The sequence below is a fragment of the Thiocapsa marina 5811 genome (assembly GCF_000223985.1).
GTDB classification, from domain to species: domain Bacteria; phylum Pseudomonadota; class Gammaproteobacteria; order Chromatiales; family Chromatiaceae; genus Thiocapsa; species Thiocapsa marina.
Genome location: NZ_AFWV01000014.1, coordinates 1 through 57,369, shown reverse-complemented (window position 1 = coordinate 57,369; position 57,369 = coordinate 1). Strand labels below are relative to the sequence as shown.

Annotated in this window: 47 protein-coding genes and 1 pseudogene (1 of these 48 only partly in view); 23 read left to right on the top strand and 25 right to left on the bottom strand. The window is 64.6% G+C overall.

The genetic code is table 11. From position 1 onward, the window contains the following. The 5 genes and pseudogenes from THIMADRAFT_RS19310 to eat form a co-directional block, all read right to left on the bottom strand. Window positions 1-223, bottom strand: the beginning of a protein-coding gene (locus THIMADRAFT_RS19310) for a LysR substrate-binding domain-containing protein (protein WP_007194781.1). It extends 698 nt beyond the left edge of the window; the window shows 223 of its 921 coding nt (coding positions 1-223); the start codon lies at window positions 221-223; its stop codon lies beyond the left edge, outside the window. 83 nt (window positions 224-306) lie between these two features. Further along, entirely contained in the window at window positions 307-1,227 is a 921-nt protein-coding gene (locus THIMADRAFT_RS19305; RefSeq protein WP_007194780.1) for an alpha/beta hydrolase, read from the bottom strand. A 428-nt stretch (window positions 1,228-1,655) separates the two neighbouring features. Then, a pseudogene (eutC, locus tag THIMADRAFT_RS19300) lies at window positions 1,656-2,473 on the bottom strand (ethanolamine ammonia-lyase subunit EutC). A gap of 8 nt (window positions 2,474-2,481) precedes the next feature. Next, complete coding sequence (locus tag THIMADRAFT_RS19295; protein ID WP_007194778.1) at window positions 2,482-3,873, bottom strand: ethanolamine ammonia-lyase subunit EutB; 1,392 nt, start codon at window positions 3,871-3,873, stop codon at window positions 2,482-2,484. A gap of 16 nt (window positions 3,874-3,889) precedes the next feature. Beyond that, entirely contained in the window at window positions 3,890-4,876 is a 987-nt protein-coding gene (gene eat / locus THIMADRAFT_RS19290) for an ethanolamine permease (RefSeq protein ID WP_007194777.1), read from the bottom strand. A 203-nt stretch (window positions 4,877-5,079) separates the two neighbouring features. Here eat and THIMADRAFT_RS19285 point away from each other — a divergent pair, with 203 nt between their 5' ends. Then, window positions 5,080-5,538, top strand: coding sequence for a hypothetical protein (locus THIMADRAFT_RS19285; RefSeq protein WP_007194776.1), 459 nt, complete (start codon window positions 5,080-5,082; stop codon window positions 5,536-5,538). Between the two features lie 130 nt (window positions 5,539-5,668). Here the strand turns inward: THIMADRAFT_RS19285 and hda are convergent, their stop codons facing one another. Beyond that, window positions 5,669-6,373, bottom strand: a complete 705-nt coding sequence (gene hda, locus THIMADRAFT_RS19280; protein WP_007194775.1) for a DnaA regulatory inactivator Hda — start codon at window positions 6,371-6,373, stop codon at window positions 5,669-5,671. Window positions 6,374-6,407: 34 nt separating this feature from the next. After that, entirely contained in the window at window positions 6,408-7,007 is a 600-nt protein-coding gene (gene wrbA, locus THIMADRAFT_RS19275; protein ID WP_007194774.1) for an NAD(P)H:quinone oxidoreductase, read from the bottom strand. 259 nt (window positions 7,008-7,266) lie between these two features. On the opposite strand from wrbA, the gene THIMADRAFT_RS19270 reads away from it, so the two are divergent. Together THIMADRAFT_RS19270 and THIMADRAFT_RS19265 are read left to right on the top strand one after the other, a co-directional pair. Further along, entirely contained in the window at window positions 7,267-7,824 is a 558-nt protein-coding gene (locus THIMADRAFT_RS19270; protein WP_007194773.1) for a thioredoxin family protein, read from the top strand. A gap of 58 nt (window positions 7,825-7,882) precedes the next feature. Beyond that, the gene (locus THIMADRAFT_RS19265) at window positions 7,883-8,173 is read left to right on the top strand and encodes an acylphosphatase (RefSeq protein WP_007194772.1); all 291 of its coding nucleotides are present in this window, start codon (window positions 7,883-7,885) and stop codon (window positions 8,171-8,173) included. A 42-nt stretch (window positions 8,174-8,215) separates the two neighbouring features. Here THIMADRAFT_RS19265 and cpdA read toward each other — a convergent pair whose 3' ends face one another. After that, window positions 8,216-9,082 carry a 3',5'-cyclic-AMP phosphodiesterase gene (gene cpdA / locus THIMADRAFT_RS19260; protein ID WP_007194771.1) on the bottom strand — a complete coding sequence of 289 codons (867 nt, stop codon included), beginning with the start codon at window positions 9,080-9,082 and terminating at the stop codon, window positions 8,216-8,218. A gap of 211 nt (window positions 9,083-9,293) precedes the next feature. Here cpdA and THIMADRAFT_RS19255 point away from each other — a divergent pair, with 211 nt between their 5' ends. The 3 genes from THIMADRAFT_RS19255 to THIMADRAFT_RS19245 all read left to right on the top strand — a co-directional run bounded on the left by THIMADRAFT_RS19255 (window position 9,294) and on the right by THIMADRAFT_RS19245 (window position 11,014). Then, window positions 9,294-9,713 carry a rubrerythrin family protein gene (locus THIMADRAFT_RS19255; RefSeq protein ID WP_007194770.1) on the top strand — a complete coding sequence of 140 codons (420 nt, stop codon included), beginning with the start codon at window positions 9,294-9,296 and terminating at the stop codon, window positions 9,711-9,713. A gap of 519 nt (window positions 9,714-10,232) precedes the next feature. After that, complete coding sequence (locus THIMADRAFT_RS19250) at window positions 10,233-10,736, top strand: hypothetical protein (RefSeq protein WP_050799633.1); 504 nt, start codon at window positions 10,233-10,235, stop codon at window positions 10,734-10,736. Next, window positions 10,733-11,014, top strand: coding sequence for a BPTI/Kunitz domain-containing protein (locus THIMADRAFT_RS19245; RefSeq protein WP_007194768.1), 282 nt, complete (start codon window positions 10,733-10,735; stop codon window positions 11,012-11,014). The genes THIMADRAFT_RS19250 and THIMADRAFT_RS19245 overlap by 4 nt, the downstream gene beginning before the upstream one ends. A gap of 204 nt (window positions 11,015-11,218) precedes the next feature. Here THIMADRAFT_RS19245 and lpdA read toward each other — a convergent pair whose 3' ends face one another. From lpdA to THIMADRAFT_RS26320, 4 genes are all read right to left on the bottom strand, one after another. Next, entirely contained in the window at window positions 11,219-12,946 is a 1,728-nt protein-coding gene (gene lpdA / locus THIMADRAFT_RS19240; protein ID WP_007194767.1) for a dihydrolipoyl dehydrogenase, read from the bottom strand. Between the two features lie 337 nt (window positions 12,947-13,283). Then, entirely contained in the window at window positions 13,284-15,023 is a 1,740-nt protein-coding gene (gene aceF / locus THIMADRAFT_RS19235; protein WP_007194766.1) for a dihydrolipoyllysine-residue acetyltransferase, read from the bottom strand. A 220-nt stretch (window positions 15,024-15,243) separates the two neighbouring features. Further along, window positions 15,244-17,898, bottom strand: coding sequence for a pyruvate dehydrogenase (acetyl-transferring), homodimeric type (aceE, locus tag THIMADRAFT_RS19230; RefSeq protein WP_007194765.1), 2,655 nt, complete (start codon window positions 17,896-17,898; stop codon window positions 15,244-15,246). A gap of 168 nt (window positions 17,899-18,066) precedes the next feature. Further along, a complete protein-coding gene (locus THIMADRAFT_RS26320) occupies window positions 18,067-18,294 on the bottom strand; it encodes a cysteine-rich CWC family protein (RefSeq protein WP_007194764.1) in 228 nt (75 codons plus the stop codon). Window positions 18,295-18,606: 312 nt separating this feature from the next. On the opposite strand from THIMADRAFT_RS26320, the gene THIMADRAFT_RS19220 reads away from it, so the two are divergent. The 3 genes from THIMADRAFT_RS19220 (at window position 18,607) to THIMADRAFT_RS19210 (ending at window position 22,867) form a co-directional block, all read left to right on the top strand. Beyond that, window positions 18,607-19,806 (top strand): adenosylcobinamide amidohydrolase, encoded by a 1,200-nt coding sequence (locus THIMADRAFT_RS19220; protein ID WP_007194763.1) that lies wholly within the window; start codon window positions 18,607-18,609, stop codon window positions 19,804-19,806. Further along, window positions 19,797-20,762 carry an adenosylcobinamide-phosphate synthase CbiB gene (cbiB, locus tag THIMADRAFT_RS19215; protein ID WP_007194762.1) on the top strand — a complete coding sequence of 322 codons (966 nt, stop codon included), beginning with the start codon at window positions 19,797-19,799 and terminating at the stop codon, window positions 20,760-20,762. The genes THIMADRAFT_RS19220 and cbiB overlap by 10 nt, the downstream gene beginning before the upstream one ends. 170 nt (window positions 20,763-20,932) lie before the next feature. Further along, window positions 20,933-22,867: a tetratricopeptide repeat protein gene (locus THIMADRAFT_RS19210; RefSeq protein ID WP_007194761.1), complete on the top strand. Its 1,935-nt coding sequence runs from the start codon at window positions 20,933-20,935 to the stop codon at window positions 22,865-22,867. 270 nt (window positions 22,868-23,137) lie between these two features. Here the strand turns inward: THIMADRAFT_RS19210 and THIMADRAFT_RS19205 are convergent, their stop codons facing one another. Then, entirely contained in the window at window positions 23,138-24,433 is a 1,296-nt protein-coding gene (locus THIMADRAFT_RS19205) for a DUF3422 family protein (protein ID WP_007194760.1), read from the bottom strand. A 177-nt stretch (window positions 24,434-24,610) separates the two neighbouring features. After that, a complete protein-coding gene (locus THIMADRAFT_RS19200; RefSeq protein ID WP_040732528.1) occupies window positions 24,611-24,793 on the bottom strand; it encodes a hypothetical protein in 183 nt (60 codons plus the stop codon). A gap of 232 nt (window positions 24,794-25,025) precedes the next feature. Between THIMADRAFT_RS19200 and THIMADRAFT_RS28425 the strand changes: the two genes are divergently transcribed. From THIMADRAFT_RS28425 to THIMADRAFT_RS19160, 8 genes are all read left to right on the top strand, one after another. After that, complete coding sequence (locus THIMADRAFT_RS28425; protein WP_324603148.1) at window positions 25,026-25,469, top strand: TraR/DksA C4-type zinc finger protein; 444 nt, start codon at window positions 25,026-25,028, stop codon at window positions 25,467-25,469. 296 nt (window positions 25,470-25,765) lie between these two features. Beyond that, window positions 25,766-26,719: an acetylxylan esterase gene (locus THIMADRAFT_RS19190; RefSeq protein WP_007194758.1), complete on the top strand. Its 954-nt coding sequence runs from the start codon at window positions 25,766-25,768 to the stop codon at window positions 26,717-26,719. Between the two features lie 8 nt (window positions 26,720-26,727). Next, a complete protein-coding gene (locus tag THIMADRAFT_RS19185) occupies window positions 26,728-27,456 on the top strand; it encodes an esterase family protein (protein ID WP_007194757.1) in 729 nt (242 codons plus the stop codon). 603 nt (window positions 27,457-28,059) lie between these two features. Next, the gene (locus tag THIMADRAFT_RS19180) at window positions 28,060-29,397 is read left to right on the top strand and encodes a glycosyltransferase family protein (protein ID WP_007194756.1); all 1,338 of its coding nucleotides are present in this window, start codon (window positions 28,060-28,062) and stop codon (window positions 29,395-29,397) included. A 15-nt stretch (window positions 29,398-29,412) separates the two neighbouring features. Beyond that, a complete protein-coding gene (locus THIMADRAFT_RS19175; protein ID WP_007194755.1) occupies window positions 29,413-29,778 on the top strand; it encodes a DMT family transporter in 366 nt (121 codons plus the stop codon). Window positions 29,779-30,219: 441 nt separating this feature from the next. After that, on the top strand, window positions 30,220-30,480 hold the full coding sequence (locus THIMADRAFT_RS19170; RefSeq protein ID WP_040732704.1) for a hypothetical protein: 261 nt from the start codon (window positions 30,220-30,222) through the stop codon (window positions 30,478-30,480). A gap of 103 nt (window positions 30,481-30,583) precedes the next feature. Beyond that, window positions 30,584-31,630: a phosphate ABC transporter substrate-binding protein PstS gene (pstS, locus tag THIMADRAFT_RS19165; protein ID WP_007194753.1), complete on the top strand. Its 1,047-nt coding sequence runs from the start codon at window positions 30,584-30,586 to the stop codon at window positions 31,628-31,630. Between the two features lie 12 nt (window positions 31,631-31,642). Beyond that, window positions 31,643-32,008: a hypothetical protein gene (locus tag THIMADRAFT_RS19160; RefSeq protein WP_233490300.1), complete on the top strand. Its 366-nt coding sequence runs from the start codon at window positions 31,643-31,645 to the stop codon at window positions 32,006-32,008. 577 nt (window positions 32,009-32,585) lie between these two features. Here the strand turns inward: THIMADRAFT_RS19160 and THIMADRAFT_RS19155 are convergent. From THIMADRAFT_RS19155 to pstS (THIMADRAFT_RS19115), 9 genes are all read right to left on the bottom strand, one after another. Beyond that, on the bottom strand, window positions 32,586-33,350 hold the full coding sequence (locus tag THIMADRAFT_RS19155) for an HAD family hydrolase (RefSeq protein WP_007194751.1): 765 nt from the start codon (window positions 33,348-33,350) through the stop codon (window positions 32,586-32,588). Between the two features lie 304 nt (window positions 33,351-33,654). Beyond that, a complete protein-coding gene (locus THIMADRAFT_RS19150) occupies window positions 33,655-35,160 on the bottom strand; it encodes an ISNCY family transposase (protein ID WP_139052919.1) in 1,506 nt (501 codons plus the stop codon). Between the two features lie 365 nt (window positions 35,161-35,525). Then, window positions 35,526-37,376 carry a pyruvate kinase gene (locus THIMADRAFT_RS19145; RefSeq protein WP_007194749.1) on the bottom strand — a complete coding sequence of 617 codons (1,851 nt, stop codon included), beginning with the start codon at window positions 37,374-37,376 and terminating at the stop codon, window positions 35,526-35,528. A 248-nt stretch (window positions 37,377-37,624) separates the two neighbouring features. Further along, window positions 37,625-38,182 (bottom strand): hypothetical protein, encoded by a 558-nt coding sequence (locus THIMADRAFT_RS19140; protein WP_007194748.1) that lies wholly within the window; start codon window positions 38,180-38,182, stop codon window positions 37,625-37,627. A 244-nt stretch (window positions 38,183-38,426) separates the two neighbouring features. Then, window positions 38,427-39,494 (bottom strand): phosphate ABC transporter substrate-binding protein PstS, encoded by a 1,068-nt coding sequence (gene pstS / locus THIMADRAFT_RS19135; RefSeq protein ID WP_007194747.1) that lies wholly within the window; start codon window positions 39,492-39,494, stop codon window positions 38,427-38,429. Window positions 39,495-39,564: 70 nt separating this feature from the next. Continuing rightward, window positions 39,565-40,392 carry a phosphate ABC transporter ATP-binding protein PstB gene (gene pstB, locus THIMADRAFT_RS19130; protein ID WP_007194746.1) on the bottom strand — a complete coding sequence of 276 codons (828 nt, stop codon included), beginning with the start codon at window positions 40,390-40,392 and terminating at the stop codon, window positions 39,565-39,567. Between the two features lie 20 nt (window positions 40,393-40,412). Further along, on the bottom strand, window positions 40,413-41,303 hold the full coding sequence (gene pstA, locus THIMADRAFT_RS19125; RefSeq protein WP_007194745.1) for a phosphate ABC transporter permease PstA: 891 nt from the start codon (window positions 41,301-41,303) through the stop codon (window positions 40,413-40,415). Next, on the bottom strand, window positions 41,300-42,277 hold the full coding sequence (gene pstC / locus THIMADRAFT_RS19120) for a phosphate ABC transporter permease subunit PstC (RefSeq protein WP_007194744.1): 978 nt from the start codon (window positions 42,275-42,277) through the stop codon (window positions 41,300-41,302). Before pstC ends, pstA begins: the two co-directional genes overlap by 4 nt. Before the next feature lie 540 nt (window positions 42,278-42,817). Beyond that, a complete protein-coding gene (gene pstS, locus THIMADRAFT_RS19115; protein ID WP_007194743.1) occupies window positions 42,818-43,873 on the bottom strand; it encodes a phosphate ABC transporter substrate-binding protein PstS in 1,056 nt (351 codons plus the stop codon). Window positions 43,874-44,460: 587 nt separating this feature from the next. Between pstS (THIMADRAFT_RS19115) and THIMADRAFT_RS19110 the strand changes: the two genes are divergently transcribed. Next, on the top strand, window positions 44,461-48,606 hold the full coding sequence (locus THIMADRAFT_RS19110; protein WP_007194742.1) for a hypothetical protein: 4,146 nt from the start codon (window positions 44,461-44,463) through the stop codon (window positions 48,604-48,606). Further along, window positions 48,603-49,355 (top strand): hypothetical protein, encoded by a 753-nt coding sequence (locus tag THIMADRAFT_RS19105; protein WP_007194741.1) that lies wholly within the window; start codon window positions 48,603-48,605, stop codon window positions 49,353-49,355. The genes THIMADRAFT_RS19110 and THIMADRAFT_RS19105 overlap by 4 nt, the downstream gene beginning before the upstream one ends. A gap of 79 nt (window positions 49,356-49,434) precedes the next feature. On the opposite strand, the gene fabA is transcribed toward THIMADRAFT_RS19105, so the two are convergent. Together fabA and THIMADRAFT_RS19095 are read right to left on the bottom strand one after the other, a co-directional pair. Then, entirely contained in the window at window positions 49,435-49,950 is a 516-nt protein-coding gene (gene fabA, locus THIMADRAFT_RS19100; RefSeq protein WP_007194740.1) for a 3-hydroxyacyl-[acyl-carrier-protein] dehydratase FabA, read from the bottom strand. Window positions 49,951-50,152: 202 nt separating this feature from the next. Next, window positions 50,153-51,874 carry a proline--tRNA ligase gene (locus tag THIMADRAFT_RS19095; RefSeq protein WP_007194739.1) on the bottom strand — a complete coding sequence of 574 codons (1,722 nt, stop codon included), beginning with the start codon at window positions 51,872-51,874 and terminating at the stop codon, window positions 50,153-50,155. A 235-nt stretch (window positions 51,875-52,109) separates the two neighbouring features. Here THIMADRAFT_RS19095 and THIMADRAFT_RS19090 point away from each other — a divergent pair, with 235 nt between their 5' ends. From THIMADRAFT_RS19090 to ilvC, 4 genes are all read left to right on the top strand, one after another. After that, a complete protein-coding gene (locus THIMADRAFT_RS19090) occupies window positions 52,110-53,165 on the top strand; it encodes a PilZ domain-containing protein (protein ID WP_007194738.1) in 1,056 nt (351 codons plus the stop codon). 141 nt (window positions 53,166-53,306) lie between these two features. Beyond that, window positions 53,307-55,094 (top strand): acetolactate synthase 3 large subunit, encoded by a 1,788-nt coding sequence (locus tag THIMADRAFT_RS19085; protein WP_007194737.1) that lies wholly within the window; start codon window positions 53,307-53,309, stop codon window positions 55,092-55,094. A 31-nt stretch (window positions 55,095-55,125) separates the two neighbouring features. Beyond that, window positions 55,126-55,617, top strand: coding sequence for an acetolactate synthase small subunit (gene ilvN / locus THIMADRAFT_RS19080; protein WP_007194736.1), 492 nt, complete (start codon window positions 55,126-55,128; stop codon window positions 55,615-55,617). Between the two features lie 233 nt (window positions 55,618-55,850). Beyond that, the gene (ilvC, locus tag THIMADRAFT_RS19075; RefSeq protein ID WP_199484269.1) at window positions 55,851-56,867 is read left to right on the top strand and encodes a ketol-acid reductoisomerase; all 1,017 of its coding nucleotides are present in this window, start codon (window positions 55,851-55,853) and stop codon (window positions 56,865-56,867) included. The last annotated feature ends 502 nt before the right edge of the window (window positions 56,868-57,369 follow it).

The window sequence follows — 57,369 nt, the reverse complement described above, 5'->3', positions numbered from 1 at the left end:
CCTGCTCCAAGGCAAGGCGCGCATGCGCGAGGATCGCCTCGCCGACCGGTGTGATCTCGACCGAGCGGTTCGTCCGCTCGAAGATGACCACGTCGAGCTCCTCTTCGAGCTTCTTGATCTGTCCGCTCAAGGTCGGCTGACTCACGAAGCAGCGCTCCGCGGCGCGCCCGAAGTGGCGTGTCTCGGCGACGGCGAGGATGTATTTGAGGTCTCGGAGGTTCACGCAGCGATGATACAGCGGCGGGAGTCCGGCCTCCAGCTTTCAGCTGCGGGGCCGTGGAGGCGACGTCTGTCGGCACCTTGCCCCTACGTCGCTTCTGCGGGTGGCTCGACGCTTTCCCGCCCGCGCCTCGGCGGCGCTCCGGCCGAATCCGCGACGGCGCACTGCCGCCGGAGAAACTCGAGCAGGGCGCCGACGTGGTCCTCGATGCGATCGACCGAATCATGATCGGCGCCGTCGATCTCCAGGAGACGCACATGTTCTCCGCAGGATCGTGCGTGGATCAGGCGTGCATCCTCCACCGGAACCACGCGATCCGCCCGGCCGTGCACGAGCAAGACAGGGCAGGTGATTCGGGTGACCGTGTTCACGGGTGCGATGGCGTCGAAGCGGTGTCCGATCAGCCATTCCACGTAGCGGATGATGCCCTGGACAATCGGAGCAGGCAGGTGCAGGTGACGCACCGATGCCTCGGTCACGCGAGCGGGGTGTGCGAACGCCGCGATGCTGATGACGGCCGCGATCTCGGGGTTGCGCGATGCCTCGAACAGGGCGGCTCCGGCCCCGACGGAGTGTCCGAGCACGGCGACGCAGTCGGTGGCTCCCGGGCGATGCCGCTTGAGCCACGCGATGGCCATGCCGAGATCCTCGGCAAACCGAGGCAGGGAGGAAAAGGTATCGGTGTCGCTCCCGCCGTGATTGCGGGCGTCGATGAGCAGGACGTTGAAGCCGGCTTCTCGGAAGGGGATGGCCAGAGGCAGCATCAGCTCGGCGTTGCCGCCCCATCCGTGCAGGATCACGAGTGTGCGTGTCGAGTCCGGTACCTGAAGCAGCCAGCCGAAAAGGGATCGGCGACGCACCGTCGGGATGCGAACGGCTTCGAAGTCGAGGCCGTAGTCCGCTGGCGTACCGGTCTCGCGGAGTCGCGGTGCGCGGAAGCCAAGGTGTACCCCGGCCGGGATCGCGGCTGCGGCCAGAACGGCGAAGAGACTCAGGGTCGTGAGCATGTCGGTCGATGTCCGATACGGCTTGGAAGATTGTCTGCGAACTGTCGCTCCCTGCAGATCAGGCGCACGCGTGGGTTCCTTCGGAAGGCAGGGTGCGTGCCGAGCGCGTCGGGACGTGACGACGAGGCGTGCCGACCTGCGCGGCGAGGATGCGCAACGCCGGTCCGGCGCGCCGAGTGCATGCAATGCGGCGAAAACTCCGCCTCGGCTCGGTAGAGCGACCTCGTTCGGTCGTTTCTAAACCGCGCCCGGCGCGGTCTGTGTAGTTTGTTGAATTGGCTTGGCCGCAGCGGCCCCGATCGTTGTCGGAGCTGGCGCGGTTTAAGATTTTGAAAAATATAACATTCTAAACCGCGTCTCCGCGAAGAGCGGTGGATGCACCCAACTTCGAGCTCACGCGAAAGTGAGCATGTCGCTCTGGACGCGGTTTAGCGTACGGTGTTCGGCAACAGGAAGGTGATGGCGTCGGCGTGACTTTCCAAATGCTCCGGCGACGATGCGTCCTCTTTGAGCGAGACGCCCGAGATTCGGCGGCGTCGCGCCTCATCCAGAAGATAACGCAGTTTGTAGGATGCTGCCTCGTGACCCAGGCCCGCCGAGCGGATATTGGACAGACAGTTGCGATCCGCATCCGTTTTGCCGACGTGCGGACCATGGGTCAGGTAGACCCCGAGACTGTCCGGCGAACTCAGCCCCGGTCGTTCCCCGATCAAGATCACCAGGATCTCGGCACCCAACCGCTCGCCGATCTCGTCGCCGATCGCGACCCGACCCTGCTCGATGATCGGAACGGGACCGACCCGCCAGCCTGCGCCGAGCAGATCCGGGATGATCCGATCCAAGAAGGGCAGGGCGTTTTCGTGGATCGCTCGCGCCGAGAGCCCGTCGGCGATCACGAAGACGACATCCGGTTCGGCATCGGACGCGCTCGCGACATCGTCGAGTAAGGCACGGGACTCGATATCCAGCCGACGCCCCATGTCGGGACGCTGCAGGTACTCGAAGCGACTCGCAGCCGCGCTGCGCAGCCGCAGGCTCGTCCAGCCGCGTGCGTCGAGGTGCGCGGCGATGTTCTCTGCATCCAAAGGTGGACCGCATCGCGGGCCTGCGCATGGGCCAGCTGAAACGCGAGATGCGCCTGTGTCGGCAGACTGCCGCCGGCACGTCCCAATGCGATGCGTGCATCGGTGAAGCGACGCAGAGATGACCAAGGGTTCGGAACGACCGGGCTCGGGATCGTCGACATGGCTTTTCCTAAGACAGTTGCGCCAAGGCGCGACGGAAGGGTTCGGGAAGTGCCGCGGCAACGGCCAATCGATTGTCGTCGTCGAAGATCCCCATTTCCCCGAGCCAGGACTCGAACTCGGGCGCGGGTCTCAGCCCCAGGACATCACGGACGTAGAGCGCGTCGTGGAACGAGGTCGTCTGGTAGTTCAGCATGATGTCGTCCGAACCCGGGATGCCCATGATGTAGTTGCATCCGGCCACGCCGAGCAGGGTCAGGAGGACGTCCATGTCGTCCTGGTCGGCCTCGGCGTGATTGGTGTAGCAGACGTCGCAGCCCATCGGCACGCCAAGCAACTTGCCGCAGAAGTGGTCCTCTAGACCGGCGCGAATGATCTGCTTGCCGTTGAAGAGGTACTCGGGTCCGATGAAGCCCACGACCGTGTTGACCAGGAATGGATCGAGCTTGCGGGCGAGGCCGTACGCGCGGGCCTCCAGGGTCTGCTGATCGACCCGGTGATGGGCGTTGGCGGACAAGGCGCTGCCCTGTCCGGTCTCGAAATACATGACCTGGTTGCCGACCGTCCCGCGCTCGAGCGACAGGGCCGCCTCGCGCGCTTCGATCAAGAGGTTCAGCGTGACGCCGAAGCTCGCATTCGCGGCCTGGGTTCCGGCGATGGATTGAAACATCAGGTCCAGCGGTGCGCCCTGCTCGATCGCCTGGATCTGGGTCGTGACATGGGTCAGCACGCAGGATTGGGTGGGGATGCGGTAGTGCGCGATGATCTCGTCGAGCATCCGAAGCAGGCTCGTGACCGACACGAGGTTGTCGCCTGCCGGGTTGATCCCGATCATCGCATCGCCGTTACCGTATAAGAGCCCGTCGAGGATGACGGCGGCAATCCCCGTGGGATCGTCGGTGGGATGGTTTGGCTGTAGACGCGTCGCCATGCGCCCCGGCAGCCCGATGGTGTTGCGAAAGGCGGTGACGACGCGACATTTGCGCGCGACCAGCACGAGATCTTGAATCCGCATGAGCTTGCTGACCGCCGCGACCATTTCCGGGGTCAGGCCCGGGGCCAAGGCGGACAGGGCTGCCGTGTCGGCTTGCTCCGAAAGGAGCCAGTCGCGAAACTCCCCGACGGTCAGATGCGCGACCGTGGCGAAGGCGCTCGTGTCCTGATCGTCGATGATGAGGCGGGTGACCTCGTCGTCCTCGTAGGGCACGACGGACTCGCTCAGGAATACCCGCAAGGGGAGCTCCGAGAGCGCCAGTTGGGCCGCCACGCGCTCGGCGTCGTTGGCTGCGATTACCCCGGCCAAGGCGTCGCCCGAACGCGCGGGCGATGCCTTGGCCATCAGGTCACGCAGGCCGTCGAAGCGGTAGGTGGTCGTTCCGATGGCTTGCTTGTAGTGAGGCATGGTGTTTCAGCGGACCTCAGGCGATGCCGGCCAGCTCGGCCTCGGCGCGTTTGATCGCCTCGAACTCCTCCTCCGGCGCCTGTGCGACCAGGTGGTGACGGCTGTAGAAGAAGAAATAGGCCGCCATGACGGCGTAGAAGATCGCCGCGTAGAGCACCACCATCGGATCCACCAGGAAACCGGCGACGAAAGCGACACAGGCCAGCACCAAGGCGATGCTCGAGGTCACGATGCCGCCGGGCGTGCGGTAAGGACGCGCGAGATCCGGCTCGCGCCGACGCAGCACGATATGCGAGGCGGTCATGAGGATGTAGGAGATGGTTGCACCGAAGACGGCCATCAGGATCAGCAGGTCGCCCTCGCCGGTGAGCGAGAGGGCAAAGCCGAGTGTTCCCGGCACGACGAGCGCGATCCAAGGGGTCTTGCGCGAGCCGGTGAGCGACAAGACACGCGGCAGATAACCGGCCCGGGACAAGGCAAAGACCTGTCGCGAGTAAGCGAAGATGATCGAGAAGAAGCTCGCGATCAGGCCGGCCAGACCGACCAGGTTGATGAATCCGCTGACCCAGGTGCGTCCGCCGAACGCCGTCTCGGACTCCAGTGCGTCGATCAACGGATTACCCGAGGCCATCAGTGTGGACGATCCTGCACCGCCCGGACCGACGACCAGGATCAGCGCCGCGAACAGGAGCAGGATCAGCATGCCGACGATCAATCCTTTGGGCAGGTTCTTCTTCGGGTCCTGCGTCTCCTCCGCAGCCAAGGGCACGCCTTCGATGGCGAGGAAGAACCAGATCGCGAAGGGGATCGCCGCCCAGATGCCGAGGTAGCCGAAGGGGAGGAAGGCGCTGGCCCCGACGGCGTCCGTCGGCGCAATGTCGAAGAGGTTATCGATGCTGAAATGCGGAATCATCGCGATGACGAAGACCAGCAAGGCCGTTGCGGCCACGGCCGTGATGACGAAGATGAGCTTGAGCGCCTCGCCGACACCGAGACGATCCAAACAGCGTCTCCTGCAGGACCATCGGTCTTGGCATAGACTGAAGACAACACATTCATGCCCTCGAGCGTATCGTGCAGAACCGGAACGACACCGGCCGCACAACCTCGATACGGAGATCTTCGGGCTCGTCGTGAGCGGTGCCCCGTGCATCTCGATCGCCAAGCTGGAGGGCGTTGCCCTCGCCGACCGGACAGGAGCCCAACATGTTTCGTGTCTTCCGCTCCCGATTTCACGGTGTGCTGGCCGCGGGGTTCTTTCTGCTCCTTGAAACCGGTGCTGCGCCGGGCGCCGCCGCGATGTCGGGGCCGGCTTGGGATGCCTGCCGTGACCGCGTGATCGCGAATCTCGAGGCCGCCGGTCTGCGGGATTTCGGGGATGTGAGCGCCTACACGGGTGCAACCGGTACCGGGGCGCTCCAGGCGGTCATCGAGCGATGCGGGTATCGCTCGGAGCACCTCGATCCGGCCTTTTGCGACGATCTCTACGAGCAGGTCTACGCGGCTTGTCGCGAGGATGGCTTCGAGGGCATGAGCATGGCCGCGACGTCGTGGGTTCTGATCTTCGATCCGCAAGGCCCGCTCGTGGAGCGGTTGAGGAGGGTCTGCATCGAGCCGGCGACGATCGATCGGTCGAGGTTCGGTCGTCTGATCTGCGGGGAGTAAGCGGGGTCTGCCGCCCGGTGCGCTCCAGGTTCATCGGCTGCCGGCCGGCGGGCGTTGCGTCGGTCGCGCGCCGGGGTTCGGTTTCTCGGCCCTCGTGTCCCCAGTGGTCGGGGCGGATATCGATCGGCGTTCAACTCTCCCCGCGCATGATGCGGCGCACCAGCGGAATGCTCGGTTGGCGTTGCTCGCGCAGACTCGCTTGGTCGATCCGCTCGATCAGAGCAACCAGCGAGCCGGGATCGCGTGCATAGTTGTTCATGATGTAACGCGCGGTTTCCTGTCCCAGGCGCATGCCGAGCTCTGCGGCGATATCCGTGAGCAATTGCTCGCAGTCCGAGTCGCTCAGCGGCAACAGGCAGTAACGCGGCCCCCATTGCAGGCGCGAGCAGAGATCTGCCAGACCAAGTCCCAGGGCGTCCGGGGCCGTGCTCCCCGCGATCAGCAGTGCGCAACCCTGCGCGCGCGCTCGATTGAACAAATCGAACAAACCCACCTCCCACTCCGCGTTGCCGGCGATGGCCTGCGTATCGTCGATCGCTAAGAGATCTCGGCTCTCCAGGTCGTCGAAGATCGAGGGCATCAGCCCCGCCTCGCAAAGCGGGATGTATTGCGCCGTTCGGCCCCTTTGGATCGCCGCGTGACAGGCGCCGTGCAGCAGATGGGTCTTCCCCGTGGATGCTCCGCCAAACACAAAGACATAGGGCTCGCCCGCCCCGCTCGCCAATGCCTCGACCGCGGCGAGCGCCTCTGCATTCGGGCCGGGGCGATAGTCCGCGAGCGTGGGCTCGCGGATCAGCGTGATCGGCAGATGCAGTTGCCCGGGATGGTCGGCCAAGGGTGCGCCTGCTCGGGGATGCTGGTCAGAGGCTTCAGCGCGGGCGGCGCGAGAGTGCCGCCGCGGTCTCGGCAAGCCGACGACCCAAGGCCAGGCACAGACGCTTCTCCTCGTCCGCGACCGGGAGTGCGCTGTCGGGTCCGGCAAGGTGCGAGGGACCGTAGGGCGTACCGCCAGACCGAGTATGAAGCAGGTCGGCCTCGGTATAGGGGAGCCCGGTCAAGAGCATCCCGTGGTGAAGCAAGGGGATCATCATGGTGAGCAGCGTGGCCTCTTGACCGCCGTGCAGACTGGATGTCGAGGTGAAGACCCCGGCGGGCTTGCCGGAAAGGGCCCCGGAGAGCCACAGACTGCTGGTTCCGTCGAGGAAGTATTTCATCGGGGCCGCCATATTCCCGAAGCGTGTGGGGCTGCCGAGGGCAAGGCCGGCGCAGCCGCGCAGGTCGGCCTCGTCGGCGTAGGGTGCACCGGAGGCGGGGACGCTGTCCTCGGTCGCCTCGCAGACGGTCGAGACGGCGGGAACGGTCCGCAGGCGCGCTTCCAGTCCGCCGGCCTCGACGCCGCGCCCGACATGACGGGCCATCTCTGCGGTGGCGCCGTGGCGGCTGTAATAGAGGACGAGGATGTAGCTCATGGATGGTCGGTCTCCGAAAAAACAGGCTCGGATGCGTGGATCCAGGATTGGACCGGCGCCCGGCGTGGTGTTGACGACGTGGGTCCGGGGCTAGTCTAAACCGCGTACGCAACCGACGCCGATGTTTTCTCGATGCACATGGGCCGCTCGAAACCGGGATGCATCGGCATTGAACTGTCGGGCCGAAGTGGCGAGAATCAGCCGACCCCGCGCGGGCGTTCGCCCGGTGCCGGAAACGTTGCGAGGAGGCAAGAGAAGAATGGCTCAGACGCGTTCGCGTATCGGTCGACAACAGCTTCGACTGATGTTCATCCTGCTCGTTCTGTGCGCGGCCGCCGTCGGCGCAGCAACCCGCGATCCGGGGCAGTATTTCTTCGACCCGACCTTCGGCGATTTTGCCGAGGAGCTCCAGACGGCGAGAGACGAGGGGAAGAAGGGCATTCTGCTGATGTTCGAGATGGATGAATGCCCCTTCTGCCATCGGATGAAGACCACGGTGCTCAACCAGCCCGATGTGCAGGACTACTTCAAAGAGCATTTCATGATCTTTCCCGTGGATATCGAGGGCGATGTCGAGATCCATGATTTCGCGGGTACTGCAATGGCGCAAAAGGATTTTGCTTTGAAGACCCATCGGGTGCGCGCCACGCCGGTGTTCGCCTTCTTCGACCTTGACGGCAACATGGTGGCCAGATACACCGGCGCCACGGGTGATGCGACCGAGTTCATGTGGCTCGGGGAATACGTGGTTCAGGAACGCTACAAAGACATCACCTTCCCGGCCTACAAGCGCGAGCGTCAAGCCGCCGCCGACTAGACCCGCACGCCAACCCACGATTCGGGCGACCTTCGGGACGCGATCCGAGGAGCAGAGAATGGACGAGCATCAAAGCGAGCAACGCATCTGCTACCGCTGCCTCGTCGGCGGGCGAGTGCAGGGCGTGTTCTTCCGTGCGTCGGCCCGCGAGCAGGCGATGCGCCTGGGCGTGACCGGGTATGCGCGCAATCTCCCCGACGGTCGCGTGGAGCTTCTGGTTTGCGGTGAGGCGAGTGCGGTGGGTCATCTGCGCGACTGGCTGCGTACCGGTCCACCGGGCGCCGCGGTCACCGGGGTTGCTTGCGAGCCTTTGGACTTTCAGCAGTATCCGAGTTTCGCCATCGACTGACGCTGCGTCCCGCGAGTCACCTTGGGCAGGGCCTCGCGCGCCTCAGTATCCGCGCGCAGTCCGAAGGGCGCGTTCCGGATAGCCGTCGAGACGCACGACGTGCGTCTCCAGCGCGCCGTTCTGATGCAGGGTGAGCTCTCGGTAACCGGGGGCTCGGGTATCGATCGCAAATTCGGACCGGCGCGGCGCGAACTGAACGCAGGTCGAGGGTGTTCCCAGGACGCTGTATCCGTCGATGCGCTGCTCGAATTCCTGGTGGATATGACCGCACACCAGTGCCTTGACCCGAGGAGATCGGTTGCAGAGCGCGATCAGCTCATCTCCGTCCGCGACCGAAAGTCGGTCCATCCAATCGCTCTGTACAGGGATCGGATGCTGATGCAGAAAGATGACGGCGGGCGAGGGGCTCGCCGCCAAGGCCTCGCGAAGCGCTGCGAGCCGGGCCCCGCCGATTCGCCCACCGTCCTGGCCTGGCTCCGTGGAATCCAGAAAGACGAGATTCCAGTTGCCGAGCCGGTGCACGGCAACCGGGCCGAGCGCCGCGGGTCCGAGCAGGTCCTCCATCAGAGGCCGAGAGTCGTGGTTGCCGGGGATGCAGTAATAGGGCAATCCGGTGCGATCGAGGAGCCGGCGAAGCGAGCGGTAACCTTCGCGCGACTCGTCGTGAACGAGATCGCCCGTGAGGACCAAGGTATCGGCATGCGGGGAATGTGTGCATGCGTGCTCCAACACGGCCTCGAAGCTGCGCCGCGTGGTCACGCCGAGCAGCTGCCCGTCGGCTTTTGCGAAGAGATGCGGATCTGTCAACTGCAGAAGCGTCCGTCGTGGCTCGCCCTGTCCCGAGCGGAGTTCCTCGCCTGTCGTTGAAGGGGCGACTTCGAATGTCCGTAAGCCGATGGACGCTGGCATGGTCTGCTCCTCTTTGATCAAGCTAGGGTATAGCAATTGTGAACGGGGGCGTCGCCGAACCAGTTCACAGACTTGTCGAAGAGCGGCGTCGCCCATAAAAAGAGACGATCGGTGCTATTGGAACAAACAATTTCTGAAACGGCGTCGAGACGACTAAGGTTTCAGGTGCAGGTTCAGCCAACCCAGTTCATTCCATCGTGAGGAGACCGACATGGAGCTCAAGGGCAGCAAAACCGAAGAGAGTTTGAAGGAGGCCTTCGCGGGCGAGTCCCAGGCCAATCGCCGCTATCTCTACTTCGCCGCCAAGGCCGATGTCGAGGGCTACAACGACGTGGCAGCCGTCTTCCGTTCCACTGCGGAAGGCGAGACCGGCCATGCACACGGCCACCTCGAATATCTCGAAGCCGTCGGCGACCCGGCCACCGGAATGCCGATCGGTCCGACCGGCGACAACCTGCGTGCAGCCATCGCGGGCGAGACCCACGAGTACACCGATATGTATCCCGGCATGGCCAAGACGGCCCGCGACGAAGGGTTCGACGAGGTTGCGGATTGGTTCGAGACGTTGGCAAAGGCCGAGCGCTCGCACGCCAACCGCTTCCAGAAGGCGCTCGACAACCTCGACGCTTAAGCCGCGTCCCGCGCCGGTAGGTCGACTCGTCGTCACGCTCGACGGTGCGGGTACCGAGCGCCTCGGCGTCGGACGTGATTTAGAGAGAAGGCGCGTTCGTTGATGTGCTCAGAACGAGCGACCTGGAACTAAGGGCATACAAGGCCATTTAAGGGGCGACTCGAGTCGCCCCTTCGCGTTTTGCCACGAACAGCACTGCGGATGCCGAGGTCAGGGAATCGTCCACCAGATTCGCAGGATCTTCTCGGAACGGCCTGTGCGTCGCAGGCTCACGCAGTCTCCTTCTCCGCCGTATAATCGAGGCTTGACCCCGGGCGCTCCAAACGCACGACGTCATGAGCTTCGGCGCCGAACAGCGGCGCACAAGGTCGTCGTTTGACCCTTATAGGACGGGGATCGCCCCACCTTCAACCTTTCTCCTTCTTTAAACCGCGTCTGCTGAGACGCCTTTGAATGATTGCGACGCGGAGTCAGCGTGAGAAGAGTGCCTGTTGCAACGGACGCGGTTTAAAGGGCCCGATGGAAAGACTCCTTGACTGGATCAGCGCGCGCCGACCCTGTCGCCTCATCGAAGGCGATCAAGGCGAACCCTACCTCGAGCGCTACTACCTCCTCGGCGCCTTCGGCTGGCATCTCTACCTGCACCGTTTCGTCGATTCGGATCCCGATCGCGGCCTTCACGATCACCCCTGGGGACACGCCTTGAGCTTGGTGCTGTCGGGGGGCTATGACGAGATTCGCGCACTCGAAGGGGACTCGGAGCAGACCCGGGTGTACTTTCGTGGCCCGGGGCGATTCAACCGGCTGCGCGGCTCGGATTATCACCGCGTGGTCCTACGTGCAGGCGTGCCCGCTTGGACGCTCTTCCTGCATGGCCCGCGGATCAAGGGCTGGGGATTCCGTCGAGGCGGGACGGTCCAGGTGATGGCGAAGGATGGCAGCGAGTTTCGGCATCGCGATTGGTGGAAGTATGCACCGACGGGCGCGCGAATCCGAGCGACGGCGCGGATCCGGTCTCGATGATGACTGAGCGGCTGGGCCGGTTTCGCCTTCCGGTGCTGGTCATCCTCATCGCGGGCCTTGCGGGCTGCGGCGGAGCGCCTACGGGAGGGTCGAGCGACGAGCTGCCCGTCGCCTGCCTGGTCAAACCCGATCCCGGTCCCTGCAGGTCCAATCGTCTCGGGTTCTATTACGATTACCGAGACGACCGCTGCAAGGCATTCACCTACGGGGGCTGTGCGGGTCGGGTGCCGTTCTCGACCTTACAGCGCTGTTTGGACTTCTGCGGGGCGAAGCGGTAAGGCTTTAAACCGCGTCCAGTGCGACATGCGTCATTTGCAAGTTGCGTTCGGCCTCGGGGATGTCCTCGAGCTCGGTGAAACGCGGTTTAAAATTTAATATTTTTTAATACCTTAAACCGCGCCGGCTCCGACAATTGTCGGAGCCGGCGCGGCCAGGCCAATCCAACAAACTACGCATACCGCGCTGGGCGCGGTTTAAGCATATCAGCGCTTCTTCGGAGGCAAGAGATCCGTGATTGACCCGTGCGCCATCTCGGCGGCGAGCCCGATGGTTTCGTTCAGGGTCGGATGCGGATGGATGGTCAGACCGATGTCTTCCATGTCCGCGCCCATTTCGAGCGCCAGAACAGCCTCGCCGATCAGCTCGCCGGCGTTCGGGCCGACGATGCCTGCGCCCAGGATGCGCTTGGTCTCCGGATCGAAGAGCAGTTTGGTCAGACCCTCGTCGCGATGGATGCCGAGCGCGCGCCCGCTCGCCGCCCAGGGGAAAACGCCTTTCTCGTAGGCGATGCCTTTGGCCTTCGCATCGGTCTCGGTCAGGCCCATCCAGGCGACCTCGGGGTCGGTGTAGGCGACCGAGGGGATGGTCATGGGGTCGAAGAGTGCCGGCATGCCGGCGATCACCTCGGCCGCGACCTTCGCCTCGTGGGTTGCCTTGTGCGCAAGCATCGGCCCGCCGACCACGTCGCCGATGGCGAAGATGTTCGGCACGTTGGTGCGCATGTGCGCATCGACCTTGATGAAACCGTGCTGATCGACCTTCACCCCGGCGGCCTCGGCGTTGACGAGCTTGCCGTTCGGGCGCCTGCCGATCGCGACCAGCACCTTGTCGTAGATCTCCTCGCCCGGCTTTTTGCCCTCGAACACGACCTTGATGCCTTCGGCCGTGGCGCTCATCTGCGCGACCTTGGTCTCGAGTCGGATCGTACCGTAGCGTTTCTTGATGACCTTTTCGAGCGCGCGCACGAGGTCGATGTCCGCGCCCGGCATCAGCTGATCCTTCATCTCGACGACCTCGACGGTCGAGCCGAGTGCGCTGTAGACGCTCGCCATCTCGAGCCCGATGATGCCGCCGCCGACGATGAGCAGACGCTCGGGGATGTCCGCGATCTCGAGCGCGTCGGTGGAGTCCATGACGCGCGGATCGTCATGCGGAAACCCCGGGATCTTCATGGGCGCGGAGCCGCAGGCGATGATGCAGTGATCGAACAGGATTCGAACCGGACCGCCGGGTTGTGCCACGGCGATCCGGTTGGGTGCCTCGAAGCGGCCGGTCCCCTGGATCACCTCGACCCGACGTTGCTTCGCCATGGCTGCGAGACCGCCGGTGAGCTTGGCGACCACCTGCTCCTTGCCCGCGCGCATCTTGTCCAGATCGATCGTCGGCTCGCCGAAGGTCACGCCCATCGTGCCCAGCGTCTTGACCTCTTCGAGGATGGCGGCGGTGTGCAGCAAAGCCTTGGAGGGGATACAGCCGACGTTCAAACAGACGCCGCCGAGGGTGTCGTAGCGCTCGATCAGGACGACCTTCTTGCCGAGGTCGGCGGCGCGGAAGGCAGCGGTGTAGCCGCCGGGGCCGGCGCCGAGCACCACGACCTCGGTAACGATCTCCTGGGATGCGGCGGCCGTCGTGCTTGCGGGCGCTTTCCCCGTGTCGGCGCCGCCCGCAGCCTGCGCATCCTTTACCTCGAGCGTCATGATGAGCGTGCCTTCGGAGATCCGATCGCCGACCGCGACCTCGACGCTGCGCACGATCCCGGCGCGTGGTGCCGGGATCTCCATGCTTGCCTTATCGCTTTCAAGTGTAATCAGCGACGCCTCTTCGATCACCGAATCGCCGGGTGAGACCAAGACCTCGATGACCTCCACGTCCTTGAAGTCCCCGATGTCCGGTACCTTGACCTCGATGATGTCGCCGCTCTTGTCGTTCATGGTGTGATTCTTCTCTTGGGGCCGCAAGGGCCGCGCGATGATGATGGCTCGATAGCGCTCAATCCTAGACGAAAGCGTGTCGCGAGGCGAAACCCGCGACCCTATTCACTGCATTGGATTCGGGCACCGCGCTCGGGCGCGAGGCGCCGGCGTCGGACTCCGGCGCCACACGTCACGTGTCAGGAATCGCTTGAACAGCGAATCCAATCGTGGTTGTTGTCGATTGCGACAACGACCCCGTGGCGAGGGCGTTCTCGCGTCGAGTTGTTCGACTTATTCTTGAACCCTTCCCGAGCGAGGCGCCGGCAGGCCCGTCCGCCCCGCCTCCGAGTCGGCCTCACAGCAGGAGCTGACGAAGATCCCCGAGCAACGCCCCGAGCAGGCTGGTGAAGCGCGCACCGTCGGCCCCGTCGACGACACGGTGATCGTACGATAGGGACAGCGGGAGCATCAGGCGCGGCTCGAAGCTCTGGCCGTTCCAGACCGGCTTGGTCGTCGCGCGCGAGACCCCGAGGATGGCGACCTCGGGCGCGTTCACGATCGGCGTGAAGGCGGTCCCGCCGATGCCGCCGAGGCTGGAGATGGAGAAGCAGCCGCCCTGCATATCGCCCGGCAGCAGCTTGCCCGCGCGCGCCTTCTCGCCGAGCTCGGACAGCTCCGCGGCCAAGGCGAAGATGCCCTTCTTGTCGACGTCGCGCACGACCGGAACAACCAGACCTTGCGGCGTATCGACCGCCACGCCGATATGGGTGAAGTGCTTGAGCACCAAACCCTCGCCGTCCGCCGTCAGCGACGCCTTGAGAACCGGCATTCGGTTCAGGGCGGTGGCGACCGCCTTGAGCAGGAAGGGGACGAAGGTCAGCTTGATGCCCTTCTCGGCGGCCTGCGCCTTTTGCGCCTTGCGGAAGTCTTCGAGCGAGGTGATGTCCGCCTCGTCGAACTGTGTGACATGCGGCACCGAGAGCCAGCAGCGGTGCAGATGCCGACCACTGAGCTTCTTGATGCGCGACAGCTCGGTGACCTCGACCGGGCCGAACTTGGCGAAATCGATCTCGGGCGCGGCGGGCAAGGCGAAGGGCAGGGCAGCGCCGGCCCCGGTCGGGGCACCTTGCGCGAGCGTCTGCTTCACGAAGCCCTGGACGTCGTCCTTGAGTACGCGACCCTTCGGCCCCGACCCCTTGACGAAGTTCAGGTCGACGCCGAGCTCACGCGCGAAGCGTCTCACGGTCGGGCTCGCATGGGCCTTGCGGCCCTTGGCGATGGCCGCCATGTCCTCGGGGCGCGGCAGCACAGGAGCGGGGCGGCGCTCGGATTCACCGGGTGCCCGTTTGGCGCTCGAGGCCGGGCCCGGCGGCGCCTCGAGCTCTTCCGCGGTATTTGCGGCCATCGGCGCGGTCGATCCGATCGGCGCGCCGGTGTCGGCCTCGCCGTCGGTGCGCAGTGTCAGGATGAGATCGCCCTGGTTCAGGGTATCCCCGACCTTGACGGTGACTTCCTCGACGATACCCGCATTGGGCGAGGGGATCTCCATGGTGGCCTTGTCGCTCTCGAGCGTGAGGAGCGACTGGTCGACCTCGATGCGATCTCCCGGAGAGATCAAGACCTCGACGACCGGGATATCCGTAAAATCACCGATGTCGGGCAGGACCACGGAGAGGGTCTCGCCGCGGCTCGGCGCACGCTGCGCGGTCGACTTCGGGTCCGGCGGCGACGCCGGAAGCGGGGCGGCCGTGCGTGATGTCGCGGGGGCGCCGTGCGGCTCGCCAGCCCCGGATCGTGCCGACCGCGGTTCGGCAGCGGAAGTCCCCTCCGGGGAAGCCTCCTCCGAGCCGGTACCATCGGTCTCCAGGCTCATCAGGGGATCCCCCTGACTGACCCGGTCCCCGATCTTGACCTTCAACGCTCGGATCACCCCCGCCAGGGGCGAGGGGATCTCGATGGTCGCCTTGTCGCTCTCCAGGCTGAGGATCGATTGCTCGGCCTCGATCCGGTCGCCCGGCGCGACGAGGATCTCGATCACCTCGACGTCCGAGAAGTCCCCGATGTCGGGCAGCAGAATGTCTTCGACGGTTGCCACGCTCTGTCCTCCCTAAACCGCGTCCGGGGCGATCACACCAGATCCCGGTGTTGCGCCGCTCGGCTTGACCCGAGCGCTTCGTCCCGGACGCGGTTCAGTCATCGATAGATAAATATCCTAAACCGCGTCGACCGAGCCCTTCTTTGGTTCTTCGTCGTCGGCCGACGTGCCGTCTCGCCGCATGGGCTGACGGACGCGGTTCAGCGCGGTTTAGCGCGGTTCAGATCGTCACCGGGTTGGGTTTCTCCGGGTCGATGCGGTATTTCCGGATCGCCTCGGAGACCGTCGCGGTCGGGATCTCGCCCTCGTCGGCCAACGCCTTCAGGGCCGCGATGACGACGTAGTAACGATTCACCTCGAAGAATTTTCGCAGCTGGCTGCGCATGTCGCTTCGCCCGAAACCGTCGGTACCCAGCACCAGGTAGTGTCGCGGAACATAGGGGCGGATCTGGTCGGCGTAGGTCCGGACATAGTCGGTGGCGGCGATGATCGGGCCTTGGGTCCCGGCCAGTTGCTCCTCGACATAGGTGGTACGCTGGGGCTGGTCGGGGTGGAGCATGTTCCAGCGCTCCGCGTCGATGCCTTCGCGTCGCAGCTCGTTGAAGCTGGTCACGCTCCAGACATCGGCGCCGACATTGAAGTCCTTTGCAAGCAGCTCGGCCGCGGCCAAGACCTCGCGCAGGATGGTCCCGGCACCGAGCAGCTGCACCCGATGGGTGTGCTCCTCGCCCTGATGGACCGGATACATGCCCTTGAGGATCCCTGTCTCGGCACCCTCCGGCAGGGCCGGCTGCACGTAGTTCTCGTTCATCGCCGTGACGTAGTAGAAGACGTTTTCCTTCTCCCGATACATCCGGCGCAGGCCGTCCTGGACGATTACGGCGAGCTCGTAGGCGTAGGCCGGGTCGTAGGCGACACAGTTCGGGATGGTTGCGGCGACCACCATGCTGTGACCGTCCTGATGCTGCAGTCCCTCGCCGGCGAGCGTGGTGCGTCCGGCGGTGCCTCCGATCAGGAAGCCGCGCGCCTGCATGTCGCCCGCCGCCCAGGCGAGGTCCCCGATCCGCTGGAACCCGAACATGGAGTAGTAGATGTAGAAGGGGATCATGCTCTGGCCGTGGTTCGCGTAGGCCGTGGCCGCGGCGATCCAGGACGACATGGCGCCCGCTTCGTTGATGCCCTCCTGGAGGATCTGACCCTTCTTGTCCTCGCGGTAGTACATGACCTGATCGGCATCGACCGGCTCGTAGAGCTGGCCGATGGAGGAGTAGATGCCGAGTTGTCGGAACATGCCCTCCATGCCGAAGGTGCGTGCCTCGTCCGGAACAATGGGGACCAGGTACTTGCCGATCGCCTTGTCGCGCACCAGGATGGTGAGGATGCGCACCAGCGCCATGGTGGTCGACATCTCCTTGTCGCCGCTGCCTTCCAGGAGCGGCTTGAAGGCATCCAGCTCGGGGATCGGCAGCACTTCGGCCTCGTCGCGACGCGCCGGCAGGAAGCCGCCGAGCCGCTCGCGCGCCTCGTGCATGTATTGCATCTCGGGGCTGTCCTGCGGTGGCTTGTAGAAGGGCGCGGCGCCGATCTGGTCGTCCGAGATCGGAATATTGAAGCGGTCGCGGAAGGCCTTGAGATGCGTTTCACCCATCTTCTTCTGAGAGTGGGTGATGTTCATGCCCTCGCCGGCGACACCCATGCCGTAACCTTTGACCGTCTTGGCCAGGATCACCGTCGGTTTGCCGTTCATGCGCATGGCCGCGTCGTAGGCGGCATAGACCTTCGCCGGGTCATGTCCGCCGCGGTTCAGGCGCCAGATGTCCTCGTCGGTCATGTTGGCGACCATCTCCCTGAGCTCCGGATATTTCCCGAAGAAGTGCTCGCGGGTGTAGGCGCCGCCCTTGGCCTTGTAGGCCTGGTAGTCGCCGTCGACACATTCTTCCATGCGCTTCACCAGCAGACCCTGCTTGTCGCGGGCGAACAAGGGGTCCCAGTAGCTGCCCCAGACGACCTTGACGACGTTCCAGCCGGCTCCGCGGAAGACCGCCTCCAACTCCTGGATGATCTTGCCGTTGCCGCGCACCGGGCCGTCGAGACGCTGCAGATTGCAGTTCACCACGAAGACCAGGTTGTCGAGGCGCTCGCGGGCCGCCAAGGAGATGGCGCCCAACGATTCGGGCTCGTCCATCTCGCCGTCGCCCAGAAAGGCCCAGACCTTGCGCTGGCTCGTGTCGACCAGTCCGCGGTCGTTCAGATAGCGCATGAAGCGTGCCTGATAGATGGCCATCAGCGGACCCAACCCCATCGAGACGGTCGGGAACTGCCAGAAATTGGGCATCAACCAAGGGTGCGGATAGGACGACAGTCCGTTGCCGTCGACCTCCTGGCGGAAGTTGTAGAGCTGCTCCTCGCTGATGCGTCCCTCGAGAAACGCGCGGGCATAGATGCCGGGCGCCGCGTGGCCCTGGAAGAAGATGAGATCACCGCCGTGATCTTTGTCGCGCGCGCGGAAAAAGTGGTTGTAGCCCACGTCGACCAGCGTCGCGGAAGAGGCAAAGCTTGAGATGTGACCGCCGAGCTCGGTCGAGAGCCGGTTGGCCTGCACCACCATCGCCATCGCGTTCCAGCGCACGAAGGAGCGGATGCGTCGTTCCATCGCGCGATCGCCGGGGAAGCGTTCCTGCTGCTGCACCGGGATGGTGTTGACGTAGGCGGTGTTGGCGGTGAACGGGAGATAAGCGCCCGAGCGGCGCGCCTTGTCGATCAGTCGCTCGAGCAAAAAGTGGGCGCGCTCGACGCCTTCGTTCTCGAGCACGGCATCGAGCGAATCGAGCCATTCCTGTGTCTCTTGGGGATCGATATCGGGCTTGTTGGTCATGGTGTTTCCCGGAAGCGGTCGAAGCGGTCGGCACGGGCAAAGCGCGGATTATATCAGCGCTCGAAGTTTGCAATGGTGAGAATTTGAGCGGCCAATCTATGGTCGGGCGGCGAGGGACCCGGACCCGGCGTCTAGTATTCGGTCCGCGTGAGAGCTTCGCTCGAGGTCTCAATCGGACGTTCGTCGCGCTGCGTCCGAAGCGCCCATCGCGCCGCACAAGCGGTTGACCTGCTCGAGACAGGCGACGCATAGGCAGTCGCCATACCGATCGCCGAGGTATTCGAGCGCCTCCGCGCTGAGCACGACGCTCAGGCAGCCGCAGCGCTCGACGCGGTTTGCTTTGCATTCGAAGCTGGATCCGCAGCGCGGACAGGTCTTTATCTCGTGCTTTCCCATGCGCGTTGCTCTCGATGTCGTGTTGGCGGGCGGTGTGATCGAGCGTCCGGCGGCATCGCCGAACGAGCGGCGCCGAACCGCGCCGGCTCCAACGATCGTCGAGTCTGCCGGGGCCGCTCCCATCCTCAACCATCATATACCGCGCTAGGCGCGGTTTAGACGCATGGATAGTCTACACCTTGGCCCCGACGCCTTTCGGACCAACGCGCCTCGTCGTCGTTGCGGTCTCGCCTGAAGCTGCGATAGCCTCGCGCGTCCGCCGGCGCAGTCGCTCGACGGTCATTCCACACTGCCCCCGTGATCGAGGTCCAGATGCTGCTCGAAGAGACCGACCGTTATGCTCTGCATCGGCAGGGGCGCTATCTCGTCGTCGCCTTCGCGCGTGCGCATCGCGTGCTCGCCACCTGTCGGATGAACGGCGGGATGTCCGAATCGCTGACCCATCTGGTGAACCACCAGAGCTGCGAGGGTGTGGCCCACTCGGCGCGTTACGAGACGCTTCTCGGTCTCGGCGCGCGGGACTATCACGTCCGGACCTGTTCGGAGGCCGGGCTTCCGCCCGAGACGACGGCCCTCATGGGGACCGCCGCCAACATGCAGTGCGCGGTCGTCGCGCACGTGGATGCGGAGGATCTTCGCGTAACGGTCGTCGCCACCGCCGGGGTAACCGGCAACGCCGTCCGCGCGGGCGATCCGGCCGCTTGGCACGAGGAGGCCGAGGGCAGCCGTCCCGCCCGCCGCGGGTCTTGCGGGGAAACGGCGGGGCAGACGCGATCCGAGGGTCCGGGCGTCGTCGATCCACCGCCCGACGACGCGGGATCGGGAACCATCGTTACCCTGGTCCTGATCAATCGGCCCTGCATGCCCGCGTGTCTGGTTCGCGCGGCGACCATGGTCACCGAGGCGAAGAGCACGGCGCTGCTCGACCTGCGCATGCCGAGCCTGCAATCCCCGGGGCTTGCGACCGGGACCGGGACCGATCAGATTGCGATCGCCGCCCCGCTGGCGCGCAAGGCCGAATGGGAGCGTCATTGGGCGGGCGGTCACAATACCTTGGGCGAGCTGCTCGGGCGGGCGACGCATGACGCGGTCACCCGCTGTCTGCTGTTGCAAAACGGTATCGTGCCCGAGCTCAGGAGAAGCATCTGCGCGGCCTTGAGCCGCTTCGGTTGCGACGAGGCGGCACTGCGAACCTGTGCGCAGACCGAGCTGGATGCGCCGGACGCGGCCGTCTTCGCCGCCAATCTTCAGGCGATCGTCCATGATCCGCACAGCGCCGCGGCCGCCTATGGTCTGGCCGAGATCCTGGACCTGGTGCGCACCGGAGTACTGCATGCGGAAGTCGCTCGCGAGGCGATCCTGAACCAGGCTGCATTGCTCGGGGCGGCCGTCGCGCTCGAGCCGGAGCAATTTACAGCGCTGCGTACGGAGCTGGCGCCGCATCAAGCGCTGCCCGGCGGGAGCCTGGCCGCTCTCGCCGTTGTCCGGGGGTTCGCGCGCAAATGGGATTGATCGAGCATCTCGCACTCGTCCTCGCGGCCTGTCTCCTCGATGCCCTGATCGGGGATCCCGTCTATCGTTTTCATCCGATTCGGATCGTCGGGGCCTGGAGTCTCGCCTGTGAGCGCCTCTTGTTTGCCGTCGGGTTGAAGGGGCGTGCAGGCGGCGTCCTGCATTGGTTGCTTGTAGTCGGAGGCGCGCTGGCGGCTTGGTGGGGCGTACGATCCGGACTCGGCGCGCTGCATCCGTGGGCGGCTTTCGGCTGGGATGTCTTCATGGCCTACAGCCTGATCTGCACCCGTGATCTTCTCGATCACGGACGCCGGGTGCTCGAGGCGCTCGACGATCCCCCGCAGGCCCGCATGCGGCTGCGGATGCTGGTCGGTCGCGATACCGAGCAGCTGGAGCGCGACGGCATCGTGCGAGCGACCATCGAGAGCCTCTCGGAGAACCTGACCGACGGTGTCCTGACGCCCCTGTGGGCGCTCTGTCTCTTCGGGCTGCCGGGGCTGATCCTGGTGAAGGCGGTGTCGAGCCTGGATTCGATGGTCGGCTACAAGAACGAACGCTACGGCCGTTTCGGCTGGGCCGCAGCGCGCTCCGACGATCTCGTCCATTGGCTCCCGGCGCGTCTCTCGGTCCCCTTGATCGCGGCCGCGGCGGCACTGCTCAAGCTGCATCCGCGGCTGGCCTTCCGCGCCGCGCGCGACTATCACGCCATGCTCCCCAGCCCGAACTCCGGCTGGAGCGAGGCCGCCTGCGCCGGCGCGCTGCGGGTCAGGCTGGTAGGTCCGATTCGCTACGGAGGGGTGCTCGTCACCGATGCCTATATGGGCGATCCGGATTGGCCGGCCGCTCTCGGGGCGACCGACCTCGAGCGTGCGCTGCGTCTGATCCTGGTGGCCTGCGTCTTGGCGCTTCTGGTCGGGATGCTGGTTGCGCCGCTGCGAACGGTTCTGCCATGGTGAAGGTTCCGCGCGGTCGGTGGCTTGAGCTGCCGGCGAGCGGCTCGCTCCGAGCGCAATCTGTGCTAAACCGCGTCGACTCCAGCGGTCGTCAAGTCTGCCGGGGCCGATCCCATCCAAAAACATCACATACCGCGCCGGGCGCGGTTTAGTGTTCAGGTCTCGAGGTTCTCATGTCCAAAAAGTCCGCCAAGCCCAAGTCCAAGCCCGCGACGGGCGCCTCCGCCGTGCTGTCGAGTCAGCTCAAGGCGATCGAGCGGCTGATGGAGCGCCGGGAGTACGCGACCGCGGCTCGCCGGCTGCGTGCCTTGATCGAGGCCCACCCGGATCAAAGCGGTCCCCGGCGCCTGCTCGTGGAGGCGCTGGAGGGTAGCCAGGGAAGCGGCGCTGCGGCCATCGCCGCCTTCGATTGGGCGGAGCGTCGTCCCAAGAGCTTGCCTGCACAAGAGATGCTCTTTCGGTACGCACTGCAGTTCGGGCATGTCATGTTGGCGGATCGCACCGCAGAGCGGCTGCGTGCGCTCGGTGCCGAGACGCGCGGGTTTCCGATGGCGCCCGCGATACGCGCGGATCTGCTGCGGCAGCCCGACGGGTCGAGCGCGACCGCCGAGCAGATGCTGCGCTTCGATATCGGAAAGCTCCATCTGGGCGGGCATGATTTTGCCGGCGTGGTGCGTTGGCTGGACGGGGTCGATCTGACGCCGGCCAAGAACAATCGCGCGATGTCGCTATTCCATCTCGATCGCATCGAGGATGCCCTGGCGGCCTTCCTGGCGCTTTGGAAGGAGGATCCGGACAACCTCTTCGCCTTGGGATGGGCAGCGCGCTTGCGACTCTATCAGGGTGACGAGACCGGCGCCCGAGGCCTGACGACGCCCTTGGCCGCCGCGACGGCTCGCCGGGTCGAGGATGCCGTGCCCCAGCTCGATGCCCTGCTGCTGCTGGGCGAGGACAACGCCGCGTTGAGCGCCTTCGCCCGTGTCGAGCGGTCTGATTGGTTCGGTATCGGAGAGCCTCAGCAACAGGCCATGCTGAGCCATTTGGCCGCCTGCGCGGCGAGTCGGCTGGGCGAGGCAAAGCGGGCGCGGGCGCTCTGCAAGGCATCGCTCGCGCACTTGCCGAATTTCAAACCCGCCCTCGAGGGTCGCACCGTGATCGACGCCGCGGGCGATGCCCTGGCCTATCCGCCCGTGTTCGGTCTCGGACAGGCGTTGCCGCTGACCTGGCTGAACCGGATGCGTGATGCCGGGAACGACGCCTTTTCGCACCTCGCGAAGGTGACGGCCTCCAACGACTTTCTCGATGCACTCTATGTCGGCGGCGACGACGGCCTGCGCGGTCTGGTCGCCTTCATCCTCCAATACCGCGCCGAACGGGGCGATCCGGGTGCGGCCGAGCGTCTGAAACGATTTGCGCGCCTGCCGATCGGAACCAAGCAGACGCGCTTCGGGTTTCTTCGCACGCTCTACGACAAGGGTCTGCTGCCGCGCGACGAGCCGCTCGAGATTTGGGACGGCGAGCACGTCACGCAGGTGAAGTTGATCAACACCGAGATCAGACGCGATCCCGTGCCGAGCAATCTTCCCGAGGATCTCGATATGCTCCTCGGACGGTCGATCGAATGTTTCAACGCGCGTGACTATGCGGATGCGGAGATCCTGTTGAAGCGGATCCTCGAGCACGCCCCCGGTCATCGTGTCGCACTGGGCAATCTCGCCGCGGTCCTCAGCGCTCGGGGTCACGATCAGGAGGCGCGAGACCTGCTTCGCGATGCGGTTGCGCGTCATCCGGACTACATCTTTGCGCGCTGCAACCTGGCCGTCATGCTGATCGAGGACGGCGATCTCGACGAAGCCGCGCGTTTGCTGGAGGGGCTCTACGAGAGTCCGAGCCTGCACGTGCAGGACATCTTCGTGCTCTACGGCGCACTGGCGATGCTGAGCCGAGCGCGCGGGGATCAGGCTGCCGCGGACGCTCTGATCGCAAATCTCGAGGCACTGGTCGAAGACGAGGACGACGCGCGCCGTTTCGCCCTCGCCAAGCGCTTACAGGCGCGGGTCAGGCCCGTTGCAGCCAAGCGCGGTTGGTTCAAGCGCTCGGATGCTTAAACCGCGCCCGGCGCGGTATGGGGTGTTTTTGGATGGGATCGGCCCCGGCAGACTTCACGTGTGTTGGAGCTGGCGCGGTTTAAGGTGATTTCGGGGAAAGGATCTACCGGCAGAGCCGAACCGAGAAAAGCGCTCGAGGGCTCTGCTCGTTGTCGTGGTCGTCCGGAATCCGATTACGACAACGACAACGGCCACGAAAAAGTCCGCGACGGTTTGCTCGAGACTTGCGACGTCAGGTGCTGGATGCCTTCCGGGCATGCGCAGCCGGGATCACTCCGATCCGGCAAGGCGCCGCTTGATCCGTCTGAGGCCGAACCAGGCGAATCCGATCACGAAGGGGAGGGCGATCCCCATCCAGAGCGAGGCGTCGATCGGCGCGCCGCCGCTCTCCAGGCCCTTGAGCGCGTATCCGATGAGACCGACGCCGTAGTAGCCGATCGCAATCACCGACAGTCCTTCGACGGTCTCTTGCAGGCGTACCTGCAGATGGGCGCGGCGATCCATAGACTCCAGCAGCCGCCGATTTTGCTCCTGCAGCGAGACATCCACACGGGCGCGCAAAAGGCTGGTAATACGGGCCGCTCGCTCGGCCAGATCGTGTTGGCGACGTTGGGTGGCCTCGCAGGTCGCGACCGCCGGGGCCAAGCGTGCGTCGAGGAATTCCGACAGGGTTTGCAGGCCTTCGATCCGGTTTTGGCGAAGCTGCTCGAGGCGCTGTTGGATCATCCCGTAGTAGGCACGGGAGGCATCGAAGCGATAGGTGGTTCGCGCCGAAACCGCCTCGATATCCGCGGCGAGGCTGGTCAGCTCGCCAAGTAGCTCGCTCTCGAAGGCCGGCTGATCGGACGTGCCCTGACGCGACAGGCGCGATGCCACCATCGCCAGGCGACGATCGGCGTCGCTGAGGGCCGCAGACACCCCCCGTGCCAGAGGAAACCCGAGCAGCGCCATCGCACGGTAGGCGTTGATCTCCAACACGCGTTTGGCCAGTCGCCCGGCCTGATTGTCGGACAGACCGCAGTCGCGCAAGAGGATCCACGAGTACCCGTCGGCATGGATCTTATGATCCGACCACGCACGCCCCGCACCCCCGACCACGTCCGAGCCGATGACGGGGTTGCCGTCGAAGAGCGCGATCAGCTCCTCGTTGGCGCGTTCCGGCCAATCGCAGGGCTCGATCGCCAGCGATGTGGCGGTGATCACCTCGCCGGGCAGCTCGCGCAGCCAGTCCTGCGGCAGATCGTCGAGCAACGGCTCGGCAAAGGGGTGAGTGAAGGCACCCCGCTTGCTAAAGGTGTAGGTGACGAATTCGGTATGACGCTCCCAACGCAGACGCATGGGTCCGAGATCGACCCAATAGTGCTGATCGACCGTCACCGGGATCGGCAGCCCGTAGTGGGCCAGCAGTCGCTTGAGATGCTCGACATTGCGACCGCTCCCGCGCTCGCCCGAAACCGCGGCAAGGTGCGAGACCCGCTCGGGTGCGCGCAGTGGCTCGAAGGTGCGGGCGTGAAGCTCGTCGGTGACGAGGTGACGGAGCCGATGCTCTCTGAAGGGGAGTGACATGCCGAGATAGTCCTTGTTTGGCGGCGCGAGTGTAACCGAGGGTTGTGACGAAGACGAGTCTCGCTCCCGGCTCGATTGTCCTTAGCAGGTCGATCGCGCTTGTCCTAATCCTTTGCAGGCCGCGCAGGCGCGCGTGGGCGTTCCGGTCCGTAGCCTCTTGCTCGGCATCCTCGGAAGTCAGCTCGAGCCCTGACCGGCGTCGGTCTCCGGCAGGTCGCCCTCGGGTTGCTCGACATCTGTCGGTTCGGATTGGGTGCTGCTGTTTTCCGCCTTGCGTTTCTGCTTCTCCTCTTTTTTCTTTTTCTTTTGCAGGTCGCGCTGACGTTTCTCGAACGCATAGTTTGTCTTGGCCATCGTCATGATCTCGCGGTTCGGTGCCGAGACAGTCGAGACTGCCGGGCCCCGTCAAGAGGTTGGGGAGGGGATCGCGTGCGTCGGATCCCATTTTTAAACCGCGCCAAGCGCGGTATGCGATGTTCTTGGATGGGATCGGCCCCGGCCGACTTGACGGCCGCTGGAGCTGACGCGGTTTAGGGCGATCTCCGAGCGTAACAGCATCCGCTCGATTGCTCTACTCAGGAAGGGTTCCCGCATGGCGGCGCGGCCATGCACGACGGCGATCGACCGTTCCGCGCTCCGTACCGGTCTCTTGGGTGCCGCCCCGATCGTCGACGCCCGTGATCCGTCGAACGGGCGGGAAGTCATACGTTTGTCACGGCCATCTGCGATGCTCAGGCCATCCGTCACTGATTCGGGGGCAGGTACATTGGAACGCTTTGCAGATGATCTCGACCTTACGCAGTTTCGAATCGATCAGCTGACTGCACTGGCAGTCGCCGCAATGCGTGATCAGGCAAGCCGTGTCGCAGGTCGCGAGCACTGTCTCGACTGCGGCGATATGATTCCTGCGAAGCGTTTGATCTGTGTGCCGAACGCGACTCGCTGCGCACCCTGCCAGGATCGGGAAGAGCGTCTTGGTCGTGGTTTCGTGGCGGGCGCGCTGGTTGACGGGCCCCAGGCTCGTCGTTCCGTGTAAGCCCCGCGGGGGTCGCGTGCTCGCCGCATCAGGAGATTCGCCCGAGGCGCTTTTCGCCGGGATAAGACGGATCGCGTTGTCGCGGACGCGATCGTTGTCGTTTTTGGCGTCGGAGAGCGGTCTCGGCTTCAGGTGCCTGCCGAGTACCTCGTTCCACCTTATTTTGCGTGCTCAGCAAAACACGGTGGAACGAGGTACCAGCGTCGAAAGAGCACCCGCGGGTAGCGGGCGGCGACATCGGCACACCCTCGGCCGCATACTCTGCGCCTAGATCCAAGCTCGACGAGCCCCCTGCGATGCCTTTCGCCCACGGCTTTGCATTTGATCCAAGCTACGGCTATAGCCTGGATGCGCTACTGGCTGTAGAGCCGCCGCCCGAGCCCGCCGAGTTCGGTGCCTTCTGGCGCAAGCGCTACGCGTGCGCATCGACGGTCGAGCCAAACCCCCGCTTGAGCATTTCACGCGAGACTCACCCGCGTTTCCGAGTCCACGACCTGCAATATGACTCGACCGGCGGATTCCCGATTCGCGGCTGGCTTCTGACACCGCGCGTTGGCTCGCCTCGGCGAGGATTCGTGGTGGGGCACGGCTACGGCGGCATCGACGCTCCACCCTACGACCTTCCCCGCGACGACGGTGTCTATCTGGTGCCCTGCTTCCGAGGTCTCGGCCGCAGCCAGCGCCCGCCGATCTCGGCGGACCCCAATTGGCATGTGCTCCACGATATCGACAGTCGCGACAACTACATCCTGGGCGGCTGCGTCGATGACCTGTGGGTCGGGGTCTCGACCCTGCTTCTGCTCTTTCCGGAGTTGGCCGGCCATGTCGGGTATCTCGGCATCAGCTTCGGCGGGGGGATCGGAGCCATGGCGATGGCCCGAGATACGCGCATCGCACGCGGGCACCTCAACGTACCCAGTTTCGGTCACCAGCCTTTGCGGCTTGCGTTACCCAGTATCGGCAGCGCGGCTGCCGTCCAACGCTGCGTCGGTACCCAAAGTCGAATCGGCGATACCGTCGCCTATTACGATGCGGCGGTCGCTGCGCGGTCGATCCGCCAACCGATGCATGTCGCCGCCGCCCGCTTCGATCCGGCCGTGGCGCCGCCCGGACAGTTTGCGGTCTACAACGCGATCCCCGGAGACAAGCGCCTGTTCGTGCTCGACGCAGGACACTTCGACTATCCGGGGCGGGCGCGCCAGACACAGGATCTGCTTGCCGAGCTCTGGGCCTTCTTCGCGCCGCTGTGAGGTCAAAAATGAATCGCGAATACCACCGATGGTACAGCGACCGGCTCGGCCGGGACATGGAGCTGCTGGTCTTCGGGCATGCGGGAGCCAAGGTTCTCGTGTTTCCGACGCGCGATGGGCGCTTTCACGAATATGAAGATCTGCGCGTGACCGAAGCACTCGGTCATAAGATCAATGCCGGCCAGCTTCAGCTCTATTGTGTGGACAGTATCGTTTGGGAGTCGCTCTACTGCGATTGGTGTCACCCCGCCGATCGCATCCGCCGGCATTGTGCCTTCGAGGACTATGTCCTCAACGAAGTGCTGCCCTTGATGGCGATGAAGAATCCGCACCCCTGCACCATCGCGCATGGCTGTAGCTTGGGGGCCTACCACGCCGTGAATATCGCGCTGCGACACCCTCATCTCTTCAAGAAGATCGCAGCCTTCTCGGGGCGCTATGACCTGACCTACGAGGTGGACTGCTTCCGTGATCTGTTCAGCGGTCATCGGGACGAGCTGATCTACTTCCACAGCCCCGCTCAGTTCCTCGCGAACCTCGACTGTCCAAACCGACTTGGCGCCCTGCGCAGCATGGATATCACCTTGGTGGTCGGCAACGAAGATCCATTTCTCGATCACAATCGCCGATTCAGCCACTTGCTCTGGGCGAAAGGGATTTGGCATGCGCTGCACGTGTGGGACGGCCGTGCACACCGCGGCCACGATTGGCGGCGCATGGCGCCGCTCTATGTCTGAAACCGGGTCTGAAGCCGGGTCTGAAACCGGCCCATTCGCGATCGCGGATCGGGATGGCATGCCTTTCGCGCTTCGATTGCACGGGATCGGATCGGGCCCCGGCGGGCGGCCTAGCCGAGCCGATCGCCCCCGTCTCCACACAGCGCTCGATGTTGAACCTAGATCCGGCAGTTGAACGCCCTCTGGAGTGCGTCCCGCGCGGTGTCCGGCAAGGCGCAACGAGGCGGCGTAGTGGTTCTACGCCAACGAGTTGCAACGCAGCCGGGCGCCGCGCGGGGCGTGCTCCAGGGGGCGTAGCGGCCGTCACCCGGCGGGTGAGCTCTCGGACGACCACGATCTTCAAGGCAGTCAAAGCCTTGCATGAAGCACGAAGCGGTCAACTGCCGGATCTAGGTTGAACGGCTCGGTGGTGGTGACCGATTGCATGACCCGCATCGACGGGCGTCACACGATTGTCACCGGAACCGTCGATAATCCCGCCTACCCTGACCGGATGTGGCCCAGCCGCCTGGAACCTCGCGTCGTGACTCTTCGCCAGCTGGCTGAACGCCACAGATCCCCGTGCCTCGCCTCGGCTCGCCGCCGCGCTCGAAGACGACCCTCATGAAAACCGTCGATCTGATCTGGTTCAATGCGGGCGGTGGTCATCGCGCCGCAGCGCTGGCACTGGAGCAGGCCATCCAAGATCAGGGTTTGCCCTGGCGTGTGCGCAAGGTCAACCTGGTACAGGTGTTGGATCCGCTCGGATACTTTCGCCGCGTCACCGGGATGGAGCCCGAAGAGATCTACAATCGGCGCCTGTCGACCGGTTTTACGCTCGGGCTGACGCAAGAGCTGAAGCTTCTGCAAGGCATGATCCGCTGGACGCATGCACTCATGGTGCAGCGGCTGGCGTTGCATTGGCGAACGACCCGACCCGATCTCGTCGTCTCGCTGATCCCGAATTTCAACCGCGTGCTGCATGACAGTCTGGCCTTGGCGGACCCGGCCGTGCCATTCGTCACGGTGCTCACCGACATGGCGGACCACCCGCCGCACTTCTGGATCGAGCCGGACCTCGCTCAGCATCTGGTGTGCGGTACCGAGTACGCGTACGCGCAGGCCGTGGCCGCCGGCTGCGCGCCGGACCGCGTGTATCGCAGCAGCGGGATGATCCTGCGCCCGGAGTTCTATACTCAGGCGCCTATCGCACGCTCCGAAGAGCGACTGCGCGTGGGACTGGATGCGGCGACACCGACGGGTTTGGTGTTGTTCGGCGGCACCGGGTCGCGGGCGATGAAAGGCATCGCCGCTCGTCTGCCGAAGACCCCGCTGATCCTGATGTGCGGTCGCAACGAGAAGCTGGCGGCGCAGCTCCGCGCTCTGCCGTCACAGGCGCCGCGTGTCGTCGTCGGCTTCACGACCGAGGTTGCGCGATGGATGCAGCTGGCCGATTTCTTCATCGGCAAACCGGGACCGGGCAGTCTGAGCGAGGCGGTTCACCAGGGACTGCCGGTGATCGTGACCCGCAATGCCTGGACCATGCCGCAGGAGCGCTGGAATACCGAGTGGGTGCGCCAACACGGCCTGGGGGTCGTGCGACCCAGTCTTCGGTCCATCAGCGCAGCGGTCGACGACATCACGCGGAACCTGCCCGAGTACCAAGCCAGGGTGCGCCGGATCGAGAACCGTGCTGTTTTCGAGGTGCCGCAGATCCTCGCGAAAATCCTGGAGCAGGCGCGACAGCCTGCTCGTTTCGCGAGCCGAGGTCCGGTGTCGGGTCTGGTCGAGTCATCCTCCGATCACCGCGAGCCGGTCGCGGCGGACCGGCCGGCAGGCCCTTGGTACCCGGCCCCGTTCCGGGGCTGTCCGTCGAAGGCGTTGCCCAAGATCCCGAAGCTCGGCCGCGCAATGCGCAAAGAGCGCACTCTCGTTGCCCCTGCGATCGTGACCAAAGAATAGCGAGCGGATGAGCCGATGAACACGACATTCGCTGCGATTGGCTGCGTTCTGCTGTCTGTCACCGCGCAGTTTCTGATCAAGGCGGGCATGTCGAGCGTCGCGGTCAAAGCGGCCTTGGCGAAGCCCGCTGCGCTGCACGTGGCAGGAACCGTCATGCTCAATCCCGCCATCATCGGCGGCTTTGCGCTCTACACCCTCGGCGCCGTCGTCTGGCTGTGGGTGCTGGCGCGTTGGGACGTCAGCAAGGCCTACCCGTTGGAAGGCCTTGGATTCGCGTTGGCGTTGCTGGTTGGATTCTTGATCGGGGAGCAGGTGACCCCGCTGCGCACCCTGGGCGTGGTGTTGATCTGCGCAGGCGTGTTTGTCATCAGCGCGAGTTGAGCACGCGCATGGGATTCCCCGCGGACGGGTTGCGGTCATCGCATCGTCAAACTTGCTCGGTATCGTCCCTGGTCGACGATCGACCCCTCGGGTCAATCACCCTGAACTGCTCCGGAGATCGAGCATGGAGTAGTGATTCGGGACGAGGAGTTGCTCCAGCAGGGGCTCGCGATCGTCGTCCCGGTCGTTTGTGCCCTTGCCGTAGATTGACCGGCTATCTCCCGGCCGGCATGGCTGCGGGCCGGGAGAAGAGGGGATCGTGGCAAACCGAGCAGGCAAGCTGCTGCGTTGCGTGGAGTCTTCTTGTCATCTGTTGAACACGTTCAACGGCTATCGTATGACCTCATGGGCGAGTCGGTCGAGCATGGTTCGAGCGCACGGTTCGGAGGACGGACTCGGCTTTCCTTTGGTTCCCCCGAACGCGACGACCTGGTGCTTCACATGGCGGATTCGGATCGTAAAACGCCCCTCGAGAAGGTCGAAACGCTCTATGAGGAGCTCGTCGACTGGTACGAGGACGGCTCGGATCGCGAGCTGCGCGCCGCATCCAAGCTGCTGATGATCGGCCTTCTCAAGCTTAAGGCGCATGGCGGGTTCGGGTGGCAAGGACTCGTCGACGACTACGTCCTGATGCTCAAGCAGGATCCCGAGCGCTATGCGCGGATCCTCGAGGCCAACCGAGGCGAGCGCAAGAAAGCCTAAGGATGCTTGCGCGTGCTCCCGAACACCCCGTTCGGAACGGAGACCGACCGAAGGGCCCACCAGATCGAACCCTGACCAGATCGACGACCGAGAGGAACTCTAGATGCCGTTGTCTCCTGCCCTGCGTGTACTGGCGCTCGCCTTCGGCGCGCTGGTCTCCACAACCTTCTGGCAGCCATCCATTGCTGCGGACCCGATCAAGATCAACGGCGCGGGGGCGAGTTTTCCGGCTCCGCTCTATCAGCGCTGGTTCCGGGACTATTTCCTCGCGCATCCGAACATTCAGGTCGACTATCAGCCGATCGGCTCCGGACCCGGCGTCAACAGCTTCATCGAAGGTCGGCTCGATTTCGCAGGATCGGATCAGCCCTTGACCGATGAGCTGGCGCAGAGGGCAGGGGACAACATCCTGCAACTCCCGTTGACGGCGGGGGCGGTCGTCTTGACCTACAATCTTCCGGGGATCGACGCGCTGCGGCTCTCGCGTGAAGCCCTCGCCGGCATCTTCCTCGGCTCGGTCGCACGCTGGAACGATCCGTTGATTCTTGCGGCCAACCCGGGCGTCGAGATCCCGGACTTGCCGATCGTGGTGGTCACGCGGGTCGACGCAAGCGGGACCTCCTTGGTCATGACACGGCATCTGAGCGCGATCAGCGAGGCGTTCGCGAATGAGGTGGGCGTGAGCATGTCTCCGGACTGGCCGGCATTGCTGCGGGCGCGAGGCGGCCTGATCCGCGGAAACGGCAACGGGGGCGTGGCGGCCTTCGTTCAGGCGACGGTCGGTGCCATCGGCTATGTTCAGTATTCCTATGCTCACCTACCCAACATGCAAATGGCTTCGGTCGAGAACCGCGAGGGTGATTTTGTCTCGGCCGGGAGTGAGTCGTTCCGGGCGGCGATCGAGGCCTTTCGGGCGAAGCTTGATCCCTCGCAGCTCACCGACCCGGAAGGTGCGGGGGCTTATCCTATCTTGTCGTTGTCTTGGTTGGTGATGCGCTCCGGCGGGGATGATGCCAAGTCGCAGGCGATGCGCGACGTGGTGCGCTACGCGCTCGTCGACGGTCAGGCGGATGCCTCCAAGCTGGGTTATATCCCCTTAAGTGAAAAGGCGGTTTCCTTGATTCTCGAGGAGCTCGATTCGAGGAAATAGGATGGAACGAGGATGGCTGAAATGGTGAAATCGACGGCACTTCGAGGGGTTGCGCTCGGTGTGGCGGCCGGTCTGCTGGTCGTCGGTTGTACGCAAGAGACGCAAAATAAGTTCGGTCGGACCCTTCAGAATTGGACCGGGGCGAACGGGGTCCTTGAAGTCTATGCAGGGGACAAGCTGGTCCGGCGCTTTATCAAGATCGACAAGCTCACGACGGCCAGCGCGACCCAGGGGGCAGGAGCACGCCCCTATCGTTTCGGCTACGGGGTGTTGGATCTGAATCAGAACGGCGTCCAGGACGGCGGCGAGAAATCGGTCTATTTCGAGATCAGCGACTATTCGACCAACTACGTCTTCTACGGCGATCCGGGCTCCTGAAAATGGAGGCAACCCAGCATCAACATCCGGCCGAGCGGGAACCATAGCCGACTCGGTCGAATCAGCGAGGCTGGAGGCTGGAGGCTGGAGGCTGGAGGCTGGAGGCTGGAGGCTGGAGGCTAAACCCTTAGGCGATTTCCGGGAACCAACATCCCAACTGCACATCGGATTCGCCGGAAGTGATGCCGACGGTGGTCGCGAAGCGGCGACATCCCCCGGGATAGACGACTTGCAGTCGTCCTCTTCGGCAGGCCCGACGGCCCGCGAGGTCGCGGTCAACGCGACGCACTCGGGAACCGCGCTGAACGCGCTTCGGCACCGGTTTCCGCCGTGCTGATACGTTCGTGATCGTCCGCTCCTTCCAGGCGTTGCCTCACCTAACGGTCGTGCGAGCAACGCCCGTGGAAGAGGACGACTGCAAGTCGTCTATCCCGGGGCACGCCGCTTCGCGACGTTGCTTTCGGACAATCGGATGTGCACGGAACGATCGACGTGTCGATGCGCATTCAGGTACATCTCAGGCACCTTCAGGTTGTGCGGGCATGCACAGTCGGGATACTGATTTTCGGAAATCACCTTAAACCTCTCCCCGCAGCACGTCGGCAATCTCCCCCATCAGCCGTTCGAACGATGGCGCCAGGTAGTCGATCACCCCTCGGTCCTTGCGTTTGAGGCTATTGCCGACGTAGACCGCTGCGCCGCATCCGACCTCGCGTTTCGCCGCTCGGACGTTCTTACGGCTATTGTCGACAACGATACAGGACCGGGGCTCGACATCCAGCTCCTTGAGAACGAAGCGATAGCCTTGCGGATCCGGCTTGGGATGCAGCTTGTTCTTTTTGTCGAGCGTCGAGATCGCATCGAAGATGTGCTCGGGCGGAAACATCTCCGTAAGCCCCTTGACCTCGAGAACCCGGAAGACGTTCTCGCGGACCCCGTTGGTCAAGATGGCGACCTGGATGTCGTGATCCCCGAGCAGATCCAGTCCCTCGCGGATCCGGTCTCCGGCTCGACTGATGCCGCGATAGTCGAGGTTTCCGGTGCAGGCGTCGATGAGCCTCGCGAGCGTCGGCTCGATCGGATCCTCCGCGGGCTTGAGCAATTTGGCGGTATGGTACAAGAGTGGTCCGAGCTGAAGACTTCCGCCCGCATCGTAGATGGCGCGGCCTGCGAGTCGCATCATCTTCAGGGCGCGCTCCCCGAAGTGCGTGCTGATCGCTGCGAAGACTGCCAGGGTCTGCGCCTTCAGCGCCACATCTTCCGCTTCGGTCGTGATCACGCCGTCGAAATCCAACAACAAGAGCCGCGTATCGCGGATGAGTCGGGCAGGCATTCCCGTCATGGATGACCTCGGATTCCGAGTAGGCCCTGGACGGGTCGAAGCTCGTTCAGGGCGTAAACAAAAGGCCGCGCGAGCGGCCGCTGGTCGATACTACTCCAATCTAGCTTGTGCTCGACCGAAAACCCCGTTTTTTCCCGCCCCGGCACCTCGCCCTGAATGGCGGGCCGGGGCCAGCGTATTCAATCGAGCCGCATTCGATGCGGATTCGTGGAATTAAACCGGATTAATGCGAATGACTCGCATCACCGGCATTCCGCAGGCGCACCACTCCCGTGGGGGTCGGCACCGGATCCGATCGAAAGGGTCAAGCAGCGCGTCGGCGGCGCTGTCGTTCCCGCTCGCGCCGCGCCTCCTCGGCCTCCTGCGCCAGCAGCAGCGTACCGATGCGCTGGAGGTTGCGCGCCACCACCGCCAAGGCGACATAGCGCTTGAAGCCGTCGATCCCGTGATCGCGACAGCGGTCGAGCCCGTGGACCTCCAGCGCGTTGATGGCGGACTCCACGGCGGAGTGTTTGCGGCGCAGCTGGATGAAGCGCGGATCGCCTTCGCGTTCGCGCTCCGCGGCCGAGCACTTGCCCTTCTTCGGCAGCACCGGAAAGTCGATCACCTCGGCCAGGGCGCGTTGGTTGGCGGGGCTGTGAAAGCCCTTGTCCATGCTGACGCTCCCGACCGCCGGGAAGCGCGCCACGATCTCTTCCACCAAGGGAACGGCGACCTGATCGTCGGTGATGCGCTCCATGACCCGATGGTGCAGGATGAAGCCGTGCTGATCTTCGCCGATCGCCACGCGCAGACCCAGCTCCACCGGCACGCCGGCCTTGCCTTTGCTGATCCACTCGGTATGGGGTTGGAAGATCGAGAAGACCTTCTCGGCATGCGGGATGGTCTGACCGCACAGCACGCGGCGGCGGATCTGGTCGATCTGCCGCTCGCCGTGGGCGATGAAGGCATCGAGCGGCGCGAGCTGGACGTCCGGCAACGCGGCGATCAGGTGCAGGCGGATGCGCGTCTCGCGCGCCCGCATCAGAAACGCCCCCGGCAGGTCCAGGTAGGCGGCATGGGCCGCTTCGATCTCGATACGCCGTGCGGCCCGTTTCTCCGGATCCTGCGCCGTGGAGTGCTTGAGGGTTTGCGCCCGCCGATAGGCTTTCTTCAGGCAGCGCACGTTGTAGGCGCTTTGCCGCCAATCGCTCAGGCCGGCGTCCTCGCACAATCCGGCGCTGGTCTCGATGGCCTTGCGCACCGCATCGAAGAGCAGGTTGATGTCGGTCGGATAATGCACGTGGGTCTCGACCACGAAGGAGTCACAGCGCACCGCGAGGGAATCGTCCGGACTTTTTTTTACCAAGGCATGGCCGGCACCCACCAGCGCTTGGTTGATGCGCTCGAGCAGCTCGGGCGTGAACAGGCTCAGGTTGTCCTTGAGCGTCTGCAGATTGTAGGTCGTGTCGTCGGCCCAGTCGGCATGGCCGAGCATCTTGCGCAGAGTGGTGTGCTGATTGGCCAGCTCGAGAATGCGGTCGTAATCGGCGTTCAGTCCCAAGCGCAGCACGCCGAGCACCAGGATCGCCCACTGCGACAGACCGGGCCGGCCGGTCTCGGGGCTCGCCTTGCCGTCCTCGCCGCTCGCCCGGCGGGCGCAGCTCGGCGAGGATCGCGAACACCGGCTCACGCACCGTGGCGGGGTGGTGTAGATGTGCTGCAGTCCACGCAAGAGCTGCGGGATATCGTCGCGCGAGCGCGGATCCAGAGCGATGGCGGCGATATCCTCTTCGCCGAGTTTCAATTGCGGATCGATCACGTTGCGCATAGTGGCTCGAATCACGACGTTCATGAAGACTCATGGCATGCCCCGGCGAAAATCGGCCGAAATCGCCTTCGAGTCATCAGGAAATCAATAGGTTAGCGTTTTCTCTGCCCCTCTCGATCGAAAATCGGCATGATCTTCGATCATGGGGACATATTATAACCCACTGTTCGGAAATAGAAAACGTGGTTTCTGTTCAGGCACTAGCTTGAGCAATCGGGCATGAGCCACTGCGGCGGACGTGGGTCAGCCGACCGGCGCCGATGGCGCGACCATCCCAGGCGCAGGAGCCTCCGGGCAGATCCTGGGCCGTGCTGAAGTCGCGATTGGCGTCGAACTTATGCAGCGATACTCCGCACTGTCTAGGACTATTTGAGCTGCGCCACCGACAGCTTACGCAGCGTTGCCCGCCGTTTGACGTAATGCTCGTCCATGCGTCCGATGATCCCGTCGAGGAAACGGACGGTCTCGACGATGTTCGGCCCCTTGTTCAGCATCGCGCATTCGGCCTGGATACTCATGGCGGCGTCCGAGACCTCCGCGCGCGACGGTGCCCCCTTCTTGGCCATGCCCTCGAGGATCTGGGTGGCCCAGATCACCGGGATATGCGCCGCCTCGCAGAGCCAAAGGATTTCCTGCTGGACCTCGGAGAGGCGCTCGAAGCCCACTTCGACAGCCAGATCACCCCGCGCGATCATGATCCCGACGGGGGGCGAGTTGAGGCTTGCGAGCAGGATCCGCGGGAGGTTCTCGAAGGCCTGACGGTTCTCGATCTTGAGCACGACACCGAGACGGTTGGCGCCGAGTCGGTAGAGCGCGTCGTGCAGACGCTCGACATCATCCGGTCCACGGACAAAGGAGAGGGCGACCATGTCGGCAAACTTGACGACTGCCGGCAGGTCGTCGAGGTCTTTCTCGGTCAGCGCGGACATCTCGAGCGCGGTGTCGGGGAAGTTGATGCCCTTCTCGGCGCGCAGCTTGGCGCCTTGCGGCCCGGTATGGGTGATCTTGACCCGGATGCGCTGGCCGTCGTTCTCCTGGACGAGCCCGCCGATCTTGCCGTCGTCGAACCAGACACGGTGCCCATGCGCAACCTGTTCGAACGCCGCATCGAGGGTACAGTGGATCTGAGCCGGCGCGACGATGCGACCGGAGGCGTCCCGCTCGGCGTTCGTACCGGGTTGGTCGTCACGGGTCAAAATCAGGGTGTCTCCGGGCAGCAGGCAGATGGGGTTGATTACCTCGGGGATCTCGACGATGCGCCCTTCCCCGATCGACTTGCTCCCGCGTAGGCCCGTCACCGGGGTCTCGTCCTGAATGTAGGCGGTCCGCTCGCTTTCGGCGATGAATGATTGCCCGACCGCCTCGACGATCTTCAGCTCATGGTGTTGACCGCGCGTGTCGGTCAGACCAACGCGATCGCCGACATCGAGCCTTGCGAGCAGACCGCACTGGATCCGGAGGGTGTAGCGAACATCGCCGGGGGTCGGCTCGGCCGCGGCCGCCGTGGTCAGCCAAATACGAGCCGGCCTAGTGATGCGACCGAAGACATCCCGATCGGGCGCCAATCGCTTCACCCGCCCGCTCGCCCGAATAGCACCCGTGCGGAGCTTGGGACCCGCCAGGTCGGCCTGCACGCGGCAGTTGCGCCCGACGATCCGCTCCGCACGGCGCAGGTTTTCCACCATCGCGAACCAGGCATCCGGACCGTCGTGGGCGCAGTTGATGCGCATGACATCCATCCCGGCGATGAGGAGATCCTGCACCAGTTGCGCATCCGAGGCGGCTTCGCTGGGCATGGTCACCATGATGCGAACGAATCGGTCGCGGGGCTCGGGACCTAGGAGCGCTCGCGTGTGATCCCGAAGCAACAGGGGTCCGGTACGGAAGTCCACCGGCGGTTCCGGCGCCGGACCGAGATCTTTGCCGCTGAGCTGCTCCAGGATGGCCATGACCGAGTTGAGGCTCGCCAGGGCATGGGGCTCGAGTATGCCGAGCGACGAGAGCCCCAAGGCGCCGAGGTCCTGCTGCAGACTTCGGATGTCGTGTTGACGAATACTCAGATAGTGAAGGAAGTTGCGTGCACTGTCGCGATGGCTGGGCTCGATCTTCGCGATCTCGGCGGCGTACGCTCGCTCGAATTCGACGGCACCCTCGCGGAGGGTGGCGAGCTGGGCGATCGGCCTTTCCAGTTGGCGAGACGTCGGCGTCGTGGTCATGGGGAGAGTGCTCGAGAGGTTGGAATCTGCTGCAGGGTGTCGGCGTAGGTCGGAAACATACGACGGTTGTGTTGCGGTTGTGTGATCCCGTTGCATGATGGGGTAGGCGTCCATGTGCTCGCTTCCCGGGAGACGATGCACAGGCTGGCTCAATTCCGGGGCGTTGCGGATCAAGGATCTCCGACGGCGTAAGGAGCGCGAACCGTGGCCGTTCTCGCGGACGGAGCGCCATCTCGGGGCAGGGGTCGTCAGGCGGCAGGGACAAGATACTCAGGCCCGCCGTTGCCTTTTAGGAGGCGTGCGAGGCGCTTCTTGACCTTCGGCATCGTGAACAGCATGCCGAGGCTGTGTTTGCGCGAGTCCTTGACCAGGGTGGAGGGGTCGAAATAGGCCTTTGCGTTGTCGACGGACAGGACGAAGGGTGGTTGGCCTTCACGGGCCAGCAGGTAGCTCATGATCAGCGAGCCGGTGCGGTGGTTGCCTTCGAGAAAGAGCTGTGGCCGACTCAGGATGTAGACGTAGACACCGGCCGCGCGAAACCAGACCTTCTCTTCGCGGTGATGCGCAAGCCACTCCATTAAGCCACCGATGCCGGCGCCGTCCTGCTCGTAGAAGTGCCGCTCGGTGGAGGCGATGTGCATGGAGAACTCACTGCGTCTCTCGAGATCCTGTCCGCACAGCACGCAGGTGTTGAGCTCCAGGAGCCATTGCGAGTGTCCGACCTCGAAGGGGTCGAGCCCGCTCGCCAGTGCGTCGTCGACCATTCGGTAGCCGGCCATCATGTTCCGGCGCACCAGCTCGGTCATCGGATCCCTGGGCGTGCTCAGGGTCCGGTTGATCCGCTCGAAATCGGTCTGAACGGCGTGCAGAGAGGTGTCGATCGCGGTGAGGTTCAGGCGTATGGGTTCTATGGCGCGATCTCCGCGGCGAGTGCGCCTTGGCGCCTTTGGGTTTCAACTGCTCTCTTTAGGGTTATGGGGCCCACAGTACGCGACTCGGTTTTGGATCAATCCATCCCTGGATCGAGCTGCTGGGCCGATCGGTTTCGGCCTATTGGATGGCTTTGAGGGCGCGCGTCGCGGCAGAGACGATGTTGGCCGGAAGCGGGATGTAGCCCAAGTCTTCGGCGATCGGTTGTCCCGTGTTCAGGGCCCAGGTCACCGCAGCCTTCAGCGCCGCCGCCTTCTCGGGCTCCGGATAGGCGCCATAGAGCAAGAGCCAAGACAGACTGACGATGGGGTAGGCATCCGGCGCGTCCGGATCGGGAACGAAGAGCCGCAGGTTCTCGGGCATGCGCTCCGCCGCTGCGGTTTCGAGCGTGCGCTGACCGCTCTCGGCGTCCGGCTTGACGAAGTTGCCGGCTTGATTCTGTAAGGTCGCAATCGGCAGCCCCAGGCGTTTTGCAAAGAAATATTCGATGTAGCCGATCGATCCGTGGCTGATCTTGATCTTGTGCGCGACCCCCTCGTTGCCCGTTCCGGTCATGGCGCCGCCCGGCCAGTCGAGCAGTGTTCCCGTTCCCGGGCCCTCGTTCAGCCAAGCCGGGCTGATGGTGCCGAGATGGTTGGTGAAGACGAAGGTGGTCCCGGAGCCATCGCGGCGCACCACCGTCTGAATCAGCTTCGAGGGCAGCTCGAGGTCCGGATTGGCCGCGACGATACGGGGATCGTCCCATTTCCAGATCTTGCCCAGAAAGATGTCGACATAGACATCGCGGGGCAGCCGCAGCTCGCCTTCGACGCCCGGCAGGTTGTAGGCGAGCACGACCATGCCTGCGGTGGCCGGGATCAGCACGGCACCGCGGGCCACTTGGGCGATCTGCTCGTCCGTCATGGCCGAATCGCTGGCACCGAAATCGACCGCCTCGGCGATGAAGCGTTTGACGCCCTCGCCGCTGCCCACGCCTTCATAGCTGAAACGCGCATCGGATTGCTCCGCGTTGTAACGGCGAATCCACTCCTGGTAGAGCGGCTCGGGGAAGGTCGCACCCGCCCCCGTGATCTGCAGCCCGGTCGGGGAATCCGTCGTCGGATCGCTCGACTCTCCGCCGCATGCCGTCAATAGGATCGAGACAAAGACCGCCGTAGCGGCGTGCGTCACCCCGGGAAACCTTGTCATGGCCCGTCCTCGTGAACTGAAATGGATGCGCGCCCAAGCCGCACGACGGCGGGCGCGCGCTGCGACAGGATCAGCTGAACTCGCCGGAGACGTATTGCTTGGTGAGATCCTCTTGGGGATCCTCGAAGATCCGGCGGGTCTCGTCCATTTCGACCAGGTAGCCGGTACGCCCGCCTTGCGAGATGTCGACACCGAAGAAGGCCGTGGTATCGGCGACGCGGGTCGCCTGCTGCATGTTGTGGGTGACCAGGGCGACCGTGTAACTCTCCTTGAGCTCGAGCATGAGCTGCTCGACCTGGCGGGTTGCGATGGGGTCCAGCGCCGAGCAGGGCTCGTCCATCAGCAGGACATCGGGCTCGGTTGCGATCGCCCGGGCGATGCACAGCCGCTGCTGCTGTCCGCCGGAGAGCGAGAGGCCGCTCTTGTTCAACTTGTCCTTCACCTCCTTCCAGAGCGCGGCGCGCTCCAGAGCCTTCTGCACACGCTCCTCGAGGTTGCCCTTGTAGCGGTTCAGCCGCAGACCGAAGGCGACGTTGTCGTAGATGCTCATCGAGAAGGGGTTCGGCTGTTGAAAGACCATCCCGATATAGCGCCGGACCACAACCGGGTCGACATTCTTGCCGTAAACGTCTTGGCCGTGATACTTGACGTGGCCTTCGAATCGAAAGATCGGGATCAGATCGTTCATCCGATTGAGGCTGCGCAGCACCGTACTCTTGCCGCAGCCGGAGGGGCCGATGAAGCCCGTGATCTTGCCCTTCTCGATCGGGACATTGCTGTTGCGCACGGCGAGAAAATCGCCGTAGAACACCTTCTGGAGCTGACAATCGATCACGGTCGGGCCGACCGGCGTGAAAGCCGCTGCTCGCGGCGCCATTGCTTCAGCTGTTGCGCTCATGACTCATACCTCGGGATGGGTTACACCTTGGACTGCCCGATGAGGCGCGCCAGGATATTGAAGACAAGGACGATCAGGACCAGCACCAGGGATGCGGCCCAGGCGAGCTCGATCTGGTTGTCGAACGGCATGGCCGAGAAGTTGTAGATGAGGATGGACAGCGAGGCGGTCGGCTCCATCAGCTCGGACATGAAGTAGTTGCTGAAGAGTGCCGTGAAGAGCAGCGGAGCGGACTCGCCCGCCGCACCGGCAACCGCAAGCATGATGCCGGTCAGGATGCCGGGCAGGCCGGTCGGCAGCACCACCTTCCAGATCACCTGACTGCGGGTGCAGCCCATCCCGAAGGCCGCATCGGTCATCTTCTGCGGCACCTGCTTCATGGACTCCTCGGCGGCCAGCACGACCGTCGGCAGCATGAGGACCGCAAGGGCCACACCGCCGGCGACCGCCGAGTAGCCGAAGTTGATGACCAGTACGGCGTAGGTGAAGACACCCGCCAGGATCGAGGGGAAGCCGGTCAGGGTCTTCGCCACGAAGCGCGCCGTTCCCGCCAGCGGGCTGTGGGGATCGAGGATCGCCAGATAGATGGCCGCGAGCAGACCGATCGGGACGCTGATCGCGGTCGCGATGGCGACCATCACCAAGGTGCCGATGATGGCGTTTGCGAAACCGCCGCCCATCTCGAAGCCGGCCGGCGGCAGGGAGGTCAACGCCTCGATATCCAGGCGAGCGCCGCCTTCCGCCACCAACATGATGATGACCGAAAAGAGCGGGATGCTGCCCAGGATGGCGATGCCCCAGGTCAGGCCTGTCAGGACGCCGCTGGTGAGCGCCCGCAACTCGAAAGGTCGGCGCTCCAGGCTCAACCGCTGCATGTCCTGCGGGCGGGATGTCAAGTCGATGTCGCTCATGCCTTGCCCTCGAACTTGCGAACGGTGTATTGCTGGATGCCCAGCCCGACAACGTTGACGACCAGTGTGATCAAGAGGAGCACCACGGCGGCGTACATAAGTGCCTGGACCTCGATCTGGCCGGCTTCCGGGAAGCTCGAGGCCAGGAGAGAGGCCAGCGTGTTGGCCGGGGCGAACAGCGACAGGTTGATCTGGTTGCTGTTGCCGATGAGCATCGCCAGGGCCATGGTCTCGCCGAGCGCGCGTCCGAAGCCCAAGACCAGCGCCGCCAGGATCCCGGAGGAGGCGGTCGGCAACATCACCTTGAGAATGGCTTCCCAGCGAGTCGTGCCCATCCCGTAGGCCGCTTCCTTGACCTTGTAGGGGATGCGCCGGAAGGCATCGACCGTGATGGCGGCGACCGTCGGCAGGATCATGATGGCGAGCACCAAGGCCGCGGGCGCCATGCCGGGACCGCTCAGCTCGGTCCCGAAGATCGGGATGAATCCGAGCTCGCTGTGCAGCCATTCGGCGACGGGGCGCAGCATCGGGATGACGACATAGATGCCCCAGAGGCCGTAAACCACGGAAGGAATCGCGGCCAGCAGCTCGACGATGGTCCTGAAGACCGCGGCGAGACGGGCGTGGATGAAGTCTTGCGTGAGAAAGATCGCGATGGCGACCCCGAAGGTCCCGCCGAGGATCAAGGCCAAGAAGGAGCTGTAGAGCGTCCCCCAGATCTCGGGCAGGACGCCGAATTCCTGTGTGCCGACGTTCCAGGTCGTGCCCGAGACGAAGCTCAGACCGTGCTGAGCCATCGCCGGCAATGCCAGGCCCCCGATCTCCCAGAGGATGAAGAGAATCAGGAGGATGATAAGCGCCGCACAGGACAGCGCGATGATGCGAAAGACGGAGTCGGCGAGATAATCGCTTCCGGAGGGTGGTCCGGAGACGCTGCTTGCCGAGTCTGCATGCTCGAATGGATTCAGGGCCATGGGTTTGTATCCGCCTGGATGTGCGTCGATCGGAACGATGGACCCGCGGTCTTCTCAGCCTCGTCGGGCGGATCGAATGCGGTGGCTCCGCCCGTATGGATCGCCTGTGAGGGCGATCCGGACGGAGGATCCGCATGGGCGCTCATGCCGGCTCACCCCATGTGAACCGGCGCGCCCCATCCCCCCGACATGCTCCCCCGACATGTTCCGAAGACCCTGGTCCTGTCCCGCTAAGCAAGGGTTCAACAACAAGTGATCCAACTGAGCCCCTCTCCCCTCTCGGGAGAGGGTTGGGGAGAGGGGGAGAACGAACCGGAATGGCTAACAGTTTTTGAACCGTTACTAAACCGCGTCCAGAGCGACAAGCGTCATTTTCACTTTGTGTCGGGATTAGGGATTTTTCCGAACCTCGTGGAGACGCGGTTTAGAATTTTAAATTTTTTAGAACTTTAAACCGCGCCGTCTCCGACAATCGTCGAGTCTGCCGAGGCCGATCCCGTTCAAAAACATCACATGCCGCACCGGGCGCGGTTTAAAGGACTACTGGATCAGCGCAGAGACCTCGCGGACCTTCTCGACCACGTTCGCGGGCAGCGGGATGTAGCCCATCGAGTCCGCGCTCTTCTGACCTTCGGTCAAGCAATACTCGACCAGGTCACGCGCGACCTGCGCCTTCTCGGCGTCCTGCGTCTCCGGGAAGATGAGCCAGGTGTAGCTGACGATCGGATAGGCCTCGTCGCCGGCGGGATCCATGATCCAGGCGCGCAGATCCGGAACCTCCGAGCCCGGCAGGTTGCCGGCGGGGAACTCGGCGGTCGCCAACGCCGCGGCGCCGCTCTCGGCGCCGGCTGCGACGAACTTGCCGTCCTGGTTTTCGAGGATGGCGCTCGGGGCCTTCGTCAGCTTTGCGAAACCATATTCCACATAGCCGATGGCCCCGGGCGTCTGTTTCACCGTTGCGGTGACGCCGTCGTTTTTCGGTGCCTTGACGAACGTCGTGCTCTTCGGCCACTGCGGCGACTTCCCTTGGCCGACCGTGGTCTTGAAGGACTCGCTGACGGCGGAGAGATGTCCGCTGAAGACATAGGTCGTGCCGGAGGAGTCGGAGCGGACGACGACCGTGATGTCGTCAGCGGGCAGCTCGACTCCCGGATTGGCGGCGGTGATCTTCGGATCGTTCCACTTCGTGATCTCGCCCGAAAAGATGGCCGGATAGACGTCGCGCGGGAGCTTCAGCTCCTCGACACCATCGAGGTTGTAGGTCAGGACGATCTCGCCCGCGGTCATGGGCAGCAGCACGACGCCGCTCTTGGCCTGCGCGATCTCCTCGTCGCTCATGGCGGCGTCGCTGCCCGCGAAATCGACGACCTGGTTGATGAAATCCTGGATGCCGGCGCCGCTGCCCTTGGACTGGTAGTCGACCCGCACGCCCTTGTTCGCGGCACTGAAATCCTTGAACCATTTGGCGTAGATGGGTGCCGGAAAGCTCGCGCCCGAGCCCATGAGCTTGACGTCGGCAAACACGGCGGGCGAGAAGGCGGCGGCCGAAAGGCCACCGGCGATCGCGACTGTCTTGAGTAGAGATGAGATTTGCATGAGTAAAAAACTCCGGGTCGGACGGTGTCGGGTGTGATGGTCGGGTGTGATGGATCGACCGAGCACGATTGTCCCGAAAGTGTCTGCCAAATCCGTGACGGCAACGTGATGATTAGGTGACGGTTTTGCGAAAGGTTGTGTTCGGAGTGGGCTTAACCGCGTCCGGAGCGATAGGCGTCGTTTGCAGTGTGCGTTTGGCTTCGGAGATACCCTTGATCCCGGTGAGACGCGGTTTGGATCAGGCCGTTTCGTTTCGGGAGACCAGCCGGATCCAGCTCGGCAGCCCGAGCTTTGACGGCCCGAGCTCACTCGCTCGTGACACCCGCTCTGCGGTGTCACGCATGCCCCTGGCGCTCTGCGCCACGTGCCGCGATGGCCGAAGTGACGAGCAAGGCCATCAGGCGCCTCGCCGCGGCGGACATGCCGAGGATCGAATGTCGTGTTTTGCTTGCCTTCTCCCTGCTTCTCGTCATAGTTGGCCCTGTATAGAAGGGGCCTGCGAACCGATCGGAAGGCGACCAATGGCTTGGGCGCACGCGAATCGGCACGGCCAATCTCCAGCAAGACCCTGGCGCTCGAGTGACACTATGCCGAACGTACCGCGAAGTCTTCTGCTGCTCCTCTTGATCCTGTCGGCGCCGCTGCGGGCACAAATCGATGTCGTTGCGGACGGATCTTCGCCGCCGGGCCCCGAGAACCTGTCCGGGCCGACCGTCCCCGACGCGTTGCGGCCATGGATTCCCTGGGTTCTGGAAGGCGGTCCCGAAGGTCAGGATCAACGCGCCTGTCCGATCGATCCGGCCGACGGTGCACGCCTCTGCGCCTGGCCCGGGCGTCTGGAGCTGGCGTTGAGCGGGCAGGGCGGAACCTTCGCTCAGGTCTGGCAGGTCCTTGCCGAGTCTGCGGTGCCGCTGCCGGGCGACGCGGATGCCTGGCCGCTCGAGGTCGCGGCGGACGGGTCCGCACTGCCGGTGGTCCAGCGCGACGGCCGGCCGACGGCGACACTTGCGGCCGGGGTCCACCGGGTGACCGGGCGTTTCGTCTGGGAGCGTCCGCCGGACGCGCTCCTGATCCCGCCCATGGTCGGGCTGGTCGCGCTGGTGCGCGATGGCCGCGTGGTGCCGACGCCGCGATTGGATCGGACCAACCGTCTCTGGCTCGGTGACCCTGCGGGGTCCGAGACCGAGCGCTCGGGCGATCGTCTGAGCCTGGAGGTCTATCGGCGCATCCAAGACAGTCTGCCGCTCGAGGTCCTGACTCGGCTTCGGCTCGAGGTCTCCGGCGGTGCACGCGAGGTGCGGCTGGGCCCCGTGCTCTTGCCCGGCGGGATCCCCTTGCGGATCGATAGCCCCTTGCCGGCGCGACTCGAAGAGGACGGGATGCTGCGCGTGCAGGTGCGCCCCGGGCGCTGGGCGGTCGATGTCGTGGCCCATCACCCGGGCGATGTGTCCGAGCTGTCGCGTCCCGAGACCGCTGCACCCTGGCCGGAGCGCGAGATCTGGGCCTTTGCCGCGGAGCCCGCGCTGCGGCGGGTCGAGCCCTCCGGTCTCGATGCGGTGGATCCGCGACAAACCGGCGTCCCCGAGGAGTGGTCGCGTCTGCCGGTCTATCGGGCCGAGCCGGGTGCGCTCCTGCGTCTGGCCGAGCAGGCCCGCGGAGATCCCGATCCGGGACCGGACCGTCTGCGCCTGGATCGCGAGCTTTGGCTCGACTTCGACGGGAAGGGCTACAGCGTGCAGGATCGCATCGGCGGGCAGCTCTCGCGCGGCTGGCGGTTGGATGCCGGACCGGCACTCGCGCTGGGCGCCGTGAGCGTCGACGGCCGTCCGGTGCTGATCACGCGTCTGAACGACGAGACATCGCCGGGTGTGGAGGTCAGGCGGGGCACTCTGGATGTCGTGGCGGATGCTCGGCTCGACTCCGCACCCGGACGCGTTCCGGCCTCCGGTTGGGCGACGGAGTTCGAGAGCGTGGACGCCCGGCTGTATCTCCCGCCCGGTTGGGATCTCTTGACCGTCCAAGGCGTCGACAACCTCCCGAGCACCTGGATCGGGCGCTGGAGCCTGTTGGATCTCTTTCTGGTGCTGATCACGACACTCGGTATCGGCCGGATCTGGGGCTGGGGCTGGGCGTTGCTTGCCCTGCTCACGCTCGGCCTGACCTGGCAGGCGCCCGGTGCCCCGCGGCTGATCTGGCTGAACGTGCTGGCCGCCGCGGCGCTGCTTCGATTGATCCCGGACGCGCCCGTGCGTACCGGTCTGCGGCGCCTGCGAAACCTGGTGACCCTCTATTTTCGACTGGCCTTGCTGGGACTATTGGTCATCGGGCTCCCGTTCTTGGTGAGCGAGGTCCGCGACGGGCTCTTTCCGCATCTGGAACGTCCGTGGGTCGAGCTGGGCGACGCCGGATCGGTCGCGCGGACGACCGCCGCATCCGCACCCGCACTTGAGCTGCGCAGCTCGATGGACATGGAGGCGATGTCCAAACGCGAGCGTCTCTCCGGTGCCCTGTCCGGAGCCGCCGCTCCGATTCCCGAGCCCGTGGAAGTCATGGATCCCGATGCACGTCTTCAGACCGGAGCCGGCATCCCGGACTGGCGCTGGAACAGCGTCGAGCTGCGCTGGAGCGGACCGGTCGGCGAGCAGGAGTCGGCACGTCTCTGGTTGTTGACGCCGACCTTGAACCTGGTGCTCTCGCTTCTCGGCGCCGTCCTCTTGGTGCTGCTCGGTCTGCGGTTGGCCGGGCTCCTCGGGGCGCGCGGGACACACGGCGCGGGCCTCGCGCTTCTGGTCGCCTTGGGAGTGGGGACTGCGCTCGGCACCGAGCCTGCCTCGGCCGAGGATCTGCCCGGCCCCGAGTTGCTTCAGGAGCTACGTACCCGTCTGCTCGCCCCGCCGGATTGTCTGCCGCATTGCGTCGATCTACCCCTCATGGTCCTGGCGGCGGATCCCGATCGGCTGGTGCTGGATTTGACCTTGGATGCCGCGGTCGCGGTCGCGGCGCCCATGCCGGGCGGGGCAGGGGGCTGGCTGCCGACCGAGATCCGCGTGGACGGCGCTCCCTCGGACGGACTGCGCCAAGATGCGGCCGGTCGGCTCCTGCTCATGCTTCCAGCCGGCCGGCATGGGGTCAGACTCGTCGGTCCGCTTGCGAGCCGCGATCAGGTCGAGATCCCGCTGCCCTTGCCGCCGCGCCTGATCCGGGCCACCGTCGAGGGCTGGAACCTGGAAGGTCTGGATGCGGGCGGGCGTGCCGGTGCTCAGATTCGCCTGGTGCGCATCTCCGACACCGGCGACCCGCAGGAGGTGTCGCTCGCCCAAGGTGCGCTGCCGCCGCTGCTGCGTGTCGAGCGGACCCTACGGATGGGCATCGACTGGCGCGTGGACACCCGCGTTCTGCGTCTTTCGCCCGACGCGTTTCCGGTCTTGATCCCGGTGCCGTTGCTCCGGGGCGAGTCCGTGCAGACACCCGGTGTTCAGGTCGAGGGCTCGGCGGTCCTCGCGGATCTGCCCGCCGGGCGCTCGGAGGTTACCTGGTCGTCGCGACTGGAGCCGACCCGCGAGCTGCGTCTCGTTGCCCCCATGGATCCGCGCCTGAGCGAGGATTGGCGTCTCGATGTGGGACCGCTCTGGCACCTGGAATACGCGGGTATCGCGCCGGTCCATCGGCTGGGTCCGGCGCAGCGCTGGCTGCCCAACTGGCGACCCCTGCCGGGCGAGACACTCCTCCTGACCCTCACCCGACCACCGGGCGTCCCGGGGCCGACCTTGACCATCGATCGCGTCGACACGCGCGTCGAGCCGGGCCAACGCGGGACCCTCTCGACCCTGACGCTGGAGATCCGCAGCAGTCAAGGCGGCAGCCATGTCATCCGGCTGCCGGACGCCGCCGAGCCCATCGCCTTCAGCCTGGACGGCCGCAGTCTTCCCCTGCCGGACACGGCGCCGGAGGTCGAGCTGCCGCTCACGCCCGGCTCGACCCGGGCCGAGCTGACCTGGCGCGAGCCGCAACCCTTGGGACTCGGCTACCGGCCCGATCTGCCCGATCTGGGCAGTACGGCCGTGAACCTGAATCTCTCGCTGGACCTGCCCGACGACCGCTGGGTTCTCTGGACGTGGGGGCCGAGGATCGGGCCTGCCGTGCTCTTCTGGGGAATCCTGCTGGTGCTGATCGGGCTGGCCGCGGGTTTGGGTCGCAGCCGACTCACGCCCCTGCGCATGCACGATTGGCTCCTGCTCGGTATCGGGCTCATCCTGGCCGAGGTCTGGGTCGTGCTGCTGGTCATCGGCTGGCTCTTCGCGCTCGGCCTGCGGCATCGCCTGGAGCCAATGGCACGTCCCGCCTGGCGCTTCAATCTGATCCAAACCGGGCTCGTGATCCTGACGCTCTTCGCCCTCGCGGGTCTCCTCGGCGCCGTCCAGCAAGGTCTGCTCGGGACACCCGAGATGCAGATCAGGGGCAACGGCTCGACCGCGACCGGGCTCAACTGGTATCAAGACCGCGGCGGGCCCGGGTTGCCCGAGGTGTGGGTGCTCTCTGTCCCCATGTGGGTCTACCGCGCACTCATGCTCGCCTGGGCGCTGTGGCTCGCGATGCGGCTGCTCGATTGGCTGCGATGGGGCTGGGAGGGTCTTTCCAAGCCGCTGATCTGGCGGGAGACGGGCGCGTTCGAACGGAAGCGGCCGGCGGCGAAATCCACCCCCGATGCGGAAGAGATGCGTCTGGATCTATGAGCCAAGTCCTGTTCAGCTTCTTTCGCTATCCGATGCGGAAGATCCCGGGCGCCCTGCTCTTGATGGGGTTTCAGCGCCTGCTCGCCGGCCGCGACATGCCCGCCGGCGTGGTCCGGCTGATGGGCTGCGGCAGCGGTGACGGATTCTCCGTGGTTCCGGATCTGCGTGCCTATTGCCTGATGCGCGTACTCGCGAATCCGAACGACGAGGCACGCCTGCGCCGGAGCCGGTTCTACCGCGCGGTCGCCGAGTCGAGCAGCGATCAGCTTCACTTCACGTTGACGCCCCTGTCCAGGCGCGGAACCTGGGACGGCGAGGCCGTGTTCAACTGTCGGGGCGCATCGTCATCGGATCGGCCGCTGGCGGTCCTGACCCGCGCGCGGGTCACGCCGGGGCGGGCGCTTGACTTTTGGCGCAGCGTCCCGGGGATCCGCCGTCAGTTACGCGACACCCCGGGCTGCGCCTACCACATCGGATTCGGAGAGCATCCCCTGCTGACGCTGGCGACATTCAGTGTCTGGGACGGTCCCGCGAGCATGCAGGGGTTTGCCTATCGGAACACCCCGCATCATCGGGCAGGCCACGCGTCACGGCGGGAGGACTGGCTGAGCGAGTCGATGTTCGTACGCTTCGCCCTCGAGCGTCTCGAGGGCGATCTCGAGCGTTATCCTCGCCTCGCTGCAATCATGGGGTCTCGAGCGTGCCACCCGCCGCATCGCGACAGATCAGGGGCATCCCGGACACAGTGATAAGACGGTAGCCTGTTGGGTCCGGTGAGCCTTACTCTCGCTGCGAGAGATCGAATACCGCTCGGGACGTGCTTTAGCCTCAGAAACCCTCGGTCGAGGTAAAGAGACCGACCCGCAGATCCTTGGCGGTGTAGATGGTGCGCCCGTCCACCTGCACCACGCCGTCGCCGATGCCGAGCACCAGCTTGCGCGAGATGACCCGCTTCATGTCGATGTGATAGGTGACCTTGTTTGCGGTCGGGAGAACCTGCCCGGTGAACTTGACCTCGCCCACACCGAGCGCGCGGCCGTGCCCCGGGTTGCCGATCCATGCCAGATAGAAGCCGACGAGCTGCCAGAGGGCGTCCAGGCCCAGACAGCCCGGCATGACCGGGTCGCCGGGAAAATGGCACTGAAAGAACCAGAGCTCGGGCTTGATATCCAGCTCGGCCAAGATCTCGCCCTTGCCGTTGGCGCCGCCGAAATCGGCGATGCGCAGCACGCGATCCATCATCAGCATGTTCGGCACGGGCAGTTGGGCATTGCCCGGACCGAACATCTCGCCGTGTCCGCAGGCGAGGAGCGCATCGCGGTCGAAGGAGGCTTCTTTCGTCATTTTGGGTGAGGTCCTGTGTGTCTTGCGGTTCCAATGGTTAGGGGCTTCCAGTGTCCTGCCTCCTGCCTCCTGCGTCGTCTGAGGTCGTCGGGTGGCATTGACCGCTCGGGGCGCAGTGAGTCTTGACCTGGCCCTTGCTTGAGTCGAGCCTCGGCTGGCGTCTGGCGTCTGGCGTCTGGCGTCTGGCGTCTGGCGTCTGGGATCAGTCCGTCCGAAGCCGCGCCGACAGCCAGCCGACGATCTCCTCGATCGGGATGAGCTGCATCTCGCTGTCGTTGCGGCCCTTGTACTCGACCTGACCGTCGTCGAGCGATTTGTCGCCGACCACGATGCGATGCGGGATGCCGATCAGCTCCATGTCGGCAAACATGACGCCGGGGCGGGCGTCGCGATCGTCGAGCAGGACGTCGATGCCCGCCTGCTTGAGATCCTCGTAAAGCTGATCCGTTGCCTCGCGCACGCGGTAGGATTTGCCGAGCTTCATCGGCAGAAGCGCGACTTGGAAGGGCGCGATCGGTGCCGGCCAAGAGATGCCGCGCTCGTCGTGATGTTGCTCGATCGCCGCGGCGACCACGCGCGACACCCCGATGCCGTAACAGCCCATGGTGAGCGTGGTGGCGCGGCCGTCCTCCCCGAGTACGTTGGCCTTCATCGCCTCGCTGTATTTGCGCCCGAGCTGGAAGATGTGTCCGACCTCGATGCCGCGCGCGATGCGTAGATGTCCCGAGCCATCCGGGCTCGGGTCCCCGTCGATCACGTTGCGAAGATCCGCGACCTCGGGCAGCGGTAGATCCCGGCCCCAGTTCAGACCGAACCAATGCTTGCCGTCCTGATTGGCCCCGGCGCTGAAATCGCCGGTCACCGCGACCGTGCGGTCGACGATGCAGGGGATCGGCAGATCCTTCGGGCCGAGCGATCCGGGACCGGCGCCGATCGCCTCGCGGATCTCGGCCTCGGTTGCCATGCGCAGCGGCGCGGCGACCCCGGGGAGCTTCTCGGCCTTGATGGCGTTGAGCTCATGGTCGCCGCGCACCAGCAGGGCGATCAGAGCAGACCCGCTCTCGGGGGAGGCGGCGACCACCAGGGTCTTGACCGTGCGCTCGATCGGCTGCGCGAACTGCTCGACCAGGTCGGCGATGGTGCGCGCGTTCGGGGTGTCGACCAGGCGCGCGGTCTCCTGCGCGGGCGGGGCGGCGTCGGCCAAGGCGAGGGCCTCGGCCAGCTCGACGTTGGCTGCGTAGTCGCTGGTGTCGGAGAAGGCGATGGCATCTTCGCCGGAGTCCGCCAGCACATGGAATTCGTGCGAGGCGTTGCCGCCGATGCTGCCCGTGTCGGCCTGGACCGGGCGGAAATCCAGCCCGCAGCGGCTGAAGATGCGACTGTAGGCCGCGTGCATCTGTCGGTAGGTGTCTTCGAGCGACGCGTCGTCGAGATGGAAGGAGTAGGCGTCCTTCATCAGGAACTCGCGCGCCCGCATCACGCCGAAGCGCGGCCGGATCTCGTCGCGGAACTTGGTCTGGATCTGGTAGAAGTTGATCGGCAGCTGCTTGTAGCTCTTCAGCTCGTTGCGGGCGAGGTCCGTGATGATCTCCTCGTGCGTCGGGCCGAAGCAGAAGTCGCGCTGGTGGCGGTCGCGCAGACGCAGCAGCTCCGGGCCGTACTGGTCCCAACGACCGGATTCCTGCCACAGCTCGGCGGGTTGCACCGCCGGCATGGCAACCTCCAGGGCTCCGGCACGGTCCATCTCGTCGCGGACGATGCCCTCGACCTTGCGCAGGACGCGCAGCCCCATCGGTAGCCAGGTGTAGAGCCCGGCGGCCAGCTTGCGGATCATGCCGGCACGCAGCATCAGGCGGTGACTGGCGATCTCCGCGTCGGACGGGGTCTCTTTGAGGGTCTGGATCGGGAACTGAGAGGTGCGCATCGGCGAGACTATCGGCAGCGTAAAGGCGCGAAGTGTATTGGTCTACCGGTATCGAAACAACCGCGGGATGCCAAGTCCGATGCCGGTTCGGCGAAGCCGCGGTTGATCCGTTCGGTTCGCGGGGCGTTGGATGCCCCGGTATACTTGCGGCCTGCGCCTGAGGCGTCCAAAACCCCAGATCCCTTTTCAGTCGTCGTGCGTATCGCAGTCGCGACACCCAGGAGCCGAGTGCGAGATGACAACGGAATCGGATGATTCGGTCAGGCATCAAACGACGCCACCTCTGAATCGGCGCACTCAGCGGCGGATCGCCGTGCGCGTGCCGATTCACGTCTACCTTCCGGGCATCGATCAACCGCTCACGGCGATGAACCAGGACATCTCCTGGGGCGGCGCACAGTTCGTCGCGGCGATGCCGGCCGATGCCCTGACGGGTCCGCTGCGGCTGGTTTTCCCCTGGCGCGGACGCGCGAGGGTTGCGGTCGAAGCCGTGGTGGTGCGGGCGCAACGCCTTGAAGCCGGTCACTATCAGGTTGCTGTTCGGTTCGCGAGTCTCTCGCCGCGAAGCCAGTCAAGGCTGGAAAAGCTGCTGAAGATGTTGGATGCCGCGGAAGGGCCGTCGGAGTCGCGCGCCGAAGACTTGGTGCGCGAGCTCGAAGTCGCGGTCGAGGACGCCGGTGCGATGCGCGAAATGCTCGAGCAGATCATGTCGGGAAATCTCAGCATCACCGTCTTCGACCCCTATGCGGCGGGTCAGAGCATCCGTTTGGCGATTCGGGGTGCGGAAAAATTGCCGGGCTTCCGGCTGCGGGCGCGCGTGCTCAAGATCGTCCCGGTCAAGGTCGAGGGGTTCGCTCAATCGGAGATCTTTACGCTCGAGCTCGGATTCGAGCATCCACAGTCCGCGATTACGGCCTTCGCCGGTCTCTTGCTCACGCAACTGCCGCCGGTCTGGAAGGATCCGGAATCCAGCTTCGCGGGTGCTCCGGATTGGCTGCGTGCCATGCATCTGGCAAGACCGACGGAGGATCTCGCGCTCGCCGAGCAAAGTGATGTCTCGGTCTTGGAACTACGCTACCCCGATGCGCTGAGGATCCTCGTGTTGGCTTGGGGAGATCCCGAGTCTTTCGACCTGGCGTTCCAGGACCTGACGCTGGGTCGTCGCGTCGAGCCGGGAGGTTGGCCGGGGGATGCGTGGGACGAGCTGGGCCTTCTCCAGGATGTTCACGACACCGTCTACGGTCTCCCTGCGACTCGACTGAGTCCGCTGCGGCCCACGCGTTGCCGTTGAATCGCCGCGATGGCGGGGAGTCTTGGGCGCGCACCGAATCCGTACCCGGCTTCGGCTCATCGACTTGCTTGACCGGCTGCGTGGATCGCGGTAACTTCGACCGCTTTTGAACCCTTCTGGGACTGATCGGAGGTCACCGAGGTGGCACTGTCTGAAGCGCAATCCGTAGGGGCTGAGCCGGGGCGGCCGGAGCGGAGTGGTGTCGAGCTGAGCGGGGCCGAGATCGTCGTCCAAGCGCTCGCCGACGAGGGCGTCGAGTTCGTTTTCGGCTATCCCGGCGGGGCCGTACTGCACATCTACGACGCGGTGTTTCGGCAGGAGTCCGTCAAACACATTCTTGTCCGCCATGAGCAGGGTGCCTCGCACGCCGCAGACGGCTACGCACGTGCGACCGGCAAGTGCGGCGTCTGTCTCGTGACGTCCGGCCCGGGCGCAACCAACGCGGTCACCGGTATCGCGACGGCCTACATGGACTCCATTCCGATGGTGATCCTGACCGGTCAGGTGCCGACCCCGGTCATCGGCAGCGATGCCTTCCAGGAGGTCGACACCGTCGGCATCACCCGGCCCTGCGTGAAGCACAACTTCCTGGTCAAGGACGTGCGCGACCTCGCCGTGACCATCCGCAAGGCCTTCTATATCGCGACGAGCGGTCGGCCGGGGCCGGTGGTGGTCGACATCCCGAAGGACGTGACGGATCCGAACATCAAGATCCCCTACGATTATCCGCGCGATGTGAAGATGCGCTCGTACAACCCTGTGCTGAAAGGCCATCCCGGGCAGATCCGCAAGGCAGTGGATCTGATCCTCGAGGCGAAGCGGCCGGTCTTCTACACCGGCGGCGGCGTGGTGCTCGGGGAGGCATCGGGGCAGTTGACCGACCTCGTTCGTGCCACCGGTTTTCCGGTCACCAGCACCCTGATGGGGCTCGGCGCCTATCCGATGACCGATCCGCAGTTTATCGGCATGCTCGGGATGCACGGCACCTACGAAGCGAACATGGCGATGCACGAGACCGACGTCTTGATCGCCATCGGTGCGCGCTTCGACGATCGGGTCACCGGCAAGATCGAGCACTTTTGCCCGCATGCGAAGATCATCCATGTCGACGTCGATCCCTCCTCGATCTCCAAAAACGTGAAGGTCCATGTCCCGATCGTGGGACAGGTCGCGAACGTGCTCGCCGATATGCTGAAGCTCTATCGTGAGCTGGCTCCGCGCTCCGAGGAGCAACCGGTGTCCGATTGGTGGGCCAAGATTGCGGAATGGCGCGGCGTGGATTGTCTGCAATACGATCGCAGCAGTGCTGCCATCAAGCCGCAGTTCGCGGTGGAAACACTCTACAAGGTGACCGGCGGCGACCTCTATCTCACCTCGGACGTCGGCCAACACCAGATGTTTGCCGCCCAGTTCTATCCGTTCGACAAGCCGCGGCGCTGGATCAACTCCGGCGGTCTCGGCACCATGGGCTTCGGGCTGCCGGCGGCGATGGGCGTGCAGCTGGCGTTTCCGGATGCGCAGGTCGCCTGCATCTCCGGGGAGGCGAGCATCCTGATGTGTATTCAGGAGCTTGCGACTTGCCTTCAGTACGGGCTTCCCGTGAAGGTCATCCTGCTCAACAACGGCTACATGGGCATGGTGCGTCAGTGGCAGGAGTTCTTCTACGAAAGCCGCTACTCGAACTCTTATGTCGATGCCCTGCCGGACTTCGTGAAGCTCGCCGAGAGTTTCGGGCATGTCGGCATGCGGGTCGACCGGCCGGCCGATCTGGAGGCCGCGATGACCGAGGCGTTCGCGATGAAGAACCGTCTCGTGTTCATGGACGTCATCGTGGATCCGACCGAGAACGTCTACCCGATGATCGCCGCCGGCAAGGGCCACCACGAGATGCACCTGGCGCCGAGTCTGTCGGATCGCGAGCTGGCCTAGATCGCGTCCCGAGCGAAAGAGATCTTAAGACATGAGACATATCATTGCCGTGCTGCTGGAGAACGAGGCGGGTGCACTCTCGCGCGTCGCCGGGCTCTTCTCTGCCCGTGGCTACAACATCGAATCACTGACCGTCGCTCCGACAGACGATCCGACACTCTCGCGGATGACCCTGGTCACCACGGGCAACGACGACGTGGTCGAGCAGATCAAGAAGCAGCTGAACAAGCTGATCGACACGGTAAAGCTGCTCGACCTCTCCGAGGGTCCGCATATCGAACGCGAGATGATGATGATCAAGGTGCGTGCCGAGCGGCAGGACCGCGAGGAGATCAAGCGCCTGACCGAGATCTTCCGCGCCAAGATCATCGATGTGACCGATACCAGCTATGTCATCGAGTTGACGGGGGCCTCCAAGAAGCTGGATGCCTTCATCGGTGCCGTGCCGGAAGGGCTGATCGTCGAGGTCGTGCGCTCGGGACCGACCGGCATCTCGCGCGGCGAGAAGGGTCTCACCGTTTAAGCCGCGTCCGTGTTCGCCCCGGGGTGAGACATGAGCCGCTTTCCCGTGAATCGGGTATGCCGCCTGTCCTTAGCCTCTGTGGCGGACGCGGTTTAAATCTTTACTTTTTTTGGATTGGACTGCTTGCGCGGTTGCGGTTCGCTTTTACGGATCGGACCTGACTGAGTGCCTGAAGGCTGCTCGCCCCCGATCCGCCTCATTTGTCTCCAGCTGAAGGATTCACACCAATGACCATCAATGTGTATTACGACAAAGACGCCGACCTCTCCCTGATTCAGGGCAAGCAGGTCGCGATCATCGGTTACGGCTCGCAGGGTCATGCCCATGCCAACAATCTGAAGGAATCGGGAGTCTCCGTGGTCGTCGGCCTGCGCCCGGGCTCGGCCTCGGCTGCGAAGGCGGCCAATGCGGGGCTCGAGGTCCGCTCGATCGAAGAGGCCGTGAAGGGTGCAGACGTGGTCATGATCCTTGCGCCCGACGAGCACCAGGCCGCCCTCTATCGCGACCAGGTCGCGCCCAACATCAAGCAGGGAGCGGCGCTCGCCTTCGCCCATGGCTTCAACGTGCACTTCGGTCAGATCACGCCGCGCGAAGATCTCGACGTCATCATGATCGCGCCCAAGGGTCCGGGACATCTGGTGCGCTCGACCTACACTCAAGGCGGCGGCGTGCCCAGCCTGATCGCGGTCCATCAGGATGCGACCGGGCAGGCCCGCGATATCGCGCTGGCCTACGCCTCGGCCAACGGCGGCGGGCGTGCAGGGATCATCGAGACCAACTTCCGCGAAGAGTGCGAGACCGATCTCTTCGGCGAGCAGGTCGTGCTCTGCGGCGGGTTGACCTCGCTGATCAAGGCCGGTTTCGAGACCCTGGTCGAAGCCGGGTACGCGCCCGAGATGGCGTATTTCGAGTGCCTGCACGAGGTCAAACTGATCGTCGATCTCATCTATGAAGGCGGCATCGCCAATATGCGCTACTCGATCTCCAATACGGCCGAGTACGGTGACCTGACGCGCGGCCCGCGTATCATCACCGACGAGACCAAGGCGGAGATGAAGCGCATCCTCGGCGAGATCCAGAACGGTCAGTTCGCCAAGGAGTTCATCCTCGAGAACCAGGCCGGCGCGGCGTCGATGAAGGCGATGCGTCGACTCGGCGAAGAGCACCAGATCGAAGAGGTCGGCGAGCGTCTGCGCGACATGATGCCTTGGATCCGAGAGAAGAAGCTGGTCGACAAGTCCCGCAACTGATCGACTGCAACCCGGTTCCTTTGCGGGATTCGATCGCTCGGATCCCGCAAGACACGAAAGGCCATGCACCCGAAGGGCGCATGGCCTTTTGTTTTGTATCGGAATTGTCTTGCCGTGTGTATCGAGTGCTCGCCTGTGACGGCTCCTGCAAGACGCACTCGCTGCTCTTCGCGAAAGGATTAAGCCTGTTCTTTCGCTGAAAGGCCCTGTGCGCGGCTTCGAGCGCTCATGGCTGTCAGCGCCGACCTGAATCTGTAGCCATGTGGCCGGAGTGAACGTGCGGAGGTGTTTCTTCTGCGTGTTCTTCCTCCCCCTATCTTTTCAGTCTCTTCTTCCGCCTTTGGATCTTGTTTTGGGTCGTCTTCGCTGCCGCGCGGCGGCGGCGAGGAGCGCTGTCGTCGGCGATGCTTGGAGTAGCTCGGAGGGCTGCCCAAGTGAAACAGCGAAGACGACGCAAGTGTTTGCACTGCGGTGAATTGTTCCATCCCGATGCGCGCAATGC

Coding starts and splice junctions, on each gene's coding strand:
- THIMADRAFT_RS19305 (WP_007194780.1), bottom strand. CDS start 1,227: ATGCTCACGACCCTGAGTCTCTTCGCCGTTCTGGCCGCAGCCGCGATC.
- THIMADRAFT_RS19295 (WP_007194778.1), bottom strand. CDS start 3,873: ATGCCTCACTACAAGCAAGCCATCGGAACGACCACCTACCGCTTCGAC.
- THIMADRAFT_RS19285 (WP_007194776.1), top strand. CDS start 5,080: ATGTTTCGTGTCTTCCGCTCCCGATTTCACGGTGTGCTGGCCGCGGGG.
- wrbA (WP_007194774.1), bottom strand. CDS start 7,007: ATGAGCTACATCCTCGTCCTCTATTACAGCCGCCACGGCGCCACCGCA.
- THIMADRAFT_RS19270 (WP_007194773.1), top strand. CDS start 7,267: ATGGCTCAGACGCGTTCGCGTATCGGTCGACAACAGCTTCGACTGATG.
- THIMADRAFT_RS19265 (WP_007194772.1), top strand. CDS start 7,883: ATGGACGAGCATCAAAGCGAGCAACGCATCTGCTACCGCTGCCTCGTC.
- cpdA (WP_007194771.1), bottom strand. CDS start 9,082: ATGCCAGCGTCCATCGGCTTACGGACATTCGAAGTCGCCCCTTCAACG.
- THIMADRAFT_RS19255 (WP_007194770.1), top strand. CDS start 9,294: ATGGAGCTCAAGGGCAGCAAAACCGAAGAGAGTTTGAAGGAGGCCTTC.
- THIMADRAFT_RS19250 (WP_050799633.1), top strand. CDS start 10,233: ATGGAAAGACTCCTTGACTGGATCAGCGCGCGCCGACCCTGTCGCCTC.
- THIMADRAFT_RS19245 (WP_007194768.1), top strand. CDS start 10,733: ATGATGACTGAGCGGCTGGGCCGGTTTCGCCTTCCGGTGCTGGTCATC.
- lpdA (WP_007194767.1), bottom strand. CDS start 12,946: ATGAACGACAAGAGCGGCGACATCATCGAGGTCAAGGTACCGGACATC.
- aceE (WP_007194765.1), bottom strand. CDS start 17,898: ATGACCAACAAGCCCGATATCGATCCCCAAGAGACACAGGAATGGCTC.
- THIMADRAFT_RS26320 (WP_007194764.1), bottom strand. CDS start 18,294: ATGGGAAAGCACGAGATAAAGACCTGTCCGCGCTGCGGATCCAGCTTC.
- THIMADRAFT_RS19220 (WP_007194763.1), top strand. CDS start 18,607: ATGCTGCTCGAAGAGACCGACCGTTATGCTCTGCATCGGCAGGGGCGC.
- cbiB (WP_007194762.1), top strand. CDS start 19,797: ATGGGATTGATCGAGCATCTCGCACTCGTCCTCGCGGCCTGTCTCCTC.
- THIMADRAFT_RS19210 (WP_007194761.1), top strand. CDS start 20,933: ATGTCCAAAAAGTCCGCCAAGCCCAAGTCCAAGCCCGCGACGGGCGCC.
- THIMADRAFT_RS19205 (WP_007194760.1), bottom strand. CDS start 24,433: ATGTCACTCCCCTTCAGAGAGCATCGGCTCCGTCACCTCGTCACCGAC.
- THIMADRAFT_RS19200 (WP_040732528.1), bottom strand. CDS start 24,793: ATGACGATGGCCAAGACAAACTATGCGTTCGAGAAACGTCAGCGCGAC.
- THIMADRAFT_RS28425 (WP_324603148.1), top strand. CDS start 25,026: ATGGCGGCGCGGCCATGCACGACGGCGATCGACCGTTCCGCGCTCCGT.
- THIMADRAFT_RS19190 (WP_007194758.1), top strand. CDS start 25,766: ATGCCTTTCGCCCACGGCTTTGCATTTGATCCAAGCTACGGCTATAGC.
- THIMADRAFT_RS19185 (WP_007194757.1), top strand. CDS start 26,728: ATGAATCGCGAATACCACCGATGGTACAGCGACCGGCTCGGCCGGGAC.
- THIMADRAFT_RS19180 (WP_007194756.1), top strand. CDS start 28,060: ATGAAAACCGTCGATCTGATCTGGTTCAATGCGGGCGGTGGTCATCGC.
- THIMADRAFT_RS19175 (WP_007194755.1), top strand. CDS start 29,413: ATGAACACGACATTCGCTGCGATTGGCTGCGTTCTGCTGTCTGTCACC.
- THIMADRAFT_RS19170 (WP_040732704.1), top strand. CDS start 30,220: ATGGCGGATTCGGATCGTAAAACGCCCCTCGAGAAGGTCGAAACGCTC.
- pstS (WP_007194753.1), top strand. CDS start 30,584: ATGCCGTTGTCTCCTGCCCTGCGTGTACTGGCGCTCGCCTTCGGCGCG.
- THIMADRAFT_RS19160 (WP_233490300.1), top strand. CDS start 31,643: ATGGCTGAAATGGTGAAATCGACGGCACTTCGAGGGGTTGCGCTCGGT.
- THIMADRAFT_RS19155 (WP_007194751.1), bottom strand. CDS start 33,350: ATGACGGGAATGCCTGCCCGACTCATCCGCGATACGCGGCTCTTGTTG.
- THIMADRAFT_RS19150 (WP_139052919.1), bottom strand. CDS start 35,160: ATGCGCAACGTGATCGATCCGCAATTGAAACTCGGCGAAGAGGATATC.
- THIMADRAFT_RS19145 (WP_007194749.1), bottom strand. CDS start 37,376: ATGACCACGACGCCGACGTCTCGCCAACTGGAAAGGCCGATCGCCCAG.
- THIMADRAFT_RS19140 (WP_007194748.1), bottom strand. CDS start 38,182: ATGACCGAGCTGGTGCGCCGGAACATGATGGCCGGCTACCGAATGGTC.
- pstS (WP_007194747.1), bottom strand. CDS start 39,494: ATGACAAGGTTTCCCGGGGTGACGCACGCCGCTACGGCGGTCTTTGTC.
- pstB (WP_007194746.1), bottom strand. CDS start 40,392: ATGAGCGCAACAGCTGAAGCAATGGCGCCGCGAGCAGCGGCTTTCACG.
- pstA (WP_007194745.1), bottom strand. CDS start 41,303: ATGAGCGACATCGACTTGACATCCCGCCCGCAGGACATGCAGCGGTTG.
- pstC (WP_007194744.1), bottom strand. CDS start 42,277: ATGGCCCTGAATCCATTCGAGCATGCAGACTCGGCAAGCAGCGTCTCC.
- pstS (WP_007194743.1), bottom strand. CDS start 43,873: ATGCAAATCTCATCTCTACTCAAGACAGTCGCGATCGCCGGTGGCCTT.
- THIMADRAFT_RS19110 (WP_007194742.1), top strand. CDS start 44,461: ATGCCGAACGTACCGCGAAGTCTTCTGCTGCTCCTCTTGATCCTGTCG.
- THIMADRAFT_RS19105 (WP_007194741.1), top strand. CDS start 48,603: ATGAGCCAAGTCCTGTTCAGCTTCTTTCGCTATCCGATGCGGAAGATC.
- fabA (WP_007194740.1), bottom strand. CDS start 49,950: ATGACGAAAGAAGCCTCCTTCGACCGCGATGCGCTCCTCGCCTGCGGA.
- THIMADRAFT_RS19095 (WP_007194739.1), bottom strand. CDS start 51,874: ATGCGCACCTCTCAGTTCCCGATCCAGACCCTCAAAGAGACCCCGTCC.
- THIMADRAFT_RS19090 (WP_007194738.1), top strand. CDS start 52,110: ATGACAACGGAATCGGATGATTCGGTCAGGCATCAAACGACGCCACCT.
- ilvN (WP_007194736.1), top strand. CDS start 55,126: ATGAGACATATCATTGCCGTGCTGCTGGAGAACGAGGCGGGTGCACTC.